This is a genomic window from Streptomyces sp. NPDC005803 (genome assembly GCF_040630435.1).
In the GTDB taxonomy this organism is placed as follows: domain Bacteria; phylum Actinomycetota; class Actinomycetes; order Streptomycetales; family Streptomycetaceae; genus Streptomyces.
Genome location: NZ_JBEXXO010000020.1, coordinates 57,672 through 105,673, shown reverse-complemented (window position 1 = coordinate 105,673; position 48,002 = coordinate 57,672). Strand labels below are relative to the sequence as shown.

Here is a 48,002-nt window from a genome sequence, read left to right as displayed (position 1 = left end):
GCCACCGGTCACTCGTCCGGTACGTCGGATCTTCCGGCCAGGCTGTCGGGGGCGCCGAGTCCGCCGCCCTCGCACACCGCCCGTTTCCGCGTCCCGACGACTCCGCCGGGAGGCCGGCAGCTCGCGGACCCCCGCTGCGAGCGGGTGCGCCGCTCCGGTCACTGCCCCCGGACGGGCATCTCGAACCAGACCACCTTGCCGGTCGACAACCGCGTCGCACCCCACCGCCTGGCCAGCCGGTTCACCAGGAACAGCCCGCGGCCGCCCTCGTCCATGTCCCGTGCGCGGCGCTGCCGGGGCAGCTGCGGGGCGTCGTCTCCGACCTCGCAGCGCAGGATGTCGGTCCGCAGCAGCCGCAGGGTCACCGGTCGCTCCGCATACCGCACGGCATTGGTCACCACTTCGCTGACCAGGAGCTCCACCGAGTCCGAGAGGTCGTCCAGCCCCCATCGGCTGAGCGCCCGGCGGGCCAGCCTGCGGGCCCGGCCGGGGGCGGAGTCCTCCGGCTCCAGGAACCAGTACGCCACGTCACTCGGCGCGATCCCGTCGAAGCGGGCGGCGAGGAGCGCGATGTCGTCGTCCCGGTCGCCCGGGCCGAGCATGTCCAGGACGTCGTCGCAGAGGGCTTCCAGCGGCGGCGAGTGGTCGGGACCGGTCAGCCGGGCCGTGGTGGCCAGTCGTTCGCGCAGTTGCTCGATGCCCGTCCAGACGTCCCGCAGCCGCGACTCCACGAGTCCGTCGGTGTACAGGAGCAGGGTGGCGCCCGCGGGCGCGTCCAGCTCCACGGCCTCGAAGTCCACCCCGCCGACGCCGATCGGGGCGCCCGGCGGCACCTTCAGCACCTCGGCCCGGCCGCCGAGGTGGAGCAGGACGGGCGGCGGGTGGCCGGCGTTGGCGATGGTGATGCGGTGCGCGACCGGGTCGTACACCGCGTAGAGGCAGGTCGCCATGCGGTCGCTGCCGAGCCGCTGGGCCTGCTCGTCGAGGTGGTGCAGGACCTCCTGCGGCGGCAGGTCGAGACCGGCCAGGGTCTGCGCGGTCGTGCGCAGCTGGCCCATGATCGCCGCCGAGGTCATGGAGTGGCCCATCACGTCGCCGACGACCAGGGCGACCCGGCTGCCGGGCAGCGGGATCGCGTCGTACCAGTCGCCGCCGACCCGGGCCGTCTCGGCGGCGGGGAGGTAGCGGGAGGCGAGCCGGACACCGGTGGGCTGCGGGAGCGAGTCGGGCAGCATGGTGCGCTGGAGCTCGTCGGCGATGTACGCCTCGCGCCCGTACAGCACGGCCTTGTCGATGCCGAGCGCGGTGTGCGTCGCCAGCTGGGCCGCGACCAGCAGGTCGTTGGCCTCGAAGGGCGGGCGCTCGGTGCCGCGCAGGAAGACCGCCGCGCCGATCACCCGGCGCCGGCCGCGCAGCGGGGCGAGGATCGCCCGGTGACCTGAGGGCACGGCGCGGTCCGCGCCGAGCAGCTCCGGCAGCGCGACCCGGGCCGCCGCGGAGTCGCCGAAGACCGGCCGGACCCCGCGCAGCACCTCGGCCAGCGCGCCGCCTGCCAGCACCTCGCACAGTTCGGCGGCGGGCGTCAGATCGGCCTGCGGGTCGACGGCGGGCAGCCGCAGCCGCTCGGACTCCGAGAGGTGTTCGGTGTCCTCGTCGCTCAGCCGCAGCCGGTCGGAGCGGCGCAGCCGCAGCACGAACGGGCTGACGGGCCGCTCGTCACCGACGGGCAGCGGGTCGCGGAGGTAGACGAGTATGGCGTCGGAGAAGGTCGGCACGCTGGCCCGGCACAGTCCCAGCACGATCTCGTCGAGGTCTATCCCGCGGGCGATGCGCCGCGTCGCGGCCCCCACGAAGCGCAGCCGGTCGCCCTCGCGACGGGCCGCGGCCTGCGGGTCGGGGCCGGCGGCGGGGCCCGTACCGGCCGCTGCCGGGTTCGGGCCCTTGGCCGGGGCCGGGACAGCCGCGGTGGCAGGGGCTGCCGCCGGTGCGGCGTCACGCTGCCGCGGCCGGGTGCGTTCCTGCGACCGGGCGGCGAGAGGCTGCCGGCCTTCGTGGGAGGTGGGATGCTCCGTCACGCGTGGGGTTCCGTCCGTCCGGGCCGGTTGTATGAGGCAATCACCTCGTGGGGCGCTACTGTGCCCCGGCAGGAGCGCCCATCACAACGGCTGACATCTGGTGCCCCGGAACACGGGGCCGAAACCGGATGTCCGCGCCGGGTGTCGGTGACAACGTTTCCGGCGTCCGGGCGGCGGACAGCGAACACGTCTTCACCCCCTCGTCGTGGCTCATGCGATGCAGGCAACTCGTGCGACTCATACGACTGATGCGGTTCATGCAGTGTGCGACGTGTGCGATGGCTCGATGACATGCGGTCAGCTCGGGTGCCGCGCCCGTCGGTTGGGGCGGAGCGATCTCCTCGGGGCGATCCTACGTTCGCCCCCCTGGGGTGCATCAAGGGTCTCACGCCGGTGTCGGGGAAGGGGTGCGGTCCCCGTCATCGGGCAGCCGGTCCCAGTCGGCGGGCAGCGCGGGCACCTGCCAGCGCGGATCGGGCCGCCAGTCCTCCCAGCCGTCCCGGAACGGCGCCCCCCAGTCGCGGATCACCCGGACCGCCGCCCGCCCCGCCGCACGGACCCGCCGGGCGGCGGCCGGGGTCATCAGGCCGACCCGCTGGGCCTGGGCGAACTCGTCCTCGTCGCGCCAGAGCCAGCTGTGGTCCGGGTAGACCGAGATGTCGAGGAAGTGGTCCTCGGAGTCGATGCCGCCGGCCCAGCGGGTCCGGGGTTCCTCCAGGTTCACGTACCAGCTGCGGAACTGCCAGCCGTGCTCCCAGAACAGCCAGACGGACCACGGTTCGCCGGGCCGGGCCAGCTTCAGCACCCCGTTGCCCAGCCAGGGCGAGCGGGCGGTGGTGCGCGGGGCGGTGTACCGGGTGGCGAGCGGCTCGGCGTGCACCTCGGTGCCGTCCGCCAGCACCGGCTTCACGCACTCCGTCCCGGGGGCGACCCAGACGGCGAGCAGCTCGTCGGTGTCCTGGACGACGGTGACCGGGCGGCAGATGTGCACGGGGTTCGGGGTCCGGCCGGGCCCGGGACCGTGCCGCCGTGGTCCGTTGCCGCGGTAGCGCCACAGGATCTGATCACCCGGCGCCCAGCGCTCGGTCTCTCCGGTACCTGTCATGGAGAGATCTTAGTGAGCGCGCCCCCGGGGCGCAGCGACGCACGTCACGGACGCGTCATACGCAACACGTCCAGCGCCTCGTCGAGCTGCTCCACGGTCAGGTCCCCGCGCTCGACGTAGCCCGAGGCCAGCACCACTTCGCGGATCGTCTTCCGCTCGGCCAGCGACTTCTTGGCGACCTTCGCGGCCTCCTCGTAACCGATGTACTTGTTCAGCGGGGTGACGACGGACGGCGAGGACTCGGCGTACTCCCGGGCCCGTTCGGCGTTCGCCGTGATCCCGTCGACCGTGCGGTCGGCGAGCAGCCGCGAGACGTTGGCCAGCAGCCGGACCGACTCCAGCAGGTTCTTCGCGATGACGGGGAGCATCACGTTCAGCTCGAAGTTGCCCGCGGCGCCCGCGACGGCCACCGTCGTGTCGTTCCCCGTCACCTGGGCGGCGACCATCAGCACGGCCTCGGGAATGACCGGATTCACCTTGCCCGGCATGATCGAGGAGCCCGGCTGGAGGTCGGGGAGGCTGATCTCGGCCAGTCCGGTGCGCGGGCCGGAGGCCATCCAGCGCAGGTCGTTGGAGATCTTGGTGAGGGAGACCGCGATCGTGCGGAGCTGGCCGGAGGTCTCCACGAGGCCGTCCCTCGCCCCCTGCGCCTCGAAGTGGTCCCGGGCCTCGGTGAGCGGCAGCCCGGTCACCCGGGCGACCTCGGCGATCACGGCGGCCGAGAAGCCCGGCGGGGTGTTGATGCCGGTGCCGACGGCCGTGCCGCCCAGCGGCAGCTCGGCGAGGCGGGGCAGCGACGCGCGCAGCCGCTCGACGCCGTAACGGATCTGGGCGGCGTACCCCCCGAACTCCTGGCCCAGGGTGACCGGGGTGGCGTCCATCAGATGCGTACGACCCGACTTCACCACGTCCGCGAACTCGGCGGACTTGCGCTCCAGCGCCGTCGCCAGGTGGTCCAGGGCCGGGATCAGCTCGCCCGTCACCGCGCCGGTCGCGGCGATGTGGATGGAGGAGGGGAAGACGTCGTTGGAGGACTGCGAGGCGTTGACGTGGTCGTTGGGGTGGACCTCGCGGCCGAGGCGCTCGGTGGCGAGCGTGGCCAGGACCTCGTTGGTGTTCATGTTCGACGAGGTGCCGGACCCCGTCTGGAAGACGTCGATCGGGAAGTGCGCGTCCCAGCGCCCCTCGGTGACCTCCGCCGCGGCCTCCTGGATCGCCTCGGCGATGTCCGGGTCGAGCACCTTCAGCTCGGCGTTCACCTTGGCCGCCGCGGCCTTCACGCGGGCCAGGGCCTCGATGTGGGCCCGCTCCAGGCGCTGCCCGGAGATCGGGAAGTTCTCCACCGCCCGCTGGGTCTGGGCCCGCCACTTGGCGGCCGCGGGCACCTTCACCTCACCCATCGAGTCGTGCTCGATGCGGTAGTCCTCGCCGGGCGCCGGGCTCTTCTGTTCGTCCATCACCGTTCAACCTCCTGAAAAAGCTGAGCACTTGTCTTGTTCTGTGTATTCCCAAGTTGTCTACCGACCAGTAAATACCGGGGGTAACCACAATCTCGGGAGGCGCAATGAGGCGTACCGGACACCGGCTCAGACGTACCGTCGCGGCCGCCGCGGCCATGGCGGCGGCACTGGGCGGCATGACCGCGGCCGCCGGCCCGGCGGGCGCCGCCCAGCCGGACCCCACCACCCGGAGCGCGTCCACCGCGCTGCCGCCCGAACTGGAAGCCGTCCGCGCCGCCGAGGCCACCCGGCTGTACGGCGACCCGGCCGAGCGCCCGCTCGCCGCGCGCAAGACCGGGCTCATCTCGCTCGGCGACAGCGAGATATCGGGCGAGGGCGTGGGCACGTACGAGGCGGGCACCGACGGCCCCGACAACTGGTGCCACCGCTCACCCGACTCCGCCATCCACCGCACCGGAATCCCGGCCGACGTCACGTACAACGTCTCCTGCTCCGGCGCGTACACCGGAAACATCGTCATCGGCGGCTCGAAGCAGTACGCCGACGAGCTCGTGCAGAGCGACAGCCTGGCCATCAAGGCGCGCAACACCCGCATCAAGATGATCGTGCTGGTGGCGGGTGCCAACGACGACCTCCAGTTCGGCCCGGTCATGACGGACTGCGTCGAGCGCTGGATCCTCTTCCAGGGGGCGTGCCGGCCGAAGTACGAGGGCGGCTGGCAGGCCCGCGTCGACGGGCTGGTGCCCAAGGTCGAGAAGACCGTGCGCGACCTGCGGACGGTGATGACCGGCGCCGGTTACGCAGACGGCGACTACAAGCTCGTCGTCATGGGCTATCCGAGCCCCATCGGCCCGGACTTCTACGACAACCCGAACTTCCCCGGCAAACTTCCCGGCGGCTGCGCCGGATACGACTCCGACGCCGCGTGGGGCCGCAACGCCGCCGTGCCCGCCTTCGAGCGGGGCATGCGCGAGGCGGCCGCCGACACAGGAGCGGTCTACCTGGACAACTCCCGACTCTTCCACGGGCACGAGGTGTGCAGCGAGTCCACCTGGGCCCGCGGCCTCTACATCGACCTCTCGCACTTCCCGCCGGACTCCAACTCCGTCCGTCAGTCCTTCCACCCCAACGCGGCCGGACACGGCGCCTTCGCCTCCTGCCTCACCCAGATCTACGACTCCGGCCTGCGCGAGGCGAGCTGCGCCGACCCGGCGAGCACCGGAAAGCCCGTCCTGCGGGCCCTCGCCTGGGACGACGCCTTCCAGCCCCTGCGCGGCGAGGCGACCGGCAGCTGCCTGGACGTCCCCGCGTCGGTCACCCGCAACGACACCGGCGTCACCGGCTGGGAGTGCCACGGCGGGCGCAACCAGGGCTGGTGGTACGACTCCGGCACGAAGAGCCTCCGTACGGAGCTGAGCCACGACCGCTGCCTGGACGTGCCGGGCGCGCGCTACACGGCCGGCGCCGCCCTCATCCTCTACAACTGCTCGGGCGCGGCCAACCAGCAGTTCGTCCGGCAGGCGGGCACCCTGCGCCCGGCCGCCTCGACCGGGCTGTGCGCGACCCTGGCGGGGGCCCATGACCCGCTGAGGCTGCAACCCTGCGACGGAAGCGCCCGGCAGCGCTTCGCGTAGCCCTCTCCACCGGAACACGCGGTAGGGGGCGGGGCCGGGCGGCCCCGCCCCCTACCGCTCAGTCCGAGGTCACGAACGCGCCCAGGATCGCCGCCAGATGCCCCGGGTCCTGCGCCCCGCACAGCTCGCGCGCCGAGTGCATCGACAGACCCGGCACACCCACGTCGACGGTCCGCACACCCAGCCGGGCCGCGGTGAGCGGTCCGATGGAGGTACCGCACGGCATCGCGTTGTGGGAGACGAACGGCTGCCACGGCGCGCCCGCCCGCTCGCAGGCCGACGCGAACACCGCGATCCCGGTCGAGTCGGTCGCGTAGCGCTGATTGACGTTGACCTTGACGGTCGGACCGCCGTTGGGCAGCGGGCGGTGGTCGGGGTCGTGGCGCTCCGCGTAGTTGGGGTGGACGGCGTGCGCCATGTCGGCGGAGACGCAGAACGCGCCGGCCAGCGCCCGCGCCCAGTCCTCCGGGCTGCCGCCGCGGGCGGTGACCGAACGGCTCAGTACGCGCTCCAGCAGCGGACTCTGCGCACCCGTGTCCGAACCGCTGCCGACCTCCTCGTGGTCGAAGGCCGCCAGCACGGGGATGTACGCGGGCTCCCCGGCCGCCGTCGCCGCACCGGCCAGCGCCGTGACGCCCGCGTGCACCGACACCAGGTTGTCCAGGCGGGAGGACACCAGGAACTCCCGCTCCGCGCCCAGGTATCCGGGGGGCTGGACGTCGTGGAGCATCAGGTCCCAGCCCAGCACCTCGTCCGGCTCGGCCTCCGCCGCCGCCGCGACCCTGCGCAGCAGCGCCCCCTCCTCGGCGGCGCCCAGCGACCAGACCGGGGCGATGTGCCGCTGCCGGTCCAGCGCGAGGCCGTCGTTGACGGACCGGTCCAGGTGGATCGCCAACTGGGGAACGCGCAGCAGCGGTTCGTCGATCTGCACGAGCCGGGAGCGGGTCCGGCCGCCGGGGCCGCGCAGGGCGAGTCGGCCGGAGATGCCCAGATCGCGGTCGAGCCAGGTGTTGAGCGGAACGCCGCCGTAGATCTCCACCGCGATCTGGCGCCAGCCGGCGGAGCCGGTGTCCGGGTGGGGCTTGACCCGCAGGTTCGGCGAGTCGGTGTGGGTGCCGATGATCCGGAACGGTGTGTGGGAGGGCGTGCCCTCGGGGGCGTACCAGGCGATCAGGGCGCCGCCGTGGACGACGAAACCGCCGCCCGTGGTGCCCGTCCAGTCGTCGGTGCCGCGCAGCTCGCGGAAGCCGGCCTTCTCCAGGCGCTGGGCGGCGCTCGCCACCGCGTGGTACGGGGAGGGGCTGGCCCTGATGAAGGAGAGCAGATCGTCGGCGTGGCTGCGGTGGGGGACCGGCGTCATGCGGTGTCCGCCTTTCCGGAGTGGGACGGTGAGGGTGGGTCGGGCGTACGGGGCCGGACGGCGGGGGTGTGGGTCGTGGTCCGGCCGGGCCGGGAGGCGGCGTGCAGGGGGGGGGGGCAGGGGCGCGGCGCACCGGCGATGTCGGCCAACTCACCGCATCGGCACGGTCGCCCGCAAGCCGTGCGGACGGCCACCTGCGCGAAAGCGGTGGTGCGGCGGCGCTCCCGGCGGGCGACGAGGAATCGCCGGGGCGGGGGTGCGCGGCGCGGCAGGCGCGTCCGGGGCGAGACGCCTCGGGCGCGGGCCGCCGGCCCCGGGGCACGATCCGGACGTGGGAGCGGCGTGGGCGGTGCCGGACGGCGCTGCGCGATTTTGGCTGAATCACGTCGTCCGCGGACCGGCCGGGCACCCCGTCACACCGCCGCCGGACTCGACGCGGCCCCGCGCGGACCCCCGCCGCGCCCTGACTCGGTGAACGACTGAGGGGCGCCCCGGCCGCAGCCGGAACGCCCCTCGCAGTCCGTGGGTCAGCCGAGGCCGGGACCGCGCACCGGAATGCTGGTGAACGTCGGGGCGGGGGCGGGCTCGGTGAAGAAGTCGTTGCCCTTGTCGTCGACGACGACGAACGCCGGGAAGTCCTCGACCTCGATCTTCCAGACCGCCTCCATGCCGAGCTCCTCGTACTCGACGACCTCGACCTTCTTGATGCAGTCCTGCGCGAGGCGGGCCGCCGGACCGCCGATGGAGCCGAGGTAGAAACCGCCGTGCGCGTCGCACGCGTCGGTGACCTGCTTGGACCGGTTGCCCTTCGCCAGCATCACCTTGGAGCCGCCCGCCGCCTGGAACTGCGCGACATAGCTGTCCATGCGGCCGGCCGTCGTCGGACCGAAGGAACCGGAGGCATAACCCTCGGGCGTCTTCGCCGGACCCGCGTAGTACACCGGGTGGTCCTTCAGGTACTGCGGCATCTCCTCGCCCGCGTCCAGCCGCTCCTTGATCTTGGCGTGCGCGATGTCGCGCGCCACGACCAGCGGGCCGGTCAGCGAGAGCCGGGTCTTGACCGGGTACTTCGTCAGCTCGGCCAGGATGTCGTCCATCGGCCGGTTGAGGTCGATCCTGACCACGTCACCGGCCTCGTCGAGGTGCTCGTCGGTGGTGTCCGGGAGGAAGCGCGCCGGGTCCTTCTCCAGCTGCTCCAGGAAGACGCCCTCGGCGGTGATCTTCGCGGTGGCCTGGCGGTCGGCCGAGCAGGACACGGCGATGGCGACGGGCAGCGAGGCGCCGTGCCGGGGGAGCCGCACCACGCGCACGTCGTGGCAGAAGTACTTGCCGCCGAACTGCGCCCCGATGCCGATCTTCTGCGTCAGCTCGAAGACCTTCTCCTCCAGCTCCTTGTCACGGAAACCGTGACCGGTCGGGGAACCCTCGGCGGGCAGCTCGTCCAGGTAGTGCGCGGAGGCGTACTTCGCGGTCTTCAGCGCGAACTCGGCCGACGTACCGCCGACGACGATCGCGAGGTGGTAGGGCGGGCAGGCCGCCGTACCCAGCGAACGGATCTTCTCCTCCAGGAACTTCATCATGGAGGCCTCGTTGAGGACCGCCTTGGTCTCCTGGAAGAGGAACGACTTGTTGGCCGAGCCGCCGCCCTTGGCCATGAAGAGGAACTTGTACGCGCCGCCGTCGGTCGCGTACAGCTCGATCTGCGCCGGGAGGTTCGAGCCGGTGTTCTTCTCGTCCCACATGGTCAGCGGGGCCATCTGCGAGTAGCGCAGGTTGAGCTTGGTGTAGGCGTCGAAGATGCCGTGCGACAGGGCCTCCTCGTCACCGCCCGACGTCAGCACGTTCTGTCCGCGCTTGCCCATGACGATCGCGGTGCCGGTGTCCTGGCACATGGGCAGCACGCCCGCGGCGGCGATGTTCGCGTTCTTCAGCAGGTCGAGCGCGACGAACTTGTCGTTCGACGAGGCCTCGGGGTCGTCCACGATCCGCCGCAGCTGCGCCAGGTGCGTCGGCCGCAGGTAGTGCGAGATGTCGTGCATGGCCTCGGCGGCCAGGGTGCGCAGCGCCTCCGGCTCGACCTTGAGGAACGTACGACCGTCGGCCTCGAAGGTGGACACACCCTCCGCGGTGACCAGACGGTACGACGTGGTGTCCTCTCCCAGGGGGAGCAGATCGGAGTACGCAAACTCTGGCATTACGGCCATTCCTCACTCGGCAGACAGCGGCTGACCTCCCTTGGGCAGCATCCACCAGGGTAGGACCCCGCCGGGGCGGCGAGTCTGTGAGGTAGGGCTCACCCGGTCCGGCCGCTCGCCCGGCGGGCCGGATCGCGTCGTCCGTTCTCCGCCGCACCCGTCATCCCCTAGTCGCGATCTATCGCGTTTGGGTACGCTGGGCCGGTGGACCTCGAAAAGCACCCCCAGCAGCCGGTCGCGCCGGCGGAACCCGACGTCATCCGCGCGTCCGACGCGGACCGTGACCGGATCGCGGACATCCTGCGGGAGGCGATGGCCGAGGGCCGGCTGACCGCCGATGAGCACGCCGAGCGGGTCGACTCCGTCTACCGCGCCAAGACGGTGGGTGAACTCGAACCGCTGGTACGGGATCTGCCGGCGCCGGGCGGTGCCCCCAGGGCCGCCGCCGCCTCGTACGCCCCCACCCCCGAGGTGCCGTCGGGCCCGGCCGACAACCTGGTGGCGATCTTCAGCAGTTCCAGCCGCAAGGGGCGCTGGCGGGTCGGCGGGCGCACGAACGCGTTCTCCCTGTTCGGCAGCGTGGAAATCGATCTGACCGAAGCTCTCTTCGGTCAGCGGGTCACCGTGATCAACGCGACCTCCGTCTTCGGGAGCGTGGACATCAGGGTCCCGGAGAACGTGTCACTGCGCGGCAGCGGGACGGGCGTCTTCGGCAATTTCGAAGTCGTCACGCTGGAATCGGCGGATCCCGAGGCGCCCGTGGTGGTGGTCAACGGATATTCGGTGTTCGGCAGCGTCGAGGCGAAGCCCAAGCGCGGCAAGTTCGTCGCGGATCTGCAGGACCGGCTGCGCAAGCACCTCGGTCACTGACGACCGGTACGGCATCGCGAGGCCGCGGCGGCCGATCGCGGCGGCTCGGCGGCTCGGCGGCACTGCGGTACGGCGGCTCGTCGCGTCGGCACGGGCGCGCGGTGGTTGGTGGGGGTGAACCGGCGTGCGCGGGGCGCGCGTTCGGGCGGGAAACCGCTCGACCGCAATTCCGCGGCCCGGAACTCAGTGCCACTCAGTGCATAGGCGTGCGCACAGCGGGTAGGGAGAGCTGCATCGCCTCTTGCTCGCGAAGCCGTCGTCAGGAGTGGACCGTGCTGCAACTGTCGCATCAGCCCCTGCAGGTCGCCGCCGTTCCTCCCCAGCGGACCCCCGCTCGGGAGGATCAGGCAGGCCCCTGGCACTCGGAGGCGGTGTGCCGCCGGGACGAAGCCGGGCTGTTCTTCGCCCCGTCGAAGGAGCCGACTGCTGCCCGGCTGTCGCGTGAGGAGTCCGCGAAGCGGGTCTGCGCGCGCTGTCCGGTGATGATCGAATGCCGGGAACACGCCCTGATACAGCCGGAGCCCTACGGTGTGTGGGGCGGCCTCACCGCTGCCGAACGGCGGGTGGCGCTCGCCCGCCGCAGACGGCGCGAGGCGGAGCTCAAGGCGTCCGGCGCCACCGGCCGCATCGCCGCGGCCGGCTGACGGGGACACCGCCCCCGGCTGCCGCCGGCCGGGGCGCATCCGTCGGTGCGACCCGCTTGCCCGATCCGCCCGTGCGATCCGCTGTGCGATCCGTTCGCGCGTCCCGCCTGCGCGAAGAGGCGCCCCCACCGCACATGGGGGGCGCCTCTTCGTGTGGGGACGTGCCTACGTCACTTCCCGCGGTCGAAGTCGATCGCACTGTAGGCACGCAGCTTCGACAGCCGGTGGGTGGAGTCGATCGTGCGGATGGTGCCCGACTTGGACCGCATGACGATCGATTCGGTGGTCGCCGTCTCCGCGCGGTAGCGCACGCCGCGCATCAGCTCGCCGTCCGTGATGCCGGTCGCCACGAAGAACACGTTGTCACCGCTGACCAGGTCGTCCGTGGACAGCACCCGGTCCAGGTCGTGCCCGGCGTCCAGGGCGCGCTGCCGTTCGGCGTCGTCCTTCGGCCAGAGCTTGCCCTGGATCACGCCGCCGAGGCACTTTATGGCGCAGGCCGAGATGATGCCTTCGGGCGTGCCGCCGATCCCCATGAGCAGGTCGACGCCGGTGCCCTCGCGGGCGGCCATGATCGAGCCGGCGACGTCGCCGTCCGAGATGAACTTGATCCGGGCGCCGGTCTCCCGGATCTCCTTGACGATGCCCTCGTGACGGGGGCGGTCCAGGATGACGACGGTGACGTCCTCGGGGGTGGAGTTCTTCGCCTTCGCGACCCGGCGGATGTTCACCGAGACGGGGGCGTTGATGTCGACGAAGTCGGCGGCCTCGGGGCCGGTGACCAGCTTGTCCATGTAGAAGACGGCGGAGGGGTCGAACATCGCGCCCCGGTCCGCCGCGGCCAGCACGGCGATCGCGTTCGGCATGCCCTTGGCGTTCAGGGTGGTGCCGTCGATCGGGTCGACGGCGATGTCGACCTCGGGGCCGGTGCCGTCGCCGACGCGCTCGCCGTTGAACAGCATGGGGGCTTCGTCCTTCTCGCCCTCACCGATGACGACGATGCCGTTCATCGACACGGTGGAGACGAGGGTCCGCATGGCCTTCACGGCGGCGCCGTCGGCGCCGATCTTGTCCCCGCGGCCGACCCAGCGCCCGGCGGCCATGGCGGCGGCCTCGGTGACCCGGACGAGCTCCAGGGCGAGGTTGCGGTCGGGGGCCTCCGGGGAGACCTCCAGCTGGGACGGCAGGTGATGCTCGGACATCGGTGCGCACCTTTCTGTACGACGACGACCGGATGAGGGTGATGTGACTCTATCGTCACGTCGATAAAATGAGCAGACCGGGTCACGGATGAGCGGACGTGGCCGGTCCGGTCCTCGGGTGCGGAGCCGCCCCCGCCGCCTCGACCCGGTCCCGAGACTCGGGGCCGTCGGGGCTGATGCGACGATGGACGCGTGGCAAGCAAGCGAGGCAAGCAGACAGTGCGGGACATGATCCTGTCGTTGGTGGTGATCGCCGCCGTGGCGGGCGTCGTCTACATCTTCATCCCGCACGACGACAAGGCCGATCCGCTCAAGACGGTCGATTACCGCGTCGAGCTTCTGACCGCGCGGCGCGCGGCCCCGTACCCGGTGGCCGCTCCGAGCGGCCTGACGCAGGATTGGAAGCCCACCTCGGTCACGTACGACCGCCAGGCGGGCGACAGCTGGCACCTGGGCTTCCTCGACCCGGACGGCGGGTACGTCGCGGTGGAGCAGTCCACGTCCCCGGCGGAGAAGTACGTCACCGCGGTCAGCCAGAAGGCGAAGGACACCGGGCGCACGCAGCAGGTGGCGGGCGAGACCTGGCAGCGCTGGGAGGGCCCCAAGTACGACGCCCTCGTGCGCCAGGACAAGGGCGCGACCACGGTCGTGACGGGCTCCGCCTCGCCGGAGCGCCTGGCCGAGATGGCGGCGTCGCTCAAGACGTCCTGACGGCCGGGCGTACGGACGACGGCTACGCGGCCGCGCTCCCGGGCGGACGGTTGCACGGCCGCGCTTCCGGGCGCGGGTGCACGCGCTGTCCTGCGCACGGCTGCGAGGCGTGGGGGTACGAGGAAGGCCCTGGAGCGTGATGCTCCAGGGCCTTCCTCGTACCCGTGCGGCCCTGGGGGCGGCGGGGCTCAGACGGTCTTGACGACCTCGTCGAACGCCAGGCGCGGCAGGCGCGGGAACCAGGCGTCCTCGCCGGGCTTGCCGATGTTGACGACCATCAGCACGTTGTGGTCGGCGTCGAGGAACTCCTTCTCGATGCCCGCGGCGTCGTAGCCGGTCATCGGGCCGGCGGCCAGGCCGGCGGCGCGGACGCCGATGATGAAGTACGCGGCCTGCAGGGCGCCGTTCAGCGCGGCGGCCGACTCGCGGACCGGGCGCTCGGAGAAGAACGCGTCCTTGGCCTGCGGGAAGTGCGGCAGCAGGGCCGGGAGCTCCTCGTGGAACTCGTTGTCGGTGGCCAGGATCGCGACCAGCGGGGCGGTCGACGTCTTGGGCTGGTTGCCCTCGGCCATGTGCGTGACCAGGCGCGCGCGGGCCTCGTCCGAACGGACCAGGACGACGCGCAGCGGCGACTGGTTGAAGGCGGTCGGGCCGTACTTGACCAGGTCGTAGATCGCCTGGACCTGCTCGTCGGTCACCGGCTCGTCGGTGAAGGTGTTGGCGGTGCGGGCCTCACGGAAGAGGAGGTCCTGGGCGGCGGGGTCAAGAACGAGGGACATCTTGCGTATTACCTTCCGGACGTACACGGGGGATCGAGCAACTCCGATCACGGTACGGGAGAGGTAGGTTAACTTTCAACTAAAACGGGAGGGGAGTGACCCACTCCACACCGCTGACGTCTTGCGCCGTTCCCCCCGGCCCATCCCTTCAGCCCGCGTCGGCCGCCGTGTCCCCCGAGCCCTCGCCGGGCTCGGCAGGTCCCGCCAGTGCCGCGTCGAGACGGGCCCGCGCCCCCTCCAGCCAGCGCCGGCACACCTTCGCCAGCTCCTCGCCGCGCTCCCACAGCGCGAGGGAGTCCTCCAGGGAGGTCCCGCCCGCCTCCAGTCGGCGCACCACCTCGATCAGCTCGTCGCGCGCCTGCTCGTAGCCGAGCGTGCCCGTGGCCGCAGCCGTCGTCCCGTCGTCCGTCATGAGATCCACCCTATGCGTCGGCATCGTCCGTCCCTCCCGGCCCCGGCCGGCTGCCCGGGGCCCGTCCACCGCTCCCGTGCGGTGTCGCTCACTCGGCGACCCGCACCGCGAACTCGCCCCCCGAGACCCGCGCCCGCAGCGCGTCCCCGGCGGCGCCCGCCTCGGCCGGGTCCCGGACCACGTGCCCGTCCGCCCGCTGGAGCACCGCGTAACCGCGCTCCAGCGTCGCGGCCGGCGACAGCGCGAGCACGCGGGCGCGGGTGTGGGCGAGCTCCGAGTCCGCCCGGTCCAGCAGATGGCCCAGCACCCGCCGGCCACGCCCGATCAGCGCGTCGACCTCCGCTGCCCGCTCGTCCACCATCCGCCGCGGGTGCTCCATCGAGGGCCGCCCCAGCGCGTGCGCCAGCCCCCGCTCCTCCCGGTCGAGCAGTCCCCGTACCGTCCGCAGCGCCCGGTCACGCAGCTGCTGCACCCGGTCCAGCTCCTCGCCCACATCGGGCACGACCTTCTTCGCCGCGTCCGTGGGCGTGGAGGCCCGCACGTCGGCGACCAGGTCGAGCAGGGGGGAGTCCGGTTCGTGCCCGATCGCCGAGACGACCGGGGTGCGGCAGCCGGCGACCGTGCGGATCAGCTCCTCGTCCGAGAACGGCAGCAGGTCCTCCACGCTGCCCCCGCCGCGCGCCACGACGATCACGTCGACGTCCGGCAGGCCGTCCAGCTCCTTGACGGCCCGGACCACCTGATTCACCGCGTGCACGCCCTGCACCGCGGTGTTGCGCACCTCGAAGCGCACGGCGGGCCACCGGCGACGGGCGTTCTCCAGCACATCGCGCTCGGCCGCCGACGCGCGTCCGCAGACGAGCCCGATCAGCTGCGGCAGGAAGGGCAGCGGCTTCTTGCGGTCGAGAGCGAAAAGGCCCTCCGAGGCCAGCGCCTTCTTGAGCTGCTCCAGCCGGACCAGCAGCTCGCCGATGCCGACCGGCCGTATCTCCGTCGCCCGCAGCGAGAGCTGGCCGCGGGGCGCGTACCACTCGGGCTTCGCGAGGACGACGACCCGCGCGCCCTCCGTGACCACGTCCGCGATCCGGTCGAAGACCTGCCGGAAGCACGTCACGCTCACCGAGATGTCGTGCGACGGGTCGCGCAGGGTCAGGAACACCACGCCGGCACCCGGCCGCCGCGACAGCTGGGTGATCTGCCCCTCGACCCAGACCGCGCCGAGCCGGTCGATCCAGCCGCCGATCAGCCGTGACACGTCACCGACGGGCAGCGGAGCTTCCGGGGAAGTTTGCAGAGCCATGCGAGCGAGCGTATCCGCCGGCGCCGACAACAGGATGGCCGCGCGGCAAGGGCCGAGCCGCACCCGGGCCGCCGCCCCTCACCCCCGCCGCCGCCCCTCACTCCTGCCTGACACCCCTCACCCCCGCCTGACACCCCTCACGCCGCCTGACGCCCCCGTTGCAACAGGAGGATCACCAGCCCCACCGCCAGCCAGCACGCGCCCACCACCTGGGCGCTCGACGTCGCCTCCACGATCACCGCGATCAGCACCCCGGCCCCCACCACCGGGATCAGGACGTGCCGCCACCAGCTCGGCGGCCCCTCCCTGCGGCGCACCACGAACCAGCCGACCACCGACGCGTGGAGCAGGACGAACGCGGTCAGCGCCCCGATGTCCACCACCGACACCAGATGATCCAGACCGTCGTCCCGCCGAGCCGCCCACACCGCGGCCACCAGCGTCACGACCGCCGCGATCAGGATCGCGATCCGCGGCACCCCCGAGCTCGGGTCGATCTTGGACAACAGCGCGGGCAGCCGGCGCTCCCGGGCCATCGCGAACAGCAGCCGCCCGGCTGCCGCCTGTCCGGCCAGCGCCGCGAACGCCGCCCCGATCGCCTTGCTGACCGCCACCAGATCGTGCAGCCAGGTCCCGGCCGCGGAGTCCACCGTGTCGTAGAACGCCGAGCCCTGCGCCACCGGATCGGCGGCCAGCTCGGCCGACGACATCGGCTCCAGCAGCGCGGCCAGGTACGCCTGCGCCACGAACAACACCCCCGCCAGCACCAGACAGAACAGCACCGCCCGCGCCACCTTCGCCGAACCGCCCGTCACCTCCTCCGCGAACGAGGCGATGGCGTCGAAGCCCAGATACGAGAGCACCGCCACGGACACCGCGCCCAGCACCGCCGTCGCGGAGAAGCCGGAATCCCCCGTGAGCGGCGTCAGCCAGCCGCGCTGCGCCCCGTCCCGTACGAGCACCACCACCGCGGTCACCAGGAACACCAGCAGCACCACGATCTCCATCGCGAGCACCGCGAAGCCGACCCGGGCCGCCGCCCGTACGCCCCAGAGGTTGAGCAGCGTCGTGAGGACCACCGCCAGCGCCGTCCACACCCAGCGCGAGACCCCGGGCACCAGCGCGTTCATCGCGATCCCGGAGAAGAGGTAGGCGACCGCCGGGATCAGCAGGTAGTCCAGCATCGCCATCCACCCGGCGATGAACCCCGGCCCCTCGCCGAGCCCCTTGCGGGCGTACGCGAACACCGAACCCGCCAGCGGGGCGACCCGCACCATCTGCGCGTAACTGAAAGCGGTGAACGCCATGACGACGGTCGCGGCGATGTACACCAGCGCCACGGCGCCGTCGGACTTCGCGTCGAGGGTGCCGAACACGCCGACGGGGGCCATCGGAGCGATGAAGAGCAGCCCGTAGACCACCAGATCGCGGAAGCCGAGCGTCCGCCGCAGCCTCGCGTGTTCCGTGGAGCCGCCACCGGTGCCCCTGCCCTCGGAATCCGTACCGCCGCCGCTGCTGTCGGCCATGAACCCTCCGTCGGTCGCGTCATCGGTCACGTGGTGATCAGTCTCCCGACCCCGTCGGCCCCGCGCCTGTTCGGTACGGCCTTACGATGGGACGCATGACTGCTCCGACACCCCGCCGCGTCCTGCTCGCCGCTCCCCGTGGCTACTGCGCGGGCGTGGACCGTGCCGTGATCGCCGTGGAGAAGGCCCTGGAGCAGTACGGCTCCCCGGTCTACGTACGCCACGAGATCGTCCACAACAAGTACGTCGTGCAGACCCTGGAGAAGAAGGGCGCGATCTTCGTCGAGGAGACGGCGGAGGTCCCCGAGGGCTCGATCGTCATGTTCTCCGCGCACGGCGTCGCACCGACCGTGCACGAGGAGGCGGCGGAGCGGAAGCTCGCCACGATCGACGCGACCTGCCCCCTGGTCACCAAGGTCCACAAGGAGGCCGTCCGCTTCGCGCAGGACGACTTCGACATCCTCCTGATCGGCCACGAGGGTCACGAGGAGGTCATCGGCACATCCGGCGAGGCCCCCGACCACATCACCCTGGTCGACGGCCCCGACGACGTCGCGAATGTCGAGGTGCGCGACCCGTCCCGGGTCGTGTGGCTCTCCCAGACCACCCTCTCGGTGGACGAGACGATGGAGACCGTCGGGGCGCTCAAGGAGAAGTTCCCGCTCCTGATCTCGCCGCCCAGCGACGACATCTGCTACGCCACGCAGAACCGGCAGATCGCCGTGAAGCAGATGGGCGCGGACGCCGACCTGGTGATCGTCGTCGGCTCGAAGAACTCCTCGAACTCGGTCCGCCTGGTCGAGGTCGCCCTCGGCGCGGGCGCGGGCGACTCCCACCTCGTCGACTCCGCCGACGAGATCGACGAGGCCTGGCTGGAGGGCGTCTCCACGGTCGGGGTCACCTCCGGCGCCTCCGTGCCCGAGGTGCTGGTCGACGGCGTCCTGGCCTGGCTGTCCGAGCGGGGCTTCGAGGACGTGGAGATCGTGAAGGCGGCCGAGGAGTCCATCGTGTTCTCGCTGCCCAAGGAGCTCCGCCGCGACCTGCGCGCGGAGGCGGCGGCGCTGTCGGCCGAATAGGCACGGGGTCCGGTTCCCGTACCGGTTCCGTACGGGGCTTCCGCGCCCCGGTCTCCGTCTCCGTACGGGGGTTTTTGCGCCCCGGCTTCCGTATGGGGGTTTTCGCGCCCCGGCTTCCGTATGGGGTTTTCGTACCGGTTTCGGTAGTGCGGGGTTCCGGTTCCGGGAAGTGAGCGGGGCCGGGTACCCGTACCGTGGATCACATGGAGATCTTCGGCGTGGACATCGGCGGATCCGGGATCAAGGGCGCTCCCGTGGACCTGGACCGCGGAGACCTGGCGCGGGAGCGCCACAAGGTACTCACCCCGCACCCGGCCACCCCCGAGGACGTGATGGGGTGCGTGGCCGAGGTGGTCGGCCACTTCGACTGGCGGGGACCGGTGGGCATCACCTTTCCGGGCGTCGTCACCGGCGGTGTCACCCGCACCGCCGCCAATGTCGACAAGGGCTGGATCGACCTGGACGCCCGCACCCAGCTCGGCGACAGGCTCGGCCTCCCGGTCACCGTCCTGAACGACGCGGACGCGGCCGGCATCGCCGAGATGACCTTCGGCGCGGGCCGGGGCCGCAAGGGCACGGTCATCATGCTGACGCTCGGTACGGGGATCGGCAGCGCGGTCTTCATCGACGGCGGGCTCGTGCCCAACACCGAGCTCGGCCACCTGGAGGTGCACGGCCACGAGGCGGAGAAACGTGCCTCCACCAAGGCCAAGGAGGACGAGGACCTGAGCTGGGCCCACTGGGCGCACCGGGTGCAGAAGTACCTGGCCCATGTGGAGATGCTGTTCTCGCCCGAGCTGTTCATCATCGGCGGCGGGGTCAGCCGCAAGGCCGACAAGTTCCTGCCGCTCATCGAGCACGTGCGGGCCGAGATCGTGCCCGCCGAGCTGCAGAACAACGCGGGCATCGTGGGCGCGGCGATGGCGGCAGCGAGCCGCTGACGGCGTCGTCCGCCGTCAGCGCTGGGACGGGCGCCGCGGCGCCCGTCCGGTGGCCCGCGGGGGCGGTGACGGCTGCGCGGCCGGCCGCGCGGTCTGCGCGGCCAGCAGCATCCGCCGGTGCCGGGCCCGCATCAGGCGGATCTTCCGCACGGTCGCGATGAGCCCGGCGACGAGCGTGCCGCCGTACAGCCAGCCGGCGTGGACGGCGAGGGCGGTGACGACCGCCATGGTCTGCCCGCCGAAGCCGCCCCCGCCGCCGGAGATCGGGATGATGCCGACGGCGAACGCGATCGGCACGCTGATCGGCGCGGTCACCAGGTCGGCCGGCCGCACCCAGAGCGCGGTCAGTGCGCTGACCGGCAGGAACAGCACACCGAACACGGCGGACGAGCCGTCGAACAGCAGCCAGTCCGCGCAGCCGATCACGAACATGACGGCGGCCGCGAAGAGCCCGGCACCGATGCCGGTCAGCCGGGGATTGGGCAGCCGCCGCAGGGCGAGCACGACGGGCGCCACCCGGCCCCGGCCGGCCGGCGTGCTCATGACTCGGTAGGCGGTCGCGCCGCCGACGACGGACCCCTCGGCTTCCTTGGTCCCGAGCGGGGCCGGCGCGGCCGACCGTGACTGCCTGCGCTGCGGGGGACGTGTCCTGTGCTGCTCCACCGGGACAAGGTAGGTCGCCGAGCGGCCGGAACGGGGTGCGGGACACGCGCTTTGGACGAGCTTGCGACGAGTTAGATGCCACACGGCCCAACGGGAACCGATTCCGCGCACGTCCCTCACGGTTCCGGCACGGGACAGGCACGGGGTCCGAGGGGGATCCGGCGTCGGGTCCGAGGGCGATCCGGCACCGGGTCGGCGTCGGGGCCGAGGGTGATCCGGCACCGGGACCGGCATCGCGTCGGTTGTGCCGCAGCCCCGGGACCGGCCCCGATGCGGCCCCGGGACCGACCTCCGACGCAGCACCCCGTCCGGCACCGGTCCCGCACAGGTTCCGGCGCCCGGTCAGCCACCCGGCCGGACCCGTGACGGCCCACTCGCCCCCGCCCGTAAACTGGAGAATCGGCCCACCCGGGCCCGACGTCCATCCGAGCCCGTCCACCCCCTAGGGAAGTCGCCACCGTGTCGCTCACGATCGGAATCGTCGGTCTGCCGAATGTCGGCAAGTCGACCCTTTTCAACGCCCTGACCAAGAACGACGTGCTGGCGGCCAACTACCCGTTCGCCACGATCGAGCCGAACGTCGGCGTCGTCGGCGTCCCCGACCCGCGGCTGAACACGCTCGCGGAGATCTTCGGCTCCCAGAAGCTGCTCCCGGCGACGGTCGACTTCGTCGACATCGCGGGCATCGTGCGCGGCGCGAGCGAGGGCGAGGGCCTCGGCAACAAGTTCCTCGCGAACATCCGTGAGTCGGACGCCATCTGCCAGGTCATCCGCGCCTTCAAGGACGAGAACGTCGTCCACGTCGACGGCAAGGTCTCGCCCAAGGACGACATCGAGACGATCAACACCGAGTTGATCCTCGCCGACCTCCAGTCCGTCGAGAAGGCCGTCCCCCGCCTCACGAAGGAGGCGCGCCTCCAGAAGGAGAAGGTGGCGGTCCTGGCCGCGGTCGAGGAGGCCCAGAAGATCCTGGAAGCGGGCGACACCCTCTTCCACGCGGGCATCACGGCCGGCACCGAGAAGGGCCGTCTGCTCCACGAGCTGCACCTGCTCACCACCAAGCCCTTCCTCTACGTCTTCAACGTGGACGAGGACGAGCTGGTCGACGAGGACTTCAAGAACGAGCAGCGCGCCCTGGTCGCCCCCGCCGAGGCCATCTTCCTGAACGCCAAGATCGAGTCCGAGCTGATCGAGCTCGACGACGACGAGGCGCTGGAACTCCTGCAGTCGATGGGCCAGGAGGAACCCGGCCTCGCCACCCTCGGCCGCGTCGGCTTCGACACCCTGGGCCTGCAGACCTACCTCACGGCAGGTCCGAAGGAAACCCGCGCCTGGACGATCAAGAAGGGCGCCACGGCCCCCGAGGCGGCCGGTGTGATCCACACCGACTTCCAGAAGGGCTTCATCAAGGCGGAGATCATCTCCTTCGACGACCTCGTCGAAACGGGCTCGGTCGCCGAGGCCCGCGCCAAGGGCAAGGCGCGCATGGAGGGCAAGGACTACGTCATGCAGGACGGGGACGTGGTGGAGTTCCGCTTCAACGTGTAGCGGGTGACGTATCGCCACGTCGCTGATATGGCAAACGTACAGGTCAGGGGGGCCCGACACGTCGAAGTCGGGCCCTTCGTCCGTCCCCGTGGTGGGATGGTGCTGGACGGGATTTCCTCCGTCTTCCCGTAGACGGCCTCCACCACCGTCAGGGCCGACACGAGGACGGGCACGCCCACGCGCCGAGCGGCCTCGATCCGGGTCACCATCTGGCGGTCGTTGTGCAGGAGCAGCGACAGTGCCTGGGAGTCCAGGACCAGGGTCCTGGCCGCGGGCTCCTTCATGCGGCGCTGTCGTCAGACGCGTAGGGCGCTGGTGCATCACCGAACAGTTCGCTCTGCGCGGCCTGGACTTCGGCCTCGCTCAGCAGCTCGTGCTCGGCTTCGTAGGCGGCCACGATCTCGGCGAGGCCGTCCATGGCGAGCTGGTGCCGGACCGCCGCGGTCACGTACGCGGACACGCCGCGCTTGCCGGTGCGCGTGCGCAGAGCACCGAGGAGTTCCGAGGGCATCGAGACGGAGATGTTCTCCGTGCCGCCGGGGCGGGGTGACGTCATGACACGTGCTGACTTGGTGCTGACTCAGCCGCGACGGGGTGGAGCGAGCTTCTCCAGGTCGAGGTTGATCTCGAAGGGCACCGGACGGTTGAGCGAGCCCCTGAAGATGCCCACGGGTACATAGGTGGCGGTTGGCTCGTCAAGTTCGTAGACGTGGACGATGGGTGCTCCGTCCTCGTCCTCGATGCGCCAGTAGTGCGGGATGCCGGCCTCTGCGTATTTGTGGAGCTTTACCGTGCGGTCCCGGTGCGCGGACTCGGGGGAGACCACCTCGACGGCGAGTCGTACTTCCTCCGGTGCGAACCAGGTGCGGTCACCGTCGAAGTCGGCCGTCGTCACCAGTAGATCCGGCTCGGGTCGATTGCGTTGATCGAGTTTGATGGTCATCTCCCGTCCGACCCTTACGTCGGCCGGCGCCTGCTCCATGAGAGCCACCGTGAGCATCGTGACGAGATGGCCGTGCCACCACCGCTGCGGGGACATCATGAATACGAGGGCTCCGTCGATCAGCTCGGTGTGGCGCGGTGCTTCCGGGAGGCGGTCCAGGTCCTCCGCGAACCAGCCTTCCGCGCGGGGCGGGCGCATCCAGTCGGGCAGTGCGGTCATGGCTCAACCGTAGCGACTCGGCGAGGTCCGGGCCACGAGGTCGACGACGGCCGAAACCAGAACCGCCCTCGTCACCCACACGCGGGCCGTCTGCCCGCGCCTGCGCTGCACGCTCATCAGGGACTCACCTCGTCCGGGAACATCGGGAGCGGCGAGTCGGGCGGGTAGTCGACCGGCGCGGTGCTGGCCTCGGTCACGGCACTGATCATGTCGTCCCTCGGATACATCCTCACCAAGCGCTGGGGAGCCGGGACCGACGTCCTCGCCTCGACCTCCTGGCAGCTGATAGCCGGCGGCCTGCTGCTGCTGCCGCTCGCCGCGGCCGTGGAAGGCGCGCCGCCCGCGCTCGACGGACCGGCCCTCCTCGCATTCGGATACGTGACCGTGGTGGCGACCGCCCTCGCCTTCGCCGCCTGGTTCGCGGGCCTGCGCCACCTGCCGGCCGCGACCGTCGGGCTGGTGGGGCTCCTCAACCCGGTGACCGGGGTGCTGCTCGGCACCGCCCTCGCCGGGGAGTCGCTCACTCTCCGGCAGATCTGCGGGCTCGCTCTCGTGCTGAGCGGAATCCTGCTCGGCCGGCCGGCGGCGCGCCGGAGGCCGGCCGGGATACGCCGCGCGCGCCCCGGGTGTCCTGCCTCGTAAGGTCCGGCGCGGGCCGGCGGCCTCCTGGGTGTGCCGGTCACGCACAGGCCGGGCTCCGGCGCGCACCCTACGGCTGCGTGACCGTCAGTTCCCGTACGCCCACCGGCTTTGCCGCGTCCGCCGAGCGGACCGTCAGCCGCACCTCGCGGGCCACCGCCCCCGCCCGGTACGGCTCCCAGGTCCTGCCGTCGGCCGAGGTCTCCAGGAGGTGCGAGGCGGGGGGCGCGTCCGTCCACTGGGGCGCGATGCCCGTCACCGGGGCCGCACGCCCCAGGTCCACCGTCAGCGTGCCCGTCTCTCCGTCGGGCGACCAGGCCGTCGCCGGGCTGCCGTCGACCGCCGCGACCGCGTACAGGCCGGGCGTCTCGGACGTCGCCGTCGCCGGGCGGCAACGGGCCGCGTCGGTGGTCGGGGCCAGGTCCGGGCGGCGCGTGGGGAGGGTGAGGGTGGTCGACAGGGAGCGGGGACCGGACGGGGTGTGGAGGGTGAAGGGGGCGCCCGAGGTGAGGCGGACCTCCGTCGTGCGGGGGCCGATCGTGATGGCGTACGTACGCCCCTGGTAGTGCAGGCCCGTCAGGTTCACGCCCTCGCTCAGCTGCGGCGGCAGCATCGGATCCAGGCGCACCCCGTCCTCCCGCAGCCGCAGACCGGTCAGCCCGTGCGTGAACACCTGGAGGAAGCCGCCCTTGCCGGTGAGGAAGTCCTCGGCGGGGAACCCGGAGAGGGGATCCTGTGCGCCCGCCTTCGCGCCGCGCGCCTCACTGAACAGGGCGTACGGGCCGCGCATGAACGGGCGCACGGCACGCTGGAGGTAGGTGTACGTGGCACAGCCCGGCTCCCCGATCGCGGCCGCGTCGATCGCGTGGACCGAGTCCGTCATCGCCGGGCCGTCCGGATCGGTGCGCGCCGCGTAGTAGTCGAGCGTGGCGGACGCCGCGCCCGCCTCCATCGGCCACTCCAGCGGGTAGATCAGCAGGACGGTGTCGGCCTGCTTGATCGTCGAGCCGTCGTATCCGGCGTACTGGAGGTAGATCCGGCGGTCCGGGTCGTACGGGATGCGCAGGCCGTCCGCGACCTCGGACCACTCGACCGGAGCGGGGTGGCCGAGGATCCGTGCCGCGCGGGTGGCGTTGCGCAGGGCGGTGACCGCGACGGCGTTGGTGAACACCCCGTCGGTGACGCCGTTGCTGTACTCGTCCGGGCCCGCCACCTCCTTCACCGAGTAACTGCCGTCCTCGTTCCTGGTGGCGCGCGAGGCCCAGAAGTCGGCGATGCCCTGGAGCATCTGCCAACCGTGGCCGGCGAGCCAGTCACGGTCCCCGGTAGCCAGGTAGTACTGCCAGACGGCCAGCGAGACGTCGCCCTGGAGGTGGTTCTGCGTCACGCAGTGCGGCGGGTTCCAGCTCTGGCACTCGGACCACAGATTGCCCCTGCTCGCGCTCGTCCACGGGTAGAACAGCCCTTCGAACCCGAGCTTCTCCGCGTTCGTACGGGCCTCGTCACGCGTCCGGTAGCGGTACTCGACCACCGAACGGGCCAGCTCGGGGCGGGTGGCGAGCAGCCCCGGGTACATCCAGGTCTCCGCGTCCCAGAACACCATGCCCGCGTAGTTGTCGCTGGTCAGCCCGGCCGGGGCGATGCTGTCGCGGGAGCCGGTGCGGGTGGAGGCGAGGAGCCCGTACTGGGCGGACCGCAGCCACTTCTGCAGATCGGGGCTGCCCGGCACGGACACGTCGGCGCACCAGTCCCGGCGCCAGACGGCGGCGTTCTGGGCGAGGACCGCGGACCAGCCCCGCCTCGCGGCGCGCAGGGACGCCTCGCGCGCGGTGGTGCGCGGGGCGCGCGAGGTGAGCGCGGTGTCCACCCCGACGTACTTCTCGAACGTGTACGTGCGCCCCGCGCTCACCCGGGACTCGTGCCCGTCGGCGCCCGCCGGGCGCATCGTCCGGACGATCGCCCCCGCCGTACCCGTGCCCCGGGTGCGGAACGTCCCGTCGTCCTCCAGCGCGATCCGGCGTGCGCCGCGCGGGTCGAGCCGGCCGGTGACCGTCGCGGTGCCGGTCCAGTGCGGCGTCATCCGCAGCCGCACGGCGCCGGTGTGCACATCGGAGCGGTCGGCCAGCACCTCGTACGTCAGGTCGGTCGCGCGGCCGTCGGCCGTGGTCCAGCGCAGCGACGTCACCACCAGTCCGCAGCGCAGGAACAGCGTCTGGCGGTAGCGGGAGATCCGGGCGGCCGGGGTGTCGGAGCCGTACGTCTCCTCGCCGACGCGCACATCGAGGGTGGTCCAGCTCGGCAGCGCGGCGACCACCTCGCGGCCCGCCGCCAGGTCGTCCTCCCGGCCGAAGAGCCCGGAGACGAACGCCCCGTCGTAGCGCGGGGTGTACAGCGGCCAGCCGGTCTTCTCCTCCCGCGCGGCGTACCCGGCGCCCGCCGCCGGTACGCGATGTCCCAGATACCCGTTGCCGACGTAGGGGTCGTAGCCGGCGGCCTCGCCGAACGTCGTGGACGTCGGCGCCCAGGCGGGGTCCGTGTCCCGGCCGCAGGCCACGGCCGGCGCGGGGGCCGGCGGGGAGGCGGACGCCACGTGCGGCAGGGGCGCGATCAGGGCGCACGCGAGGAGTGACGTGAGGAGAGTGGTACGCGAAGGGCTCACGGTACGAACGTAGGGAAGCGGAGGCGGTGCGGCCGGGCACGGCGCGCGGGTGAACGGCTGACGAGGCGCGTGCCCGCCTTGCGGAAAGCGGGTGGGGGCACGCGCCCCGGTCCCGTCAGGCCGTGAGGACCCGTAGGGCGGTGAGGTCCGTAGGACCGTAGAGCGCGAGGTTCCTCAGGTTGTGCAGCCCCGGCCGGGGCGACACGGTCCCTCAGGCCGCGAGGCCCGTCTTGAGACCCGCGCCGCACAGCGGTACGACGACGCTGCGGTCCGTCCAGTCGCCCACCGCCGCCCAGCAGGCCACGCCCGTCGTCTCCACGTAGAAGCCGCGGGCGGCCAGGTCCCGCTGCGCGTGCCGGAGCTGCTCCTCCGTCACGGTCAGGAAGGTGCCGCCCGACGCCCGCACCGCCGCCAGGATCGCCCGGGCGCGCGGCGGGCGGGGGATGGCGATGCCCTCGGCGAGGGTGGGGGAGGGGCCGGAGCCGGCCGGGCCGTCGAGGAGGTCGTCCGCCCCCGCGTGGAAGGCCTCGGCCAGCGGGGACACGGCCTCGGCCTGGATGGCGACCAGCGCCGGACGGGTGTCGATCAGGCCCTGGGCGAGGAGTTCCTCGATGGCCAGGGCCGCGCCGAGCAGCAGCGTGCCGTTGCCCACCGGTACGGCGACGGCGTCGGGGAGCCGGCCGCCGAGGTCCTCCCAGAGTTCGTACACGTACGTCTTCGTGCCGTGCAGGAAGTACGGGTTGAAGACGTGCGAGGCGTAGAAGGCGCCGGGGGCGTCGGCTGCCGCCCGGGCCGCCCGCGCGGTCGCCTCGCGGTCGCCGGGGACGATTTCCAGCCGGGCCCCGTGCGCCCGGATCTGCTCGGTCTTCTTCTGCGAGGTGCCCTCGGGGACGTACACCGTGCAGGGCAGCCCGGCGCGGGCGCAGTACGCGGCGACGGCCGTTCCCGCGTTTCCGCTGCTGTCCGCGACGACGTGTCCGGGGGCGAGGCGGCGGGCCAGTTCGGCGAGCATCACCGCGCCGCGGTCCTTGAAGGAGAGCGTGGGCATCAGGAAGTCGAGCTTGGCCGAGACCGTGCCGGTGAGCGGCACGAGCGGGGTGCGGCCCTCGCCGAGCGTGGTCGCGGGCGAGGAGAGCGGCAGGACCTCCTCGTAGCGCCACAGGGAGTTGACCCGGCCGGGCAGCTCGCCGGTGCGCAGCGGGCCCGCGGTCTCGAAGTCCAGGTCCCACGGGCCGCGGCAGACCGGGCAGCACCAGGTGAGTGAGGTGACGTCGGCACGGGTGCCGTCCTGCGGGCAGCGGTAGGTGGTGGCCATGGCGGCCAGCATGCCAGCCGCACGGGCGGGGCGGACACCGGGGCGGCCGCGTCGTCGCGGCCGCCCCGGAAGGGCGGTTCCTACCGCCGGGACAGCCCGCGGTCGACGGCGGTCATCAGCTCGCCGTCGTCCGTGTCCCCGTCCAGCGACCAGAACATCGCGCCGCCGAGCCGGTGGTCGCGGATGTACGCGGTCTTGGTGCGCAGGACCTGCGGATCGTCGTACGTCCACAGCGTGGTGCCGTCGAACAGCCAGGCGCTGCCGTCACGGACGTTGCGGTGGACCGTGTACGCACCCGAATCGGCCAGCTTCTTGAGGGCCTTGTAGTCCTCGTATCCGGCCGCCCAGGTGGCGGGGGCGGGGGCCGTGGCCGGTTGGCCGAGGCCGTCGCCGCCACCCGTCACACCCGTCCAGCCCTGACCGTAGAACGGCATCCCCATCACGAGCTTGCGGGCCGGGGCGCCGCGCCTCAGCCAGTCGCGCACGGTCTGGTCGACGCTGAAGTCGCCCTTCGCGTACAGCGCGGACTGCTGCGCGGTGGTCTTCTCGCCCGACACGTGGAAGTCGTAGCCCTGCAGGTTCACGAAGTCGAAGTCCCGCATGATGCGCGGCACGTCGAAGCCGGCGTCGATCTTCTCGGGGGACGTGGGCACGAACGCCGAGAGGTCGTAGTGCTTGGGCTTCGTTCCGTGACGGCCGCCCCCGCGCGACGCTGAGCTCTTCGCGTACGCGTCGAGCTGCGTGCGGAACTCGTGCACCAGCGCCGTGAAGTTCCGCTTGTCCTCGGGGCGGTACACCGTGTCGGAGTCACCCGCGGACCCCGGCCATTCCCAGTCGAGGTCCACCCCGTCGAACAGACCGGCCGCCGCGCCCTCGCCGCCGCGCGTCCCGTCCACCGGCAGATTGCCCTTGATGTACAGGTCGATGCACGAGGAGACGAAGGCCTTGCGGGAGGCGGCGGTGCGGGCCGCGTCCGAGAAGTGCGTGGACCAGCTCCAGCCGCCGAGCGAGATCATCACCTTGAGGCCGGGGTGCGCGGCCTTGAGCTCACGCAGCTGGTTGAAGTTGCCCGCGAGGGCCTGGTCGTCGGTGTCGGCGACGCCGTCCACCGAGCTCGCGGCGTCCAGCGGGCGGACGTAGTCGGCCCAGGCGTCCGCCTCGCCGGGCACGTTGCCCGTGAAGCAGGTGCCGTCGGCGCTGACGTTGCCGAACGAGTAGTTGATGTGGGTGAGCTTGGCCGCTGTGCCGCTCGTCTCCAGGTCCTTGACCTGGAAGTCGCGCCCGTAGACGCCCCATTGGGTGAAGTAGCCGACGCGCTTGTAGGCGGGCGCGGAGCTGGGGTGGGTGCCGTTCGCGTGCCCTTGGCCGTGGCCTGTGGTGGCGCCGGCGGCGGGGGCGAGGGTGGCGGCCAGCGAGAAGGCGCAGGCGGCAATGGCCAGTCCGGACAGGGTTCTTCGACGCATGAGGCCCGTTCCTGTGCGTGTGCGGGGACAAGACGTGTGCGGGTCAAGACGTGCGCGGGGAGACGCGTGACCGTGCTGTGGAGCTGTGGAGCTGTGGAGCTGTGGAGCTGTGGGGCTGTGGAGCTATGGGGCTGTGGAGCTGTGGAGCTGTGGAGCCGTGGGGGGTTGGGGCTGTGTGACGGTTCGCCGTGTGGAGAGGAAGGTATTGGTCTGGACCAAAAGAGGTCAAGGGGTGGGCCGGTCGGAACGGCCGGGGGTGGTGGGGTGGCAGGGGCCGGGTATGCGCCCGCCGGCCGCGAATCATCACTTCGGGTGAAACTCTGGCCTGCGCTTGCGGTCGGGAACCGACGGTTGCGACGCTGTTGCAGTCTGTCAACCTCTTGGGGAGTGGCCTGTGACTTTCGGTGAGCAGCCCGCCTATCTGCGCGTTGCGAGCGATCTGAGAGAGAAGATCGTCAACGGTTCGCTGCCGCCGCACACGCGTCTGCCGTCGCAGGCGCGGATCCGCGAGGAGTACGGAGTCTCGGACACCGTCGCGCTGGAGGCGCGCAAGGTGCTGATGGCCGAGGGGCTGGTCGAGGGCCGTTCGGGCTCCGGCACCTACGTGCGCGAGCGCCCGGTCCCGCGCCGGATCGCCCGGTCCGGCTTCCGGTCGGAGACCGGCGCCAGTCCGTTCCGGCAGGAGCAGACGGCGGAGGGTGCGCGGGGGACCTGGGAGTCCCGGAGCGAACAGGAGGCGGCGAGCCCGGAGATCGCCGAGCGGCTCGCGGTCGAACCGGGCGACCGCGTGATGCGTACGCGGTACGTGTTCCGGGACGGCGGCGAGCCGATGATGCTCTCCACCTCCTGGGAGCCCCTCGCGGTCACCGGGCGCACGCCGGTGATGCTGCCGGAGGAGGGCCCGCTGGGCGGCTGCGGGGTGGTCGAGCGGATGGCCGCGATCGATGTCGTCGTGGACAACGTGGCCGAGCAGGTCGGTGCGCGCCCGGGGCTGGCGGAGGAGCTCCTGGCGCTCGGCGGGGTGCCGGGGCATGTGGTCATGGTGATCGAGCGGACGTACTTCGCTTCGGGCCGTCCGGTCGAGACCGCCGACGTGGTGGTGCCGGCCGATCGCTACCGGATCGCCTACCACCTTCCGGTTCGATGACCGGTAAGGCCGCGACGACCGGGGAGGCCGCGACGACCGCGATGACCGATGGGGCCGCGAAGGCCGCGACGACCGTGAAGGCCGCGACGCCCGCGACGACCGGGCGGGCCCGGGTTCCGTGACGCCGCCCGGGCGGTCGTGACGTGTGACGGCTTGTCATGTCCCGTACCCCACCGCCGTTCGGGTCCGGGCGGGGGAGGGAACGTCGGGGGCGCATCCGATGGGATGCGCCCCCGACGTGTTGGTCCACTCCTGGCCGGATCGGTATCTCTTTGTGCAATTACGCATGCGTTGAGTAAAGGTCAGGCGTACGCTCGGGCATATGCGTACTGCGGTTTCCTGGGGATCCTTAGAGACGTGCACGCCGTTCAGGGGAGGGGCGCAATGCTGGGGAGGGGCACGATGAGCGACAGCGGTGCCGTGCTCCCTTGGCTGGTGATACGGCAGGACGACAACGGCAACCGCTACCGCGTGGGCAGGTACGCCACGCAGGACGAGGCGCAGCGGACCGCCGACAAGCTGCAGGACCACGGCCACAAGCAGCTCTACTGGGTGGAGCGCATAGGGCAGACCGCGCGCCCGTAGTGCGCCGCGCCGGCCCCGCCGCGTCTCGACCACCGCTCGCGGCTCCTGGCGGGGTGGCCGCCGCCTGGCGGGGTGGTCATGACGCGGTATTACGCTCCGCTGCATGACTGATCGCGTGGTGGTGGCCGGAGCCGTCTACGACCGGGGGCGGCTGCTGGCCGCGCGTCGCAGCGCCCCGCCGGAGCTGGCCGGACGATGGGAGCTGCCCGGCGGCAAGGTGGAGCCGGGGGAGAGCGGCGAGCAGGCGCTCGTCCGTGAGCTCCGCGAGGAACTGGGCATCGAGACGGAGCCGCTGGAGCGCATCCCCGGTGAGTGGCCGCTCAAGCCCGGCTATGTGCTCCACGTGTGGACGGCCCGGCTGCTGTCCGGTGTGCCCGCGCCCCTCCAGGACCATGACGAACTGCGCTGGCTCGGGCCCGGCGAGACCGGCACGGTGGACTGGCTGGACCAGGACCTGCCCGCGGTGGCCGAAGCCGTACGCCGGCAGCCCGGCGGCGCACACCGTTGAGCGGAGCGCCCGGCCCAGGGTCTGTGCGCCCCCTCCCCCCACGCACGCCCGTTCGTGCGCGCACCCCTACACCCGTACGCCCCACGTGTCGACACCAGCGATATTTCGTCCGTGATTCCGGGTATGTGGTGTTTAGTACCCCGCAAGCAGGGCGTTCGCGTTGCTGGTCTTGGGAAGTGATCGGCGTGATCGATACCGAAGGCGACTGCGCCGAGTGGAGCTTTCCGGCTGCTCCCGGCGCCGTGCGCACGGCACGGCACGCCGTCCACGAGGCGCTGCGCGGCTGGGGTCTCGACGCGACCGTCGGTGATGTGGCGGTTCTGCTGGTCAGCGAGCTGGTGACCAACTCGATGCGGTACACGGCGGGCCCCATCGGGGTGCGGCTGGTGCGCCCCCACCCCGACGGCGAAAGCCCCGCGGCGCACGACGGCCTGCTCGTGGAAGTCTCCGATCCGCTTCCGGATCCGCCCACCGAACGTGCGGCTGGACCCGACGACGAAGGCGGCAGAGGGCTGCAGCTGGTGGCCTGCTCGGCCCGCCGCTGGGGGACCCGTCGGGGAAAGAGCGGCAAGACGGTGTGGTTCGAGCTGGCCCTGCCTGGTTAGGAGTGAGGTGGGACGAACGGCGATCACGGCCGGCCGGTCAGAATCTGGCCGAAACGGACTGAGACCGTGCTGTGATCGTGAACGCCGTGTCGGTCGGGGCCGTAGTGCTGAATACTGCGGGCAGGACCGGTCCGGTGTGTGAGCTGGAGGGGACGGTCGCGTGAGCGAAATACCGGGGACAGCGGGCGACGTCGTGTGGCAGAGCAGTCCGCCTGGCTCCATCTACGACTACATCAAGGTCGCCTCCTTCTCGATCGGCCCCGACGGCCTGATCGAACAGTGGAGCCGCCGGGCCGCCGGTCTCTTCGGCGTTGCCGCTCACGAGGCCGTGGGCAAGGACCCGGTCGAGGCCTTCATGCCCGCCGAGCTGCGCCGGGACGGCCACCGGCAGATCGGCCAGGTGCTCGACGGCAAGGAGTGGACGGGCCTCGTCCCCTTCCGGATGCCGGGCGAGGACGCCGCGCACGGGCTCGCCGAGATCTATGTGATGCCGAGCGAGACGGCGACGGGTGAACGGGCCGCTGTCTGCATCGTCGTGGACGTCCGCGCCCTGCGCCTCATCGAGACGGACCTCGCGGCCTCAGAGGCCATTTTCGGCCAATCCCCGTTCGGGTTCGTCCTGTTCGGCACCGACCTGACCGTGGTGCGGGCCAACCAGCGCTTCGCCACGGTCTTCGGCGGCCGGGCGGACGACCACCGCGGCCGCACCGTCGTCGACTACCTCGCCGGCGCGGAGGCGGACCGGCTGACCGCCACCCTCGAACGCGTCCTGGCCACCGGCGACTCCGTCACCGACCTCCAGCTCGTCGGCACCGCCCCCGGCGAGACCGAGCGCCGCCACTGGTCGATGAACCTCTACCGGGTGCACAGCGGCTCGGGCCGCCCCGTCGGCATCGCCGGACTGGCCACCGATGTGACCCGGCGCCACATCGCCGCCCGGGAAGCCGCCAGCGCCCGGCGCAACCTCGCCCTGCTCAACGAGGCGAGCGCCCGCATCGGAAACTCCCTCGACCTGGAGACCACCGCCCGCGAACTCCTCGACGTCGCCGTACCCGGCTTCTGCGACCTCGCCTCCGTCGACCTCTACCAGGCCCTGCTCACCGGCGAGGAGACGCCGCCGGGCAGCGGGGGATCCCCGCGCCGGGAAGCGGTTGGCGGCTCCGCCGAACTGCGCCGCGTCGCCTTCGCCAGCGCCGTGTCGGACGCCCTGCCCGGCGCCCTCCCCGACACCGTCCCCGACCCCGCATCCGGCGCCGCCGGACCATGGACCGGCACCCGCCCGCCCGCGATGGGCGCCGTGCACCGCTACGCCTTCGGCTCGCCCTGCGCCATCGCCCTGCGCACCGGCCACGTGGAGGACGTCCCCAGCGACGACCGGGGCCTCGTCCAGTCCACGCTCGCCGTGCCGTTGGTCGCCCACGACACCGTGGTCGGCCTCGTGCAGTTCTCCCGTACGAAGGGCAGCGAGCCCTTCGGCGAACGGGACCGCGGTCTGGCCACCGAACTCGCCGCACGCGCCGCCGTCTGCATCGACAACGCCCGCCTCTACCGTCGCGAGCACGAGCGGGCGCTGATACTCCAGCGCAGCCTGCTGCCGCCCGGCGACCCGGAGGCGGCCGGCCTAGACATCGCCTGCCGCTACCTGCCCGGCAACACGGCGACCGAGGTCGGCGGCGACTGGTTCGACGTGATCGAACTCCCCGGACACCGCACCGCCCTCGTCGTCGGGGACGTGATGGGCCGTGGGCTGCGCGCCGCCGTGGCCATGGGCGAACTGCGCACCGCCGTCCGCACCCTGGCCCTCCTCGACCTGGAGCCCGCCGAGGTCCTCTCCGCGCTCGACGAGGTCGCCCGGGGACTCGGCACTCCTGGCGCGGGCACCTCGTCCGACGCGGGCGGCGGCGCCCAGTGGCCCTCGCGGGCCGCCCACAAGTCGCGCGAGGCGGACCTCTCGGAGGTCTATCTGGCGACCTGTGTCTACGCCGTCTACGACCCGGTCACCCGGCGCTGCACCTTCGCCAACGCCGGTCACCTCCCTCCCGTCGTCGTCGAGCCGGGCGAGTCCGCGCTGCTCCTCGACGTCCCGCCGGGCATGCCGCTCGGCGTCGGCGGCGAACCCTTCGAGGAGGTCGAGGTGGAGCTCAAGGAGGGCGCCCTCCTCGCCCTCTACACCGACGGTCTCGTCGAGTCCCGCGACCATCCCCTGGATGAGGGCCTCGAAGCCCTGCGCGGCTCCCTCGTCGAACCCGACCGGCCCCTCGAGGACGTCTGCGACCACGTACTGAGCTCGCTCGACACCCGGCACGGCGAGGACGACATCGCCCTGCTGATGGCCCGCATCCAGGGGCTGCCCGCCGACGCCGTCGGCGACTGGCGGCTGCCCCGCGAGCCCCGCTCGGTCGGCCGGGCCCGCGAACTGGCCCGCGGCCAGCTGCTCGCCTGGAACCTCGACGACCTGGTGGACACCACCGAACTGCTGGTCAGCGAACTCGTCACCAACGCGCTGCGGTACGGCGAGGGCGAGATCAGGCTCAGGCTGCTGCGCGACCGCACCCTCGTGTGCGAGGTGTGGGACGCGGGTCTCGTCCAGCCGCGGCGCCGGCGCGCACGCGACACGGACGAGGGCGGCCGCGGACTCCAGCTGGTCGGGCTGCTGAGCGCGGCCTGGGGCTCGCGCCGGACGCCGCGGGGCAAGACCGTCTGGTTCGAACTCCCGCTGCCCGACGGCCGGCCGGCCGCCGAGCGCACGGTGGACGAACTGCTCAGCATGTTCTGACCCCGATCCTGAGACCGGCCCTGACCCCGGTCTCCGGCGGACTCACAAGGCGGTCTTCAGCGCGGCGAGGCGGGCCTCCACCTCGGCGCTGTCGCCCAGCGCGTCCAGCTGCTCGAACTGGGCGTCCAGCGACGACGCGGCGAGCTCCTGCTTGCCCAGCGCCTTCGCCTCCTCACGCCGCACCTTGTCCTCGAACCGGCTGAGTTCGCTCGTCGGGTCGAGGACGTCGATGTTCTTGACGGAGTCCATCATCCGGTTCTGGGCCTGGGCGGACTTGGCGCGGGCGACCAGCTCGTCCCGCTTGGCCTTCAGCTCCGACAGCTTCGCCTTCATCTGGTCCAGGCCCGACTTCAGCTTGTCCACCACCTCGGTCTGGGCGGCGATGGTGGGCTCCGCGGTCTTCGCCTCCTTCTCCGCCTGGAGCTGGCGGCCCAGCGCCACCTTGGCCAGGTTGTCGAACGTGTCGGCCTCCGGTCCCGCTCCGCCCGCCCGCAGCTCATCGGCCTTCCGGCTGGCGGCCAGCGCCTTCCGGCCCCACTCCTCGGCCGCCGCGACGTCCTCGCGGTGGTCCTGCTCCATGAGGCGCAGATTGCCGATGGTGGCGGCCACGGCCTGCTCGGCCTCCGAGATGTTGGACGTGTAGTCGCGGATCAGCTGGTCCAGCATCTTCTGCGGGTCCTCGGCCTGGTCGAGCAGAGCGTTGACGTTGGCCTTCGCCAGCTGGGTGACGCGTCCGAGAATGGTCTGCTTGGTCATGGCACCTCTCCTGTGTATCCGGTCCCGCTCCGTGGACTGAAGCGACGTGACGCGCACGCGTACGGCGGTGGGCATCGTCTAGAAGCGGCCGCCGCCGCCCCGGCGGCCGCGGGTGCCCCCGCCGCCGAAACTTCCGGGCCCGCCGAATCCCCCACCGCCCCCGAACCCCCCGCCGAATCCGCCGCCCCCGAAGCCGCGTCCCCGGCCGCCGCCGCCCAGGAGCCCGCCGAGGATGATGCCGCCGAGGACCGCACCGCCCGTGCCGCCGCCCCCCGACATCCCGCCGCCCGGGCCCCCGTACGCGCGCACGTCCCCTTCCGCCAGGCTCCGCGCCTCACCGGCCAGCGCGGTCGCCCGCCGCGCCTCGGCCAGCGCGGCGGGCGCGTCGTCCGTCCCGGCGAGCGCGCCGGCCCGCTCCAGCCGCCGCTCGGCCTCCGCCAGCCGGGTCCGGGCCTGGCTGCCGACCGCACCACGGTGGGTGGCGACGTAGTCGGCCGCGGCGGCGACGGCCGACCGTGCGGTGAGCATCGTCTGGTCGAGCAGGGCGCGGGCCCGCCGGCCGTCCCGCTCCCGCTCGCGCGCACCGGCCAGCGCCTCGTCCAGCACCGCGTCCGCCTCCTCCACCCGGCGCAGGGCGTCGATCGGGTCGTACGCGCCGGCCCCCATCTCCTCCCGCACCTCGCGGGCCACCGCCCGGGCGCGGGCGATCCTGCCGCTGAGGTCCGCGGTGGACACGCCCTCGGCCGTGCCCTCCAGCAGCCCTCCCGCGTCCGCCAGATCCGTGTCCGCCTCGGTCAGGGCGGCCGGCAGCGCGGCCGCCGCCTCGTCCAGTTCCCGCGCGCGCCGGTCGACGGCGTCGACGAGGGTGACCGCCTGGCCGACCGCGCCCTCGACGGCCCGCACGTACACCGCGGCCCCGGCGTGGTCGCCGCCGTCCACCGCCTGCCGCGCCCGGTTGAGCGACGACGTCGCGAACACGAGCCGGTCCTTGGCCTGTTCGATGCCGCTCGCCGCGGGGGCCGACGCCGACTCCTTGTAGCGGCCGCGCAAGGCGGCGAGCGTGGCCTCCGCGGCGGTGACCCGGCCGGCGAGGGAACGGAACGCGGTCTCGGCCGCCGCGAGGGCCTGCGGGGCGTCGCGTTCCAGTTCCCGCAGCCGGTCGAAGTCCTCGGAGACCTCGTCCAGCCGCTCGTTGGCGTCCGCGCAGCGGCTGATGATCTCGTCCAGCATCCGCCGGCGCGTGGCGTCGTCCTCCGGGAAGGCGTCGTCGAGCTGTTGACGCAGGCGGAAGGCGGCCGTCAGCTCGCCCTTGGCGTAACCGACCGCCTCGGCGAACGGTACGGCGGCCTCCTCGCCGAACTGGGCGGTGGCGAACCCCAGTTCCTCTTCGCTCGTGCGGACCGCGTCGTCCGTGCCGACGAGCGTCTCCTTGGTCCGGGCGTCGAGTTCGGGGAGCGGGGTGAGTGGCTCCACCGGCTCGCCCGGCCCGCCACCGGCCGGTCCCCAGCCCGTCGCGCCGGGCGTCGTACGGGTGGTGGCGCGCCGCTTGCGGCGGCTGAACGTGTACGCGGCGACCGCTCCGACGCCGACGAGGAGCACGATCGGGAGGAAGAGGTCCCAGGTGCTCGTCCCGCCGGAGCCGCCCGTACCGGGGTCGGCGGCGCCCGGGGTGATCGCCGGGGTGGGGACGGGCGCACCGGTCAGGACGGCGGAGTAGCCGTCGGCGGCGCCGATCGCGGCGCCCGCCCAGTCGTTCTCCTTGAGCGCCGGTTCGATGGCCGTGCTCGCCACGTCCTGGAGCTGCGCGTCGGTGAGGCGGGAGTCCTGGTCGACGGAGTACGCGTACTGCCGGTCGTGGGTGGCGACGGCCAGCAGCACGTCGTCGCGGCCGAGCCCGTTGCGGCTCGCCGTCTCGTCGGCCCAGTCCTGCGCGGACCGCCCGGAGAAGTCACGGACATAGGCCACGAACAGCTGGACGCGGCGCTGCTCGTACAGCCGGTCGAGCGCGGTGGCCACCTGGGTGTCGCGGTCACCGAGCGCGTCCACCCGGTCGGTGATCTGTCCGTCGCGGGACAGCGTGATCGGACCGTCGGCGCGGGCGGCCGGTGCGGGGGAGAGGGCCAGCCAGCACACCGCCAACAGCACGGCGAGCACGGCCCGCCCCGGTATGAGGATCCGGGTTCGGCTCACGGGCGGCATCACGGTTGCGAGGTTATGTCCGCCCCCGGCGCCCCGCGACCCGGCGAACGCTCCGCACGGCCCGCCCGGGAACGGCCCCCGCACCTGGTGCGTCCTGCTGTTCGTACGGGTGCGGCGCGCCGCCGGGCGCGCCCCGCCGTTCGTACAGCCGGGGTACACCGAGACATGCGGGGGGCGCGCACGTGCGTGGGCGGACGGGGCGGGCGTTCACCGCGGTACGGAGCCGGGCGGCCCGGTCGCTCCGTACCTGGCCGAGGCGGATCGCGCTGGGACTGGTCCTGGTGACCGTGGTGCCGGTCCTCACCGCGGGCGTCGCCCTGCGCCTCAACTTCACCGGCGATCCCGGGGACGGCACCCGGACCCGTGGCCGCGACGCGATCTGGCTCGGGCACGCCTGGGTCGACGGCCGGAAGAGGGACGCCGACCTCGCCGCGTTCGCCGCCCGGATCAAGGGGACGGGCATCAAGGACCTGTACGTCCACGCCGGACCGCTGGAGCACGACGGAACCCTGCCCGCCTCCCGCTACCCCCGGGCCCCTTGGCTGATCGACGCCGTGCACCGCACCCTGCCCGGCGTGCGCGTCCAGGCCTGGCTCGGGGACAGGCTCGCGGGCGAGGGATCCGACGGGCTGCGTCTGGAGCGCGACGCCTCGCGCGAGGCGGTCGTCGGATCGGCGCGGCAGATCTTGGACGCCGGGTTCGACGGGGTCCACTTCGACCTGGAACCGCTGCACTCCGGCGACGCGCACTACCTCTCGCTCCTGGACGGCCTGCACGCCCTCACCCGGGCCCGCGCGGCGCCGCTCTCCGTCGCCGCCCACCAGATCGACCCGCTGCCCGCCGCGCAGACCGTCCTCGGCGCGGTCACCGGCCGGGGCAAGTGGTGGTCGCAGGAGTACTTCGGGCAGGTGGCCCGCAAGGTCGACCAGATCGCCGTCATGTCGTACGACACCTGGATGCCGACGGAAGGGCTGTACGGCGGATACGTGGCCGAACAGACCGCGCTGGCCCTCGAAGTGACGCCCCGCGGCACCGATCTGCTGATGGGGCTGCCGTTCTTCCACGAGAACGACCTGGGGCACCACGCGTCGGCGGAGACGGTCGCGGCCGCGGTCCGTGGCACCAGACTGGGGCTGGGGCGCACGGACCGCGGCCGGGAACGGTTCGGGGTGGCGCTCTACGTCGACTTCGCCGCGCGGGAGGGCGACTGGACGGCGTACCGGGAGGGCTGGCACTGACCCCGGCACGGGTGCGGTACGGGAGCCGGCGGATGTCAGGTTCCGCCGGCTCCCGCACGGGCGGGAGCCGTCAGGAGCTCCCGGTCCTGGGGCCGGTCTCTCAGCCGGCGGCGCGGGGCAGGGCGCGGGTGCGGCCCATCTCGCCCAGCCAGACGGCGGACGGCTTCGGCAGCCGCTCGAACGTCTCCGGATTCCAGCCGATGAGGCCGAAGGCGGGCTTGTAGGAGCCCCACTCGTAGTTGTCCAGCGCGCTCCACGCCAGGTAGCCCTGGATGTTGAGGCCGTCCTCCAGTGCGGAGGCGACCTCGTTCAGCGCGCCGGTGTAGTAGTCGACGCGCCGGCTGTCGTCCTCGGTGGCGATGCCGTTCTCGGTGACGATCAGCGGCATGTCGCGGCCCACGACGTCGGCGGTGTGGCGCAGCGCGTATCCGACGGCCGAGGGGTAGTACTCCCACTGCGTCAGGGTGCGCTCGGCGTCGTCCGCGGTGGGGACCGGGCCGTCCGTGCCGATCAGGGTCCGGGTGTAGGACTGCACACCGATCCAGTCGTCGCCGCGGGCGGCCTCGATGAAGACGTCCTCGCGGGGGTGGCGGTAGGCGGCGGTGACCTCTTCGGCGCCGGGGAGGGCCTGGTAGACCTGGTTGGCGACGGTCCAGCCGACCTGGATCGCGGGGTTGATCGCCTTGACCTCCTTGACGGCCGCGTGGTGGGCGGCGATCACGGCCACGGTGGTCTCGTCGTCCGGGGTCGGCAGGCCGGCGGGCGGGAAGCCGATGTCGCCGCGCTTGGCCTGGCCCGCCATGACGGCGATCATGTTCGGCTCGTTGATGGTGCAGACGTGGCTGACGCCTTCGCCGATGACCGGCGCGCAGGCCGCGACGTAGCGGGCGAACAGCTCGGTCGCGCCCTCGGAGGTGAAGCCGCCGCGGGCTTCGAACCACTGGGGGACCGTGAAGTGGTGCAGGGTGACCATGGGGCGCAGCCCGCGTTCGAGGGCGCCCTCGACCATCCGGCGGTAGTGGGCGAGCTCCGCCCGTGAGAACCGTCCCTCGACCGGCTCGATGCGGGCCCACTCGATGGAGAACCGGTAGTCGGTGAAGCCCAGTCCGGCGAGCACGTCCATGTCCTCGTGCCAGCGGTGGTAGCTGTCGCAGGCGTCCAGGCTGGGTTCCTGGATGTGGGTGCCCGCGGTGTGCTCCTTGACCCACCAGTCGCTGTTGGTGTTGTTGCCCTCGATCTGGTGGGCGGCCGTGGAGGCGCCCCACAGGAAGCCTTCGGGGAACGGGACCTGGGTGTGCGTCATCGCAGACTGTCTTTCTGGTGCGTGAGGGGTGCGGCCGGCGCGGTGGGGTGCGGGGTGCGCGGCCTCGTACGAGTCGGTGGGGCGGCGGGCCGCCCCGGGGCGGGCTACTTCATGCCCGCCGTGGCGATGCCCTGGGTGAAGTGCCGCTGGAGCGCGATGAACACGACCAGGACCGGCAGCACGATCAGGAAGGACCCGGCCATCAGCATGCCGTTGGAGCCGCCCGACTTGTTCGGGTCGGTGGCGAACGTCGCCAGGGCGACCGGGAGGGTGTACTTGTCGGGGTCGTTGGTCGCGATGAGCGGCCAGACGAAGTTGTTCCAGGACCCCAGGAACGTGAAGATCGACAGCGTCGCCAGCGCGGGCTTCACCAGCGGCATCACGATCCGCCAGAAGATGTACCACTCGCCGGCGCCGTCCATCCGGGCCGCTTCCAGCAGTTCGTCCGGGATCGACTGCATGAACTGCCGCATGAGGAAGACCCCGAAGGCGCCTGCCGCGAACGGCAGCACCAGACCGGCGTACGAGTCGATCAGGCCCATCTTGCTCATCAGGACGAACAGCGGCAGCAGCATCAGGTTGCCGGGCACCATGAGGGCGCCGAGCACCAGCCCGAAGATCTTGTTGCGGCCGGCGAAGTTCAGCTTGGCCAGGGCGTACCCTAGCATCGAGCAGAACACCAGGTTCGAGACGGTGACCAGCACCGCCACGATCACCGAGTTCATGAAGTACAGCGGCAGATCGAGCTTGTCGAGCAGGTCCCGGAAGTTGTCCAGGGTCCACTCGGTCGGGATCCAGACCGGCGGGCTCGCGGTCAGCTCGCTCGTCGTCTTGAACGCGGACAGGGCCATCCACAGGAACGGCGCCGACATGATCAGCAGGCCGAACGAGAGCAGGACGTGGACGAGGATCCGCTTCAGCGACCGCGGCCGCTTCTCCCCGCCCGTCCGTTCGGCGTCCCCGGGCTTCTTGGACGGCGCCGTCGAGACGGCGCCCGGTGCACTGGTGGCGCTCATTTCGTGTTGTCCTTCAGCAGTCGGAGCTGCAGCACCGTGATGCCCATGATCACTACGAAGAGGACATACGCCATGGCGCTCGCATAGCCCATGTGGAAGAAGTTGAAGCCCTCGCGGTACATGTTCAGCGACACGGTGAGCGTCGAGTCCGAGGGCCCGCCCTGCGTCATCACGAACGGTTCCTCGAACACGTTGAGGTAACCGATGGTGGTGATCACCGTGGCGTAGAGCAGCGTGGGCCGCAGGAGCGGGACCGTGATCCCCTTGAACTCCTGCCAGACGTTCGCGCCGTCCAGCCGCGCCGCCTCGCGCACCTCGGTGGGGATGGCCTGCAGACCGGCGATGAAGAGCACCATGACGGTGCCCAGGTTCCGCCAGACCGCCATCGCGATCATCGAGGGCATGGCGAGCTTCTCGGAGCCGAGGAAGTCCGGCGCGGTGAGGCCCACTTCGGAGAAGAGGCCCGCGACGAGGCCGTCGCTCGGATCGAGGACGAACCGCCAGACGACGGCGACCGCGACGATGGTGGTGACGACCGGGGCGTAGAAGCCGACGCGGAAGAAGGTCCGGGCCCGGTCGATGCCGTTGTTCAGCAGGACGGCGACGACCAGCCCGAGGAAGATGGTCAGCGGCACGCCGATGACCACGAAGTACGCCGTGTTGAACAGCGACGTGAGGAACTTCTCGTCGCCGAACAGCTTGGTGTAGTTCTCGAACCCGATGAAGTTCGCGTCCATCGGATGCGTCACGTTGCGCAGTCCGAAGTCCGTGAAGCTCATCACCAGCGTGGCGATGATCGGGACGGCCATGAAGACGAGGAAGAGCACGAGGAAGGGAGTGGAGAACAGCCAGCCGGCCACGTTCTGCACGCCCATCGCGGGCTTCCTGCGACTTCTCGAACCCTTCGGCCCGGCGGCCGGGGACGCCGCGGTCCCCCGCCCGCCCTGCACCTTGGCCGGCTGCGCGGCCTTTCCGGTCGTGGTGCTCATGGCTCCTACTTCACGAGGCCTTCGATCTCGGACTGCGCGGTCTTCAGCGCGTCCTCGGCGGACGCCTTGCCCTGGGTCACCTTCGCGATGGCCTGGTCGACCTTGTCGGTGATCTCGGTCCAGTTGGGCAGCGAGGGGGAGGACTTGGCGGTGTCCATCTGCTTCTTGAAGATCTGCAGGCCGGCGTCGTCGGCGAGGGCACCGGAGGTCCAGGCGGCGGTGTTCGCCGGCAGGTCCTTGGTGCGCTCGTACCAGTCGGCCTGGCCCTTGGTGTCCGTCAGGTACTTGATGAACTCGGCGGCCGCGGCCTTGTGCTCGCTGTCCTTGGAGATCACCAGGGAGGAGCCGCCCGCCATCGAGACGGAGCCCTTGTCGGCGGGCACGTCGGCCACCGCCCACTTGCCCTTGAGCTGCGGCTGGCCCTCGTTCAGGAGGGTGACGTGCCAGGGGCCGCCGAAGAACATCGGGACGCGGCCGTTGCCGAAGTCCTTCACGACGTCGTAGCCGGGCTGCACGGACTTGTTGGAGAGCCCCTTGTCGAAGTACGAGCCGTACTCCTTGAGCGCCTTGACGGCCTCGGGACTGTCGATGACGGCCTCTCCCCTGTCGTTGACGATCTCGCCGCCGGCCGAGTACAGGAAGGAGTAGAAGTTCTGCACCGTGTCCAGGCCGCTGGGCTGGATGGACAGGCCCCACTTGGTACCGGCCTTCTTCTGGTAAGCGGTCGCGAGGTCCCGCATCTCCTTCCAGTCGGCCGGAGGCTTGGTGACACCGGCCTTCTCGGCCAGGTCGGTGCGGTAGTAGAGGACGCGGGTGTCGACGTACCACGGGACGCCGTACGCCTGGCCGTCCACCTCGCCCTGCTGCCAGCCGGCCGGGAAGAAGTCCTTCTCCTGGAAGGTCTTGGTGTCGACCGGCTCCAGAACGCCGAGCTCGGAGAACTCGCCCATGTAGCTCCCGCCCATCTGCGCCACGTCCGGCATGGTGCCGGCGGCGGCCGCGGAGACGAGCTTCTGGTGGGCGACGTCCCAGCCGACCGGGGTCACCTTGACGGTGATGTTCGGGTGGGCCTTCTCGTAGACCTTGGCGACGTCCGCGAGCTTCTCGCCCTCGGCCCCCATGGCCCAGACGGTGAGCGTCTGCTTGCCGTCCGCGGCGACGTCCTCGCCACCCGAGCTGCCGCACGCGGTGAGGCCCAGGGAGAGCACGACAGCGATACCGATGCCGGTGGAGGCGGTTCTGGCGGTGCGGGACATGGAGGGCTCCTCCTTGAGCAATCCGGATGTATGCGCTGCCTGTAAGCGCATACATCACTCTGCGGCAGAGCTCCGGGAATCCGCAAGAGGGTGCTAGGTCACACTCCCGCAACGTGGTGGACGCCGGAATGTCCACTCGGAACCGTAGGGGGCGGATGTACGGGAAAGGTGAGGGTGTGACTGATTCCGCACCATTGATTCCACGGTGGAAAACGGGTCCCACCGCGAAACGAGCGGGGATAGTGTCGTGATCATGACCTCGTTCGTGCATGACTTCCCCTTCGACCCGGCCTACGGGCGCACCCTCGACGAGCTGGAGGCCGTGCCCGCGCCGCCCGCCCCCGACGGCTTCGAGGACTTCTGGCGAGCCCGGTACGCGGCGGCACGCGCGGTCGCGACGGATCCGGAGATGGGGCCGCTGGAGGACGAACGCGACGGCGTGCGGATCCACGGCGTGACCTATACCTCGGTCGGCGGCGTGCGCCTGGGCGGCTGGCTGGCGCTGCCGGCCGCGGGGGAGCCCGCGCGCCACGGCTTCGTCATCGGGCACGGGTACGGGGGCCGGGAGGAGCCGGGCCCCGACGTGCCGCTGCCCCTGCCGTCGGCGGCCGCGATCCTGCCGTGCGTACGGGGCATGGGGGCGCGCGGTCTCGTCGCGGGCATCCCCGACGTCTCCTCCGGCCATGTGCTGCACGGCATCGAGTCGCGCGACACGTACGTCATCGGCGACTGCGTGGCGGACCTGTGGTGCGCGGCATCCGCGCTGGGGGAGCTGGTGCCGGAGCTCGTGGGGCCGGGCCGGCTGGGCTACCTCGGGGAGAGCTTCGGCGGGGGGCTCGGCGCGCTGGCCCTGCCGTGGGACGAGCGGTTCGCCGCGGGGCAGTTGACGGTGCCCACGTTCGGGAACCACCCGCTGCGGCTCACGCTGCCGTGTGCGGGGAGCGGGGAGGCGGTGCGCGGGTACCACCGCGAGCACCCCGAGGTCGTGGAGGTGCTGCGGTACTTCGACGCGGCGACGGCCGCGGGGTTCGTGGAGCTGCCGACGCTGGTGGCGGCCGCGCTGTTCGACCCGTCCGTGCCGCCGCCCGGCCAGTTCGCCGTGCACAACGCGCTGGCGGGGGAGCGTGAGCTGCTGGTGCTGCCGGCGGGGCACTTCGAGTACGAGGGGCTGGAGCGGGACGCGGCCGGGCTGGTGGCGGCGCGACGGGAGTTCTTCGGGAAGCGGCTGATTCGGCGGACGGAAGCGTGAGCGGGGGCGGGCACGGACGCGGGCGGCGAGCGCGGACGCGGTGGGTAACTTTGGTTGTCGAATGCTCGCTCGGTAACTAAAGTTGTCAGCATGACGCAGCCGGAGATCACCCCTGAGGAACAGATCGCCCTCGACAAGGCCCTCTATGAAGCGCTCGAACCGCTCGCCGCAGCCCTGCGCGCCCGGGCGAGCGGGCTCCCCGAGGAACGCATGTGGGACGCCGACCCCGTCGAGGTGAGCCTGTCGGTCCTCGCCACCTGGAAGGCGGTCGACGTGGAGGTCAAGCGCCTGACGGCGATCGCGGCGAGGACCGCCGGCTCCTACGGGGCGAACTACGAGCAACTTGGCGCCGCCTGGGGGATCACCCGGCAGGGCGCCCGCAAGAAGTGGCCCGAGGCCGTCGACAGGCCCGCCCCCGCGGAAGCGGGGGACGGCGTCGGCGGCCGGGCCTGAAGCGGCCGGGCGGGCCGTCGTTCAGCCGCAGCCGCAGCTGGCCCGGCGGATCACGGAGACCGGAAGGGTGAGCGACACCGGTTCGCGGCCGGTGTCGCTCAGCCGCTGGACCAGCAGCTCGACCGCCTGCTCGCCCAGCCGGCGGATCGGCTGGCGCACCGTCGTCAGCGGCGGCTGCACGATCCGGCCGAGCGGAATCCCGTCGAAGCCGGTCACCGCCATGTCCTGCGGCACCCGCACCCCGCGCCGGGCCAGGGCGCGCAGGGCGCCCACCGCCATCTGGTCGTTGGCGAACAGCATCGCCTCGGGCCGCTCCCCGCCCCGGTCCAGCAGGGTCTCGGCCGCCCGCGCGCCCTCGGCCTGCTTCATCATCGTCGTCCGCAGGGCCGGCTCGTCCGGCGCCGGGAGGCCGGCCTCCCGGCACGCCTCCTGGAAACCGAGGAACCGGGCCTCCGCGTCCGGTGAATCGGTGTCGCCCCCGACGAAGACGAGCCGGCGCAGGCCGTGGTCCTCGATCAGGTGGCGGGTCAGCTCGCGTTGACCGTCGGCGTTGGCGACGACGATGTGGTCGAGGTGGTCGATCTCGCGGGGCCCGGCGAGCATCACCACCGGCAGCCGGCGCGAGATCACTTCCAGGTCCTCGGTCGGCACGGTCTGCGCGAGGACCGCGAATCCGTCCACCCGCCCCGCGACCTTCGCGACCAGGCTCTCCGGGCCGCCCTCCAGCGACGCCGCGATCAGCAGCGCGTACCCGTGCCGCCGCGCCGCGCGCTCCATGCCCCGGATGATCTGGTCGGAGTAGAGCATCACCGCGTCGTCGGCGTCGCTGTCCGCCTCGGCGTCGGCCTCGGCGTCCGGGTCGGCGTAGTCGGGGAAGCACAGGCCGAGCACGCCGGTGGTGCGGCTCGCGAGCCCGCGCGCGTTGCCGCTCGGTACGTAACCGAGCTCGCGGGCCGCGTCGAGCACCCGCTCGCGGGTCTGGGCGCGCACGGATTCCGGGGTGCGGTAGACCCGCGAAACCGTGGCGATGGAGACGCCCGACCGCTCCGCGACGTCGTACACCGTTGGGGCGCTCACTCGACCGACCGTCCGCTTCTTCTTCCGTGCCGACGCGTACCGGCACAACCCTGACGTACACGTTTTGAAAGCGCATTCACCCTAGATCGCGGGCCGGGCGCGGGCAAGGCCATCCAGAGTTCGACAGGCAACCTTGCAAGATGGCTTGTACATCTTTTACGGTGAAGGCATGACGCGACCGCCCACGACTCCGCCCGCCGACCCGACCGCCCAGGAGGTGGCCGACCGGCTCGCCCCGGTCGTCGGCAGGCTGCTGCGACGGCTGCGGTCCTCGTCGTCGGAGAGCCTGCTGACACCCACCCAGCGCTCGGTGCTCGCCCGGCTGGCGGACGGGGGTCCGGCCACCACGGCCGATCTGGCCCGCGCCGAGTTCGTGCGCCCGCAGTCCATGCGGCTGACGCTGGGGGCTCTGGAGGAGCAGGGGTTCGTCGAGCGGGCACCGGATCCCGTCGACGGCCGCAAGTCGGTCATGTCGATCACGGACCCCGGCCGCACGACCCTCGCCCGGGTCAGGGCCGCCAAGCGCGACTGGCTCGCCGAGGCCGTCGCCGCCGAGCTGGACGGGCCGCAGCGGCGCACCGTCGTCGAAGCCGTCACGCTCATCGAGCGCCTGGTCGGTTCATGACCGGACGGCATCCGCTTCCCCGGGCGACAGCCGAGAAGGCGCACCCGCACGAGGCGGCGCCCGCCCCCGGGTTCAGCGCCCGGCTCACCGCCCCGCTGCTGCTCGGCTCGCTGCTCAACCCGCTCAACACCACCATGATCTCCACCGCGCTGGTGGCGATCGGGCACCACTTCGGCATCGGCGCCGCCGACACGGCCTGGCTGATCTCGGTCCTCTACCTCGCGAGCGCCGTCGCCCAGCCCGTCCTCGGGAAACTCGCCGACGTCCTCGGCCCCCGCCGCGTCTTCCTCGCCGGCCTGGTCGTCGTCATCGCCTCCGGACTGGTCGGGGCTCTCGCCGAGAGCTTCGGCCAGCTGATCGTGTCCCGGCTGCTGCTCGGCATCGGGACGTCGGCCGCCTACCCGGCCGCCATGGCCGTACTGCGCGACGAGTCGGCGCGGGTCGGCCGGGCCACCCCGCGCCCCGTACTGGCCCGGCTCTCCTTCGCCGCGCTCGGCAGCGCGGCCGTCGGTCCCACGCTCGGCGGGCTCCTCGTCATGGTCGTCGGCTGGCGCGGCATCTTCGCCGTCAACGTGCCCGTGGCACTCGTCGCGTGCGGCGCCGCGCTGCTGTGGATCCCCGCCGACCCGCCCCGGCGGCTGAACGCCGACGGGAGCACGCCCCGCCTCGCTCTGGACCCGCTCGGCATCGGCCTCTTCGCCGCGGCCCTGACCGTCCTGGTCTTCTTCCTGCTCGACCTCGCCCACCCGATGTGGTGGCTGCTCGCGCCGTTCGCCGTGCTGGCCGCAGCGCTCGTGCGGTGGCAGCTGCGCTGTCCCGAGCCCTTCATCGACCTGCGGACGCTGGCGACGAACGCCGCGCTCTCGCGGACGTACCTCCGGCACGGCGTCAGCTACCTGCTGATCTACGTCGTGATGTACGGGTACACCCAGTGGCTGGAGGAAGCCCGGGGCTACTCGTCCGGGCACACCGGCCTGCTGATGCTGCCGATGTCCGTCGCCGCGCTGGTCTGTTCGCTGCTCGGCGCCCGCACGAGAGGCATCCGCGGGCCCCTCACCCTGGCCTGTGTCCTGCTCACCGCCGGGTCGGGACTGCTGTTCCTCCTCACCGGCGACACCCCGGTCGCCGTCCTGCTGCTGGCGGGCGCCTGCTTCGGCATCCCGCAGGGGCTGATCGGTACGAGCAACCAGGCGGCCGTCCAGGCCTACGCCCCGCCCGAGTCCATCGGCTCCGCCGCCGGCCTCCAGCGCACCGCCCAGTACATAGGGGCCATCACCGCGTCCAGCCTCATCGCGCTCGCGTACGGGCAGTCGGCCGGTGACCACGGGCTGCACCTGATGGCCGGGGTGGCCGCCGTACTCGGCGTGCTGCTCATCGTCCTCACCGTCACCGACCGCGCCCTGCGCGGCCGTACCTGAACCCACCGGGCACCACCCAGGCAAGGAGCACCACCATGAGCGCCACCACCCTCGACCCGAACA

Annotated in this window: 42 protein-coding genes and 2 pseudogenes (1 of these 44 only partly in view); 20 read left to right on the top strand and 24 right to left on the bottom strand. The window is 72.1% G+C overall.

The genetic code is table 11. The features are described from left to right. Nucleotides 1-158 precede the first annotated feature (158 nt). From ABZ454_RS26565 to ABZ454_RS26555, 3 genes are all read right to left on the bottom strand, one after another. Nucleotides 159-2,075, bottom strand: a complete 1,917-nt coding sequence (locus ABZ454_RS26565; protein ID WP_359541503.1) for a SpoIIE family protein phosphatase — start codon at nucleotides 2,073-2,075, stop codon at nucleotides 159-161. A gap of 385 nt (nucleotides 2,076-2,460) precedes the next feature. Next, a complete protein-coding gene (locus ABZ454_RS26560) occupies nucleotides 2,461-3,180 on the bottom strand; it encodes a DUF402 domain-containing protein (protein ID WP_356321769.1) in 720 nt (239 codons plus the stop codon). 44 nt (nucleotides 3,181-3,224) lie between these two features. Continuing rightward, a complete protein-coding gene (locus tag ABZ454_RS26555) occupies nucleotides 3,225-4,637 on the bottom strand; it encodes a class II fumarate hydratase (RefSeq protein ID WP_359541500.1) in 1,413 nt (470 codons plus the stop codon). A 107-nt stretch (nucleotides 4,638-4,744) separates the two neighbouring features. Between ABZ454_RS26555 and ABZ454_RS26550 the strand changes: the two genes are divergently transcribed. After that, the gene (locus ABZ454_RS26550; protein WP_356321767.1) at nucleotides 4,745-6,274 is read left to right on the top strand and encodes a ricin-type beta-trefoil lectin domain protein; all 1,530 of its coding nucleotides are present in this window, start codon (nucleotides 4,745-4,747) and stop codon (nucleotides 6,272-6,274) included. A gap of 58 nt (nucleotides 6,275-6,332) precedes the next feature. Here the strand turns inward: ABZ454_RS26550 and ABZ454_RS26545 are convergent, their stop codons facing one another. Together ABZ454_RS26545 and ABZ454_RS26540 are read right to left on the bottom strand one after the other, a co-directional pair. Beyond that, entirely contained in the window at nucleotides 6,333-7,634 is a 1,302-nt protein-coding gene (locus ABZ454_RS26545; protein WP_356321766.1) for a M18 family aminopeptidase, read from the bottom strand. Nucleotides 7,635-8,161: 527 nt separating this feature from the next. Next, the gene (locus ABZ454_RS26540) at nucleotides 8,162-9,829 is read right to left on the bottom strand and encodes a fumarate hydratase (RefSeq protein WP_356321765.1); all 1,668 of its coding nucleotides are present in this window, start codon (nucleotides 9,827-9,829) and stop codon (nucleotides 8,162-8,164) included. A gap of 204 nt (nucleotides 9,830-10,033) precedes the next feature. Here ABZ454_RS26540 and ABZ454_RS26535 point away from each other — a divergent pair, with 204 nt between their 5' ends. Together ABZ454_RS26535 and ABZ454_RS26530 are read left to right on the top strand one after the other, a co-directional pair. After that, on the top strand, nucleotides 10,034-10,699 hold the full coding sequence (locus ABZ454_RS26535) for a DUF1707 domain-containing protein (protein ID WP_356321764.1): 666 nt from the start codon (nucleotides 10,034-10,036) through the stop codon (nucleotides 10,697-10,699). A gap of 272 nt (nucleotides 10,700-10,971) precedes the next feature. Further along, nucleotides 10,972-11,343 (top strand): WhiB family transcriptional regulator, encoded by a 372-nt coding sequence (locus ABZ454_RS26530; RefSeq protein WP_356321763.1) that lies wholly within the window; start codon nucleotides 10,972-10,974, stop codon nucleotides 11,341-11,343. Between the two features lie 170 nt (nucleotides 11,344-11,513). On the opposite strand, the gene glpX is transcribed toward ABZ454_RS26530, so the two are convergent. Next, entirely contained in the window at nucleotides 11,514-12,545 is a 1,032-nt protein-coding gene (glpX, locus tag ABZ454_RS26525) for a class II fructose-bisphosphatase (RefSeq protein ID WP_356321762.1), read from the bottom strand. Between the two features lie 192 nt (nucleotides 12,546-12,737). Here glpX and ABZ454_RS26520 point away from each other — a divergent pair, with 192 nt between their 5' ends. Continuing rightward, nucleotides 12,738-13,256 carry a DUF4245 domain-containing protein gene (locus ABZ454_RS26520; protein ID WP_356321761.1) on the top strand — a complete coding sequence of 173 codons (519 nt, stop codon included), beginning with the start codon at nucleotides 12,738-12,740 and terminating at the stop codon, nucleotides 13,254-13,256. A 188-nt stretch (nucleotides 13,257-13,444) separates the two neighbouring features. On the opposite strand, the gene ABZ454_RS26515 is transcribed toward ABZ454_RS26520, so the two are convergent. From ABZ454_RS26515 to ABZ454_RS26500, 4 genes are all read right to left on the bottom strand, one after another. Continuing rightward, nucleotides 13,445-14,035, bottom strand: coding sequence for a malonic semialdehyde reductase (locus ABZ454_RS26515; RefSeq protein WP_356321760.1), 591 nt, complete (start codon nucleotides 14,033-14,035; stop codon nucleotides 13,445-13,447). Between the two features lie 148 nt (nucleotides 14,036-14,183). Beyond that, the gene (locus ABZ454_RS26510) at nucleotides 14,184-14,447 is read right to left on the bottom strand and encodes an exodeoxyribonuclease VII small subunit (RefSeq protein WP_356321759.1); all 264 of its coding nucleotides are present in this window, start codon (nucleotides 14,445-14,447) and stop codon (nucleotides 14,184-14,186) included. An 88-nt stretch (nucleotides 14,448-14,535) separates the two neighbouring features. Further along, nucleotides 14,536-15,747 (bottom strand): exodeoxyribonuclease VII large subunit, encoded by a 1,212-nt coding sequence (gene xseA, locus ABZ454_RS26505; protein ID WP_356321758.1) that lies wholly within the window; start codon nucleotides 15,745-15,747, stop codon nucleotides 14,536-14,538. A gap of 137 nt (nucleotides 15,748-15,884) precedes the next feature. Next, entirely contained in the window at nucleotides 15,885-17,273 is a 1,389-nt protein-coding gene (locus ABZ454_RS26500; RefSeq protein ID WP_356321757.1) for an APC family permease, read from the bottom strand. 86 nt (nucleotides 17,274-17,359) lie between these two features. Between ABZ454_RS26500 and ABZ454_RS26495 the strand changes: the two genes are divergently transcribed. Together ABZ454_RS26495 and ppgK are read left to right on the top strand one after the other, a co-directional pair. Next, the gene (locus ABZ454_RS26495; RefSeq protein ID WP_356321756.1) at nucleotides 17,360-18,349 is read left to right on the top strand and encodes a 4-hydroxy-3-methylbut-2-enyl diphosphate reductase; all 990 of its coding nucleotides are present in this window, start codon (nucleotides 17,360-17,362) and stop codon (nucleotides 18,347-18,349) included. A 203-nt stretch (nucleotides 18,350-18,552) separates the two neighbouring features. Next, nucleotides 18,553-19,290: a polyphosphate--glucose phosphotransferase gene (gene ppgK / locus ABZ454_RS26490; protein WP_356321755.1), complete on the top strand. Its 738-nt coding sequence runs from the start codon at nucleotides 18,553-18,555 to the stop codon at nucleotides 19,288-19,290. Nucleotides 19,291-19,305: 15 nt separating this feature from the next. Here the strand turns inward: ppgK and ABZ454_RS26485 are convergent, their stop codons facing one another. Beyond that, nucleotides 19,306-19,833, bottom strand: a complete 528-nt coding sequence (locus tag ABZ454_RS26485) for a DUF6542 domain-containing protein (protein ID WP_356321773.1) — start codon at nucleotides 19,831-19,833, stop codon at nucleotides 19,306-19,308. A gap of 579 nt (nucleotides 19,834-20,412) precedes the next feature. Between ABZ454_RS26485 and ychF the strand changes: the two genes are divergently transcribed. Next, entirely contained in the window at nucleotides 20,413-21,501 is a 1,089-nt protein-coding gene (gene ychF / locus ABZ454_RS26480; RefSeq protein ID WP_356321754.1) for a redox-regulated ATPase YchF, read from the top strand. Between the two features lie 116 nt (nucleotides 21,502-21,617). On the opposite strand, the pseudogene ABZ454_RS26475 reads toward ychF, so the two are convergent. From ABZ454_RS26475 to ABZ454_RS26465, 3 genes and pseudogenes are all read right to left on the bottom strand, one after another. Continuing rightward, a pseudogene (locus ABZ454_RS26475) lies at nucleotides 21,618-21,785 on the bottom strand (DNA-binding protein); the annotation flags it as partial. Continuing rightward, nucleotides 21,782-22,057 (bottom strand): hypothetical protein, encoded by a 276-nt coding sequence (locus ABZ454_RS26470; RefSeq protein ID WP_359541489.1) that lies wholly within the window; start codon nucleotides 22,055-22,057, stop codon nucleotides 21,782-21,784. The pseudogene ABZ454_RS26475 and the gene ABZ454_RS26470, both read right to left, overlap by 4 nt. Nucleotides 22,058-22,081: 24 nt before the next feature. Further along, nucleotides 22,082-22,663, bottom strand: coding sequence for a Uma2 family endonuclease (locus tag ABZ454_RS26465; protein ID WP_356321751.1), 582 nt, complete (start codon nucleotides 22,661-22,663; stop codon nucleotides 22,082-22,084). A 180-nt stretch (nucleotides 22,664-22,843) separates the two neighbouring features. On the opposite strand from ABZ454_RS26465, the pseudogene ABZ454_RS26460 reads away from it, so the two are divergent. Further along, nucleotides 22,844-23,305 (top strand): annotated as a pseudogene (locus ABZ454_RS26460) (DMT family transporter); the annotation flags it as partial. Nucleotides 23,306-23,372: 67 nt separating this feature from the next. Here ABZ454_RS26460 and ABZ454_RS26455 read toward each other — a convergent pair. The 3 genes from ABZ454_RS26455 to ABZ454_RS26445 all read right to left on the bottom strand — a co-directional run bounded on the left by ABZ454_RS26455 (nucleotide 23,373) and on the right by ABZ454_RS26445 (nucleotide 28,739). Then, a complete protein-coding gene (locus ABZ454_RS26455) occupies nucleotides 23,373-25,961 on the bottom strand; it encodes a discoidin domain-containing protein (protein ID WP_359541486.1) in 2,589 nt (862 codons plus the stop codon). Between the two features lie 211 nt (nucleotides 25,962-26,172). Further along, nucleotides 26,173-27,288 carry a threonine synthase gene (locus ABZ454_RS26450; protein WP_359541483.1) on the bottom strand — a complete coding sequence of 372 codons (1,116 nt, stop codon included), beginning with the start codon at nucleotides 27,286-27,288 and terminating at the stop codon, nucleotides 26,173-26,175. Between the two features lie 68 nt (nucleotides 27,289-27,356). Continuing rightward, nucleotides 27,357-28,739: a glycoside hydrolase family 18 protein gene (locus ABZ454_RS26445; protein WP_359541481.1), complete on the bottom strand. Its 1,383-nt coding sequence runs from the start codon at nucleotides 28,737-28,739 to the stop codon at nucleotides 27,357-27,359. Between the two features lie 394 nt (nucleotides 28,740-29,133). On the opposite strand from ABZ454_RS26445, the gene ABZ454_RS26440 reads away from it, so the two are divergent. The 6 genes from ABZ454_RS26440 to ABZ454_RS26415 all read left to right on the top strand — a co-directional run bounded on the left by ABZ454_RS26440 (nucleotide 29,134) and on the right by ABZ454_RS26415 (nucleotide 34,360). Next, complete coding sequence (locus ABZ454_RS26440) at nucleotides 29,134-29,886, top strand: GntR family transcriptional regulator (protein ID WP_359541479.1); 753 nt, start codon at nucleotides 29,134-29,136, stop codon at nucleotides 29,884-29,886. Continuing rightward, on the top strand, nucleotides 29,883-30,008 hold the full coding sequence (locus ABZ454_RS26435) for a hypothetical protein (RefSeq protein ID WP_359541478.1): 126 nt from the start codon (nucleotides 29,883-29,885) through the stop codon (nucleotides 30,006-30,008). The genes ABZ454_RS26440 and ABZ454_RS26435 overlap by 4 nt, the downstream gene beginning before the upstream one ends. A gap of 262 nt (nucleotides 30,009-30,270) precedes the next feature. Then, on the top strand, nucleotides 30,271-30,471 hold the full coding sequence (locus ABZ454_RS26430; protein ID WP_356321746.1) for an SPOR domain-containing protein: 201 nt from the start codon (nucleotides 30,271-30,273) through the stop codon (nucleotides 30,469-30,471). A gap of 103 nt (nucleotides 30,472-30,574) precedes the next feature. After that, nucleotides 30,575-30,979: a (deoxy)nucleoside triphosphate pyrophosphohydrolase gene (locus tag ABZ454_RS26425; RefSeq protein ID WP_359541476.1), complete on the top strand. Its 405-nt coding sequence runs from the start codon at nucleotides 30,575-30,577 to the stop codon at nucleotides 30,977-30,979. Between the two features lie 176 nt (nucleotides 30,980-31,155). Further along, complete coding sequence (locus ABZ454_RS26420; protein ID WP_356321743.1) at nucleotides 31,156-31,584, top strand: ATP-binding protein; 429 nt, start codon at nucleotides 31,156-31,158, stop codon at nucleotides 31,582-31,584. A gap of 193 nt (nucleotides 31,585-31,777) precedes the next feature. Beyond that, nucleotides 31,778-34,360 (top strand): SpoIIE family protein phosphatase, encoded by a 2,583-nt coding sequence (locus tag ABZ454_RS26415; RefSeq protein WP_356321772.1) that lies wholly within the window; start codon nucleotides 31,778-31,780, stop codon nucleotides 34,358-34,360. 42 nt (nucleotides 34,361-34,402) lie between these two features. Here the strand turns inward: ABZ454_RS26415 and ABZ454_RS26410 are convergent, their stop codons facing one another. Further along, complete coding sequence (locus tag ABZ454_RS26410; protein WP_359541473.1) at nucleotides 34,403-35,116, bottom strand: PspA/IM30 family protein; 714 nt, start codon at nucleotides 35,114-35,116, stop codon at nucleotides 34,403-34,405. A 78-nt stretch (nucleotides 35,117-35,194) separates the two neighbouring features. Then, a complete protein-coding gene (locus tag ABZ454_RS26405) occupies nucleotides 35,195-37,306 on the bottom strand; it encodes a TPM domain-containing protein (RefSeq protein WP_359541472.1) in 2,112 nt (703 codons plus the stop codon). Nucleotides 37,307-37,575: 269 nt separating this feature from the next. On the opposite strand from ABZ454_RS26405, the gene ABZ454_RS26400 reads away from it, so the two are divergent. Then, nucleotides 37,576-38,553 carry a hypothetical protein gene (locus tag ABZ454_RS26400; RefSeq protein WP_359541607.1) on the top strand — a complete coding sequence of 326 codons (978 nt, stop codon included), beginning with the start codon at nucleotides 37,576-37,578 and terminating at the stop codon, nucleotides 38,551-38,553. 100 nt (nucleotides 38,554-38,653) lie between these two features. On the opposite strand, the gene ABZ454_RS26395 is transcribed toward ABZ454_RS26400, so the two are convergent. The 4 genes from ABZ454_RS26395 to ABZ454_RS26380 form a co-directional block, all read right to left on the bottom strand. Then, entirely contained in the window at nucleotides 38,654-39,856 is a 1,203-nt protein-coding gene (locus tag ABZ454_RS26395) for a family 1 glycosylhydrolase (protein ID WP_359541470.1), read from the bottom strand. Between the two features lie 104 nt (nucleotides 39,857-39,960). Next, on the bottom strand, nucleotides 39,961-40,872 hold the full coding sequence (locus tag ABZ454_RS26390; protein ID WP_359541469.1) for a carbohydrate ABC transporter permease: 912 nt from the start codon (nucleotides 40,870-40,872) through the stop codon (nucleotides 39,961-39,963). Further along, nucleotides 40,869-41,861: a sugar ABC transporter permease gene (locus ABZ454_RS26385; protein WP_359541466.1), complete on the bottom strand. Its 993-nt coding sequence runs from the start codon at nucleotides 41,859-41,861 to the stop codon at nucleotides 40,869-40,871. Before ABZ454_RS26385 ends, ABZ454_RS26390 begins: the two co-directional genes overlap by 4 nt. A 5-nt stretch (nucleotides 41,862-41,866) precedes the next feature. After that, nucleotides 41,867-43,117, bottom strand: coding sequence for a sugar ABC transporter substrate-binding protein (locus ABZ454_RS26380; protein ID WP_359541464.1), 1,251 nt, complete (start codon nucleotides 43,115-43,117; stop codon nucleotides 41,867-41,869). A gap of 253 nt (nucleotides 43,118-43,370) precedes the next feature. On the opposite strand from ABZ454_RS26380, the gene ABZ454_RS26375 reads away from it, so the two are divergent. Then, nucleotides 43,371-44,366, top strand: coding sequence for an acetylxylan esterase (locus tag ABZ454_RS26375; RefSeq protein ID WP_359541463.1), 996 nt, complete (start codon nucleotides 43,371-43,373; stop codon nucleotides 44,364-44,366). Nucleotides 44,367-44,456: 90 nt separating this feature from the next. Beyond that, nucleotides 44,457-44,819, top strand: a complete 363-nt coding sequence (locus ABZ454_RS26370) for a hypothetical protein (protein WP_359541461.1) — start codon at nucleotides 44,457-44,459, stop codon at nucleotides 44,817-44,819. 21 nt (nucleotides 44,820-44,840) lie between these two features. Here the strand turns inward: ABZ454_RS26370 and ABZ454_RS26365 are convergent, their stop codons facing one another. Further along, nucleotides 44,841-45,896, bottom strand: a complete 1,056-nt coding sequence (locus ABZ454_RS26365) for a LacI family DNA-binding transcriptional regulator (RefSeq protein ID WP_359541460.1) — start codon at nucleotides 45,894-45,896, stop codon at nucleotides 44,841-44,843. A 169-nt stretch (nucleotides 45,897-46,065) separates the two neighbouring features. On the opposite strand from ABZ454_RS26365, the gene ABZ454_RS26360 reads away from it, so the two are divergent. The 3 genes in view from ABZ454_RS26360 to ABZ454_RS26350 are tightly spaced (at most 35 nt apart) and all read left to right on the top strand, a layout consistent with a single transcriptional unit that may run on beyond the window. After that, nucleotides 46,066-46,521: a MarR family transcriptional regulator gene (locus tag ABZ454_RS26360; RefSeq protein ID WP_356321733.1), complete on the top strand. Its 456-nt coding sequence runs from the start codon at nucleotides 46,066-46,068 to the stop codon at nucleotides 46,519-46,521. Next, nucleotides 46,518-47,939: an MFS transporter gene (locus tag ABZ454_RS26355; protein WP_359541457.1), complete on the top strand. Its 1,422-nt coding sequence runs from the start codon at nucleotides 46,518-46,520 to the stop codon at nucleotides 47,937-47,939. The genes ABZ454_RS26360 and ABZ454_RS26355 overlap by 4 nt, the downstream gene beginning before the upstream one ends. A 35-nt stretch (nucleotides 47,940-47,974) precedes the next feature. Beyond that, a protein-coding gene (locus ABZ454_RS26350) for an isochorismatase family protein (protein WP_356321730.1) crosses the window boundary here: on the top strand, nucleotides 47,975-48,002 show its 5' portion. 524 nt of this gene lie beyond the right edge of the window; only the first 28 of its 552 coding nucleotides appear in the window; the start codon lies at nucleotides 47,975-47,977; the stop codon falls past the right edge of the window.

Excerpts from the sequence above, each read along its gene's own strand:
- ABZ454_RS26485 (WP_356321773.1), bottom strand. The coding sequence starts at position 19,833 with ATGAGCACGCCGGCCGGCCGGGGCCGGGTGGCGCCCGTCGTGCTCGCC.
- ABZ454_RS26445 (WP_359541481.1), bottom strand. The coding sequence starts at position 28,739 with ATGCGTCGAAGAACCCTGTCCGGACTGGCCATTGCCGCCTGCGCCTTC.
- ABZ454_RS26370 (WP_359541461.1), top strand. The coding sequence starts at position 44,457 with ATGACGCAGCCGGAGATCACCCCTGAGGAACAGATCGCCCTCGACAAG.
- xseA (WP_356321758.1), bottom strand. The coding sequence starts at position 15,747 with ATGGCTCTGCAAACTTCCCCGGAAGCTCCGCTGCCCGTCGGTGACGTG.
- ABZ454_RS26545 (WP_356321766.1), bottom strand. The coding sequence starts at position 7,634 with ATGACGCCGGTCCCCCACCGCAGCCACGCCGACGATCTGCTCTCCTTC.
- ABZ454_RS26385 (WP_359541466.1), bottom strand. The coding sequence starts at position 41,861 with ATGAGCACCACGACCGGAAAGGCCGCGCAGCCGGCCAAGGTGCAGGGC.
- ABZ454_RS26500 (WP_356321757.1), bottom strand. The coding sequence starts at position 17,273 with ATGGCCGACAGCAGCGGCGGCGGTACGGATTCCGAGGGCAGGGGCACC.
- ABZ454_RS26425 (WP_359541476.1), top strand. The coding sequence starts at position 30,575 with ATGACTGATCGCGTGGTGGTGGCCGGAGCCGTCTACGACCGGGGGCGG.
- ABZ454_RS26430 (WP_356321746.1), top strand. The coding sequence starts at position 30,271 with ATGCTGGGGAGGGGCACGATGAGCGACAGCGGTGCCGTGCTCCCTTGG.
- ABZ454_RS26355 (WP_359541457.1), top strand. The coding sequence starts at position 46,518 with ATGACCGGACGGCATCCGCTTCCCCGGGCGACAGCCGAGAAGGCGCAC.
- ABZ454_RS26380 (WP_359541464.1), bottom strand. The coding sequence starts at position 43,117 with ATGTCCCGCACCGCCAGAACCGCCTCCACCGGCATCGGTATCGCTGTC.
- ABZ454_RS26465 (WP_356321751.1), bottom strand. The coding sequence starts at position 22,663 with ATGACCGCACTGCCCGACTGGATGCGCCCGCCCCGCGCGGAAGGCTGG.
- ABZ454_RS26560 (WP_356321769.1), bottom strand. The coding sequence starts at position 3,180 with ATGACAGGTACCGGAGAGACCGAGCGCTGGGCGCCGGGTGATCAGATC.
- ABZ454_RS26410 (WP_359541473.1), bottom strand. The coding sequence starts at position 35,116 with ATGACCAAGCAGACCATTCTCGGACGCGTCACCCAGCTGGCGAAGGCC.
- ABZ454_RS26555 (WP_359541500.1), bottom strand. The coding sequence starts at position 4,637 with ATGGACGAACAGAAGAGCCCGGCGCCCGGCGAGGACTACCGCATCGAG.
- ABZ454_RS26450 (WP_359541483.1), bottom strand. The coding sequence starts at position 27,288 with ATGCTGGCCGCCATGGCCACCACCTACCGCTGCCCGCAGGACGGCACC.
- ABZ454_RS26395 (WP_359541470.1), bottom strand. The coding sequence starts at position 39,856 with ATGACGCACACCCAGGTCCCGTTCCCCGAAGGCTTCCTGTGGGGCGCC.
- ABZ454_RS26435 (WP_359541478.1), top strand. The coding sequence starts at position 29,883 with ATGACCGGTAAGGCCGCGACGACCGGGGAGGCCGCGACGACCGCGATG.
- ABZ454_RS26550 (WP_356321767.1), top strand. The coding sequence starts at position 4,745 with ATGAGGCGTACCGGACACCGGCTCAGACGTACCGTCGCGGCCGCCGCG.
- ABZ454_RS26390 (WP_359541469.1), bottom strand. The coding sequence starts at position 40,872 with ATGAGCGCCACCAGTGCACCGGGCGCCGTCTCGACGGCGCCGTCCAAG.
- ABZ454_RS26470 (WP_359541489.1), bottom strand. The coding sequence starts at position 22,057 with ATGACGTCACCCCGCCCCGGCGGCACGGAGAACATCTCCGTCTCGATG.
- glpX (WP_356321762.1), bottom strand. The coding sequence starts at position 12,545 with ATGTCCGAGCATCACCTGCCGTCCCAGCTGGAGGTCTCCCCGGAGGCC.
- ABZ454_RS26495 (WP_356321756.1), top strand. The coding sequence starts at position 17,360 with ATGGGACGCATGACTGCTCCGACACCCCGCCGCGTCCTGCTCGCCGCT.
- ABZ454_RS26375 (WP_359541463.1), top strand. The coding sequence starts at position 43,371 with ATGACCTCGTTCGTGCATGACTTCCCCTTCGACCCGGCCTACGGGCGC.
- ppgK (WP_356321755.1), top strand. The coding sequence starts at position 18,553 with ATGGAGATCTTCGGCGTGGACATCGGCGGATCCGGGATCAAGGGCGCT.
- ABZ454_RS26540 (WP_356321765.1), bottom strand. The coding sequence starts at position 9,829 with ATGCCAGAGTTTGCGTACTCCGATCTGCTCCCCCTGGGAGAGGACACC.
- ABZ454_RS26515 (WP_356321760.1), bottom strand. The coding sequence starts at position 14,035 with ATGTCCCTCGTTCTTGACCCCGCCGCCCAGGACCTCCTCTTCCGTGAG.
- ABZ454_RS26510 (WP_356321759.1), bottom strand. The coding sequence starts at position 14,447 with ATGACGGACGACGGGACGACGGCTGCGGCCACGGGCACGCTCGGCTAC.
- ABZ454_RS26360 (WP_356321733.1), top strand. The coding sequence starts at position 46,066 with ATGACGCGACCGCCCACGACTCCGCCCGCCGACCCGACCGCCCAGGAG.